Source organism: Actinacidiphila rubida (assembly GCF_900110255.1).
GTDB lineage: Bacteria > Actinomycetota > Actinomycetes > Streptomycetales > Streptomycetaceae > Actinacidiphila > Actinacidiphila rubida.
This window is the reverse complement of the sequence record NZ_FODD01000017.1, coordinates 113,818-171,194: the sequence shown is the minus strand read 5'-3', so window position 1 is coordinate 171,194 and position 57,377 is coordinate 113,818. Positions and strand designations below refer to the sequence as shown.

The 57,377-nt window shown below is 74.3% G+C and carries 49 protein-coding genes (2 of these 49 only partly in view); 34 read left to right on the top strand and 15 right to left on the bottom strand.

Going from position 1 to position 57,377, the window contains the following annotated elements; all coding sequences use genetic code 11:
* From recN to BMW99_RS18520, 3 genes are all read left to right on the top strand, one after another.
* On the top strand, positions 1 to 651 hold the end of the coding sequence (gene recN / locus BMW99_RS18530) for a DNA repair protein RecN (RefSeq protein WP_075017177.1). 1,101 nt of this gene lie to the left of the window's left edge; 651 of the gene's 1,752 nt are visible here — the last part of the coding sequence; its start codon lies beyond the left edge, outside the window; the stop codon is at positions 649 to 651.
* 366 nt (positions 652 to 1,017) lie between these two features.
* Complete coding sequence (locus BMW99_RS18525; protein WP_075017176.1) at positions 1,018 to 1,848, top strand: hypothetical protein; 831 nt, start codon at positions 1,018 to 1,020, stop codon at positions 1,846 to 1,848.
* Between the two features lie 135 nt (positions 1,849 to 1,983).
* Positions 1,984 to 3,117, top strand: a complete 1,134-nt coding sequence (locus BMW99_RS18520; protein WP_075017175.1) for a glycosyltransferase family 4 protein — start codon at positions 1,984 to 1,986, stop codon at positions 3,115 to 3,117.
* Positions 3,118 to 3,185: 68 nt separating this feature from the next.
* Here BMW99_RS18520 and BMW99_RS18515 read toward each other — a convergent pair whose 3' ends face one another.
* Complete coding sequence (locus tag BMW99_RS18515) at positions 3,186 to 5,012, bottom strand: glycoside hydrolase family 15 protein (protein WP_265737205.1); 1,827 nt, start codon at positions 5,010 to 5,012, stop codon at positions 3,186 to 3,188.
* A gap of 500 nt (positions 5,013 to 5,512) precedes the next feature.
* On the opposite strand from BMW99_RS18515, the gene BMW99_RS18510 reads away from it, so the two are divergent.
* Both BMW99_RS18510 and BMW99_RS18505 read left to right on the top strand, forming a co-directional pair.
* On the top strand, positions 5,513 to 7,195 hold the full coding sequence (locus BMW99_RS18510; RefSeq protein WP_245791526.1) for a CTP synthase: 1,683 nt from the start codon (positions 5,513 to 5,515) through the stop codon (positions 7,193 to 7,195).
* Positions 7,192 to 7,815 (top strand): NUDIX domain-containing protein, encoded by a 624-nt coding sequence (locus tag BMW99_RS18505; protein ID WP_075017173.1) that lies wholly within the window; start codon positions 7,192 to 7,194, stop codon positions 7,813 to 7,815. Before BMW99_RS18510 ends, BMW99_RS18505 begins: the two co-directional genes overlap by 4 nt.
* Positions 7,816 to 7,968: 153 nt before the next feature.
* Here the strand turns inward: BMW99_RS18505 and BMW99_RS41360 are convergent, their stop codons facing one another.
* Positions 7,969 to 8,370 (bottom strand): hypothetical protein, encoded by a 402-nt coding sequence (locus tag BMW99_RS41360; RefSeq protein ID WP_177226085.1) that lies wholly within the window; start codon positions 8,368 to 8,370, stop codon positions 7,969 to 7,971.
* 826 nt (positions 8,371 to 9,196) lie between these two features.
* Here BMW99_RS41360 and BMW99_RS42685 point away from each other — a divergent pair.
* From BMW99_RS42685 to BMW99_RS18465, 7 genes are all read left to right on the top strand, one after another.
* Positions 9,197 to 11,068, top strand: a complete 1,872-nt coding sequence (locus tag BMW99_RS42685) for a tetratricopeptide repeat protein (protein ID WP_265737204.1) — start codon at positions 9,197 to 9,199, stop codon at positions 11,066 to 11,068.
* A gap of 371 nt (positions 11,069 to 11,439) precedes the next feature.
* Positions 11,440 to 12,564 carry an alanine dehydrogenase gene (gene ald / locus BMW99_RS18490; protein WP_176735605.1) on the top strand — a complete coding sequence of 375 codons (1,125 nt, stop codon included), beginning with the start codon at positions 11,440 to 11,442 and terminating at the stop codon, positions 12,562 to 12,564.
* A gap of 355 nt (positions 12,565 to 12,919) precedes the next feature.
* Positions 12,920 to 13,885: a ParA family protein gene (locus tag BMW99_RS18485; RefSeq protein WP_322900208.1), complete on the top strand. Its 966-nt coding sequence runs from the start codon at positions 12,920 to 12,922 to the stop codon at positions 13,883 to 13,885.
* Positions 13,870 to 14,577 carry a hypothetical protein gene (locus BMW99_RS18480; protein WP_075017169.1) on the top strand — a complete coding sequence of 236 codons (708 nt, stop codon included), beginning with the start codon at positions 13,870 to 13,872 and terminating at the stop codon, positions 14,575 to 14,577. Before BMW99_RS18485 ends, BMW99_RS18480 begins: the two co-directional genes overlap by 16 nt.
* Before the next feature lie 292 nt (positions 14,578 to 14,869).
* The gene (locus tag BMW99_RS18475) at positions 14,870 to 16,174 is read left to right on the top strand and encodes a segregation and condensation protein A (protein ID WP_075017168.1); all 1,305 of its coding nucleotides are present in this window, start codon (positions 14,870 to 14,872) and stop codon (positions 16,172 to 16,174) included.
* A 338-nt stretch (positions 16,175 to 16,512) separates the two neighbouring features.
* Positions 16,513 to 17,151, top strand: coding sequence for an SMC-Scp complex subunit ScpB (gene scpB, locus BMW99_RS18470; protein ID WP_069463046.1), 639 nt, complete (start codon positions 16,513 to 16,515; stop codon positions 17,149 to 17,151).
* Positions 17,151 to 18,302, top strand: a complete 1,152-nt coding sequence (locus BMW99_RS18465) for a pseudouridine synthase (protein WP_069463045.1) — start codon at positions 17,151 to 17,153, stop codon at positions 18,300 to 18,302. The genes scpB and BMW99_RS18465 overlap by 1 nt, the downstream gene beginning before the upstream one ends.
* Before the next feature lie 158 nt (positions 18,303 to 18,460).
* Here the strand turns inward: BMW99_RS18465 and BMW99_RS18460 are convergent, their stop codons facing one another.
* Entirely contained in the window at positions 18,461 to 19,237 is a 777-nt protein-coding gene (locus BMW99_RS18460) for a nucleotidyltransferase domain-containing protein (protein ID WP_075017167.1), read from the bottom strand.
* 256 nt (positions 19,238 to 19,493) lie between these two features.
* Between BMW99_RS18460 and BMW99_RS18455 the strand changes: the two genes are divergently transcribed.
* From BMW99_RS18455 to der, 4 genes are all read left to right on the top strand, one after another.
* The gene (locus BMW99_RS18455; protein ID WP_069463479.1) at positions 19,494 to 20,579 is read left to right on the top strand and encodes a prephenate dehydrogenase; all 1,086 of its coding nucleotides are present in this window, start codon (positions 19,494 to 19,496) and stop codon (positions 20,577 to 20,579) included.
* Positions 20,580 to 20,802: 223 nt separating this feature from the next.
* The gene (cmk, locus tag BMW99_RS18450) at positions 20,803 to 21,489 is read left to right on the top strand and encodes a (d)CMP kinase (protein WP_069463480.1); all 687 of its coding nucleotides are present in this window, start codon (positions 20,803 to 20,805) and stop codon (positions 21,487 to 21,489) included.
* Positions 21,490 to 21,632: 143 nt separating this feature from the next.
* Entirely contained in the window at positions 21,633 to 22,292 is a 660-nt protein-coding gene (locus tag BMW99_RS18445) for a lysophospholipid acyltransferase family protein (RefSeq protein WP_069463482.1), read from the top strand.
* 61 nt (positions 22,293 to 22,353) lie between these two features.
* Positions 22,354 to 23,811 (top strand): ribosome biogenesis GTPase Der, encoded by a 1,458-nt coding sequence (der, locus tag BMW99_RS18440; protein WP_069463481.1) that lies wholly within the window; start codon positions 22,354 to 22,356, stop codon positions 23,809 to 23,811.
* A 12-nt stretch (positions 23,812 to 23,823) separates the two neighbouring features.
* Here the strand turns inward: der and BMW99_RS18435 are convergent, their stop codons facing one another.
* Positions 23,824 to 24,075: a hypothetical protein gene (locus BMW99_RS18435; RefSeq protein WP_069463483.1), complete on the bottom strand. Its 252-nt coding sequence runs from the start codon at positions 24,073 to 24,075 to the stop codon at positions 23,824 to 23,826.
* Between the two features lie 281 nt (positions 24,076 to 24,356).
* A complete protein-coding gene (locus BMW99_RS18430) occupies positions 24,357 to 25,184 on the bottom strand; it encodes a hypothetical protein (RefSeq protein WP_107451556.1) in 828 nt (275 codons plus the stop codon).
* Between the two features lie 226 nt (positions 25,185 to 25,410).
* On the opposite strand from BMW99_RS18430, the gene BMW99_RS42905 reads away from it, so the two are divergent.
* The 3 genes from BMW99_RS42905 to BMW99_RS18415 all read left to right on the top strand — a co-directional run bounded on the left by BMW99_RS42905 (position 25,411) and on the right by BMW99_RS18415 (position 28,392).
* The gene (locus tag BMW99_RS42905) at positions 25,411 to 26,532 is read left to right on the top strand and encodes a LysM peptidoglycan-binding domain-containing protein (protein ID WP_079176106.1); all 1,122 of its coding nucleotides are present in this window, start codon (positions 25,411 to 25,413) and stop codon (positions 26,530 to 26,532) included.
* A 252-nt stretch (positions 26,533 to 26,784) separates the two neighbouring features.
* Positions 26,785 to 28,068 (top strand): glycosyltransferase, encoded by a 1,284-nt coding sequence (locus BMW99_RS18420; RefSeq protein WP_075017164.1) that lies wholly within the window; start codon positions 26,785 to 26,787, stop codon positions 28,066 to 28,068.
* Between the two features lie 105 nt (positions 28,069 to 28,173).
* Positions 28,174 to 28,392 (top strand): proteinase inhibitor I78, encoded by a 219-nt coding sequence (locus tag BMW99_RS18415; protein ID WP_075017163.1) that lies wholly within the window; start codon positions 28,174 to 28,176, stop codon positions 28,390 to 28,392.
* A gap of 226 nt (positions 28,393 to 28,618) precedes the next feature.
* Here the strand turns inward: BMW99_RS18415 and BMW99_RS18410 are convergent, their stop codons facing one another.
* Positions 28,619 to 29,629, bottom strand: a complete 1,011-nt coding sequence (locus tag BMW99_RS18410) for a phosphatase PAP2 family protein (RefSeq protein ID WP_075017162.1) — start codon at positions 29,627 to 29,629, stop codon at positions 28,619 to 28,621.
* A 362-nt stretch (positions 29,630 to 29,991) separates the two neighbouring features.
* On the opposite strand from BMW99_RS18410, the gene BMW99_RS18405 reads away from it, so the two are divergent.
* Positions 29,992 to 31,653, top strand: coding sequence for an MFS transporter (locus BMW99_RS18405; RefSeq protein ID WP_069462357.1), 1,662 nt, complete (start codon positions 29,992 to 29,994; stop codon positions 31,651 to 31,653).
* A gap of 127 nt (positions 31,654 to 31,780) precedes the next feature.
* A complete protein-coding gene (locus BMW99_RS18400) occupies positions 31,781 to 32,977 on the top strand; it encodes an acyl-CoA dehydrogenase family protein (protein ID WP_069462356.1) in 1,197 nt (398 codons plus the stop codon).
* Here BMW99_RS18400 and BMW99_RS18395 read toward each other — a convergent pair.
* The gene (locus tag BMW99_RS18395) at positions 32,902 to 33,519 is read right to left on the bottom strand and encodes a PH domain-containing protein (protein WP_245791525.1); all 618 of its coding nucleotides are present in this window, start codon (positions 33,517 to 33,519) and stop codon (positions 32,902 to 32,904) included. The genes BMW99_RS18400 and BMW99_RS18395 overlap by 76 nt on opposite strands.
* A gap of 237 nt (positions 33,520 to 33,756) precedes the next feature.
* The gene (locus BMW99_RS18390) at positions 33,757 to 34,200 is read right to left on the bottom strand and encodes a cell division protein SepF (protein ID WP_069462354.1); all 444 of its coding nucleotides are present in this window, start codon (positions 34,198 to 34,200) and stop codon (positions 33,757 to 33,759) included.
* 677 nt (positions 34,201 to 34,877) lie between these two features.
* On the opposite strand from BMW99_RS18390, the gene BMW99_RS18385 reads away from it, so the two are divergent.
* The 5 genes from BMW99_RS18385 (at position 34,878) to BMW99_RS18365 (ending at position 40,987) form a co-directional block, all read left to right on the top strand.
* Positions 34,878 to 36,212, top strand: a complete 1,335-nt coding sequence (locus BMW99_RS18385) for a DUF5685 family protein (protein ID WP_069462353.1) — start codon at positions 34,878 to 34,880, stop codon at positions 36,210 to 36,212.
* Positions 36,213 to 36,753: 541 nt separating this feature from the next.
* A complete protein-coding gene (locus BMW99_RS18380; protein WP_079176104.1) occupies positions 36,754 to 37,839 on the top strand; it encodes an LLM class oxidoreductase in 1,086 nt (361 codons plus the stop codon).
* Positions 37,839 to 38,591 carry a DUF1684 domain-containing protein gene (locus tag BMW99_RS18375; protein ID WP_069467182.1) on the top strand — a complete coding sequence of 251 codons (753 nt, stop codon included), beginning with the start codon at positions 37,839 to 37,841 and terminating at the stop codon, positions 38,589 to 38,591. The genes BMW99_RS18380 and BMW99_RS18375 overlap by 1 nt, the downstream gene beginning before the upstream one ends.
* A 254-nt stretch (positions 38,592 to 38,845) precedes the next feature.
* Positions 38,846 to 39,868, top strand: a complete 1,023-nt coding sequence (locus tag BMW99_RS18370; protein ID WP_069467177.1) for a S1 family peptidase — start codon at positions 38,846 to 38,848, stop codon at positions 39,866 to 39,868.
* A 153-nt stretch (positions 39,869 to 40,021) separates the two neighbouring features.
* Positions 40,022 to 40,987 (top strand): helix-turn-helix transcriptional regulator, encoded by a 966-nt coding sequence (locus BMW99_RS18365; RefSeq protein ID WP_069467178.1) that lies wholly within the window; start codon positions 40,022 to 40,024, stop codon positions 40,985 to 40,987.
* Between the two features lie 96 nt (positions 40,988 to 41,083).
* Here the strand turns inward: BMW99_RS18365 and BMW99_RS18360 are convergent, their stop codons facing one another.
* Positions 41,084 to 41,551 carry a PPOX class F420-dependent oxidoreductase gene (locus tag BMW99_RS18360; RefSeq protein WP_069467179.1) on the bottom strand — a complete coding sequence of 156 codons (468 nt, stop codon included), beginning with the start codon at positions 41,549 to 41,551 and terminating at the stop codon, positions 41,084 to 41,086.
* A gap of 169 nt (positions 41,552 to 41,720) precedes the next feature.
* Complete coding sequence (locus tag BMW99_RS18355; protein WP_069467180.1) at positions 41,721 to 42,260, bottom strand: ArsR/SmtB family transcription factor; 540 nt, start codon at positions 42,258 to 42,260, stop codon at positions 41,721 to 41,723.
* A 104-nt stretch (positions 42,261 to 42,364) separates the two neighbouring features.
* On the opposite strand from BMW99_RS18355, the gene BMW99_RS42680 reads away from it, so the two are divergent.
* The 3 genes from BMW99_RS42680 to BMW99_RS18340 all read left to right on the top strand — a co-directional run bounded on the left by BMW99_RS42680 (position 42,365) and on the right by BMW99_RS18340 (position 48,714).
* On the top strand, positions 42,365 to 43,714 hold the full coding sequence (locus BMW99_RS42680; RefSeq protein WP_075017161.1) for an MFS transporter: 1,350 nt from the start codon (positions 42,365 to 42,367) through the stop codon (positions 43,712 to 43,714).
* 451 nt (positions 43,715 to 44,165) lie between these two features.
* On the top strand, positions 44,166 to 47,651 hold the full coding sequence (locus tag BMW99_RS18345; RefSeq protein WP_075017160.1) for a DNA polymerase III subunit alpha: 3,486 nt from the start codon (positions 44,166 to 44,168) through the stop codon (positions 47,649 to 47,651).
* A gap of 208 nt (positions 47,652 to 47,859) precedes the next feature.
* A complete protein-coding gene (locus tag BMW99_RS18340) occupies positions 47,860 to 48,714 on the top strand; it encodes an esterase/lipase family protein (RefSeq protein ID WP_069461667.1) in 855 nt (284 codons plus the stop codon).
* Here BMW99_RS18340 and BMW99_RS18335 read toward each other — a convergent pair.
* A complete protein-coding gene (locus tag BMW99_RS18335) occupies positions 48,707 to 49,081 on the bottom strand; it encodes a cupin domain-containing protein (RefSeq protein ID WP_069461666.1) in 375 nt (124 codons plus the stop codon). The two genes, BMW99_RS18340 and BMW99_RS18335, sit on opposite strands and share 8 nt — an antisense overlap.
* Positions 49,082 to 49,176: 95 nt before the next feature.
* Here BMW99_RS18335 and BMW99_RS18330 point away from each other — a divergent pair, with 95 nt between their 5' ends.
* The 3 genes from BMW99_RS18330 (at position 49,177) to BMW99_RS18320 (ending at position 51,305) form a co-directional block, all read left to right on the top strand.
* Positions 49,177 to 49,623, top strand: coding sequence for a MarR family winged helix-turn-helix transcriptional regulator (locus tag BMW99_RS18330; protein ID WP_069461665.1), 447 nt, complete (start codon positions 49,177 to 49,179; stop codon positions 49,621 to 49,623).
* A gap of 76 nt (positions 49,624 to 49,699) precedes the next feature.
* Positions 49,700 to 50,902 (top strand): methyltransferase domain-containing protein, encoded by a 1,203-nt coding sequence (locus BMW99_RS18325; protein ID WP_079138138.1) that lies wholly within the window; start codon positions 49,700 to 49,702, stop codon positions 50,900 to 50,902.
* Positions 50,903 to 50,927: 25 nt separating this feature from the next.
* Positions 50,928 to 51,305: a GntR family transcriptional regulator gene (locus BMW99_RS18320; RefSeq protein ID WP_069461664.1), complete on the top strand. Its 378-nt coding sequence runs from the start codon at positions 50,928 to 50,930 to the stop codon at positions 51,303 to 51,305.
* A gap of 58 nt (positions 51,306 to 51,363) precedes the next feature.
* On the opposite strand, the gene BMW99_RS18315 is transcribed toward BMW99_RS18320, so the two are convergent.
* Entirely contained in the window at positions 51,364 to 52,554 is a 1,191-nt protein-coding gene (locus BMW99_RS18315; RefSeq protein WP_079138137.1) for a DUF5925 domain-containing protein, read from the bottom strand.
* Positions 52,555 to 52,850: 296 nt separating this feature from the next.
* Between BMW99_RS18315 and BMW99_RS18310 the strand changes: the two genes are divergently transcribed.
* Together BMW99_RS18310 and BMW99_RS18305 are read left to right on the top strand one after the other, a co-directional pair.
* Positions 52,851 to 53,618, top strand: coding sequence for an SGNH/GDSL hydrolase family protein (locus BMW99_RS18310; RefSeq protein WP_069461670.1), 768 nt, complete (start codon positions 52,851 to 52,853; stop codon positions 53,616 to 53,618).
* A 202-nt stretch (positions 53,619 to 53,820) separates the two neighbouring features.
* On the top strand, positions 53,821 to 54,087 hold the full coding sequence (locus BMW99_RS18305; RefSeq protein WP_176735357.1) for a hypothetical protein: 267 nt from the start codon (positions 53,821 to 53,823) through the stop codon (positions 54,085 to 54,087).
* 216 nt (positions 54,088 to 54,303) lie between these two features.
* Here BMW99_RS18305 and BMW99_RS18300 read toward each other — a convergent pair whose 3' ends face one another.
* The 3 genes from BMW99_RS18300 to hmgA all read right to left on the bottom strand — a co-directional run.
* Positions 54,304 to 55,554 (bottom strand): type ISP restriction/modification enzyme, encoded by a 1,251-nt coding sequence (locus BMW99_RS18300; protein ID WP_069461662.1) that lies wholly within the window; start codon positions 55,552 to 55,554, stop codon positions 54,304 to 54,306.
* 93 nt (positions 55,555 to 55,647) lie between these two features.
* On the bottom strand, positions 55,648 to 56,394 hold the full coding sequence (locus BMW99_RS18295; protein WP_069461661.1) for a GntR family transcriptional regulator: 747 nt from the start codon (positions 56,392 to 56,394) through the stop codon (positions 55,648 to 55,650).
* A gap of 15 nt (positions 56,395 to 56,409) precedes the next feature.
* A protein-coding gene (gene hmgA / locus BMW99_RS18290; RefSeq protein WP_069461660.1) for a homogentisate 1,2-dioxygenase crosses the window boundary here: on the bottom strand, positions 56,410 to 57,377 show its 3' portion. Its footprint extends 337 nt past the window's final position; only the last 968 of its 1,305 coding nucleotides appear in the window; the start codon falls outside the window, past its right edge; it ends in the stop codon at positions 56,410 to 56,412.

Here is a 57,377-nt window from a genome sequence, read left to right as displayed (position 1 = left end):
CTGAGCGGGCTCGGCCAGGCGCTCAGCGACGCGCGCGCCGAGGCGGCGGACCGCTTCGCCGCCGCGGTCACCGCGGAGCTCGCCGAGCTAGCGATGCCGCACGCACGGGTCACCGTCGCGCTGCACCAGACGGAGGCGGCCGGACCCGAGGACGGCATCGAGGTCGGCGGCCGCGCCGTGGCGTACGGGCCGACGGGCGTGGACGAGGTCGAGCTGCAGCTCGCGCCGCACCCCGGGGCGCCGCCGCGGCCGATCGCCAAGGGCGCGTCCGGCGGTGAGCTGTCCCGCGTGATGCTCGCCGTCGAGGTGGTCTTCGCCGGGTCCGACCCGGTGCCGACGTATCTGTTCGACGAGGTCGACGCGGGTGTCGGCGGCAAGGCGGCGGTCGAGGTCGGCCGGCGGCTGGCGCGGCTGGCGCGGACCGCGCAGGTCGTGGTCGTCACCCACCTGCCGCAGGTGGCCGCGTTCGCCGACCGGCAGTTGCTGGTCGAGAAGACGAACGACGGGTCCGTGACGAGGAGCGGCGTCCGCGTGCTCGAGGGCGAGGACCGGGTGCGGGAGCTGTCGCGCATGCTGGCGGGCCTGGAGGACTCCGAGCTGGGGCGGGCGCACGCGGAGGAGTTGCTGGCCGCGGCCAAGGCGTCGCGCTGAGCGCGCGAACACCGGGGCGGGCGGGCCGGGGGCGGCCCGGGGCGGCCCGGTGAGCCTGTCGCGTGGCGCGGGTCCGTTGCCGGCTGGCCGCCGGCGAGGGTGCGCGGTCCGGCCGGCCGCCGGTGGGGCTTTCCCCCGCCTGGCGGCGCGGGGTGCTCCCACCCGCGCCACCCGTGACGGGTTCGTTGCCGGGTGAGGGTGGCCCCTGTGGGGGTGATGCGCCGTCGGCGGGTGGCTGGTGGGGCCAGATCGGGCGTGGCGAGGGCGGCGTCGACCGGGTCCTCGTGGGCTGGACGGGCGTAGGGGGTGGGGGAGGGGGAAGGAAGGGGGGATCGGTGTGGGGGTGGTGAGTGGAGAGGGGTCGGGATGACCGCGAGGGACGGACGGGTGTCGGTCGGGGCGGCTGCTGCGGCGGCGACCCGGGCGGCGTACCGGCAGTTGCGGCGGCGGCCGCCCGTGGAAGCGCACATGTGGCAGCGGACGAACTACGCCGGGCGCGGGGTCGAGTTGTACGGGGGGCTGGCCGTCGCGGCCGGTGCCGCGACGGCGCTGGTCACCGCACGCGGGCTGGGGCTGCGGGCACGCGCCGCGGCCGTCGGGGCGGCGCTGGTCGCGGGGGCCTGCGGCGCGTACGACGACCAGAAGGGCTCCCCGGACGAGCGCGGCCTCGCCGCGCACCTGGACGCGCTGCGTGACGGCCGGCTGACGTCCGGCGGCGTGAAGCTGCTCGGTATCGGCGCGGCCGGCCTGGCCGCCGGCGTGCTGCTGAAGGCCCGGCCGGTGGACCGGTTGCTGGCCGGCGTGGTGATAGCCGGCACCGCGCACGCGGTGAACCTGGTCGACGTCGCCCCGGGCCGCGCCGCGAAAGCGGTCATCGCCGTCGGCGCCCCCGGCCTGCTCCGTTCGGGAGCCGGCGGGGTGCTCGCCGCGGCGCCCGTCGGCGCCGCGGCCGCCGTCCTCGGCGACGATCTCAGCGAGCGGACGATGCTCGGCGACGCCGGCGCGCACGCGCTCGGTGCCGCGCTCGGCGCGGCCATCGTGGCGGCCAACGGGCGTGTCGGGCTGCTGCTGCACGCCGTCGCACTGGTCGCGGTGACCGGAGCGGGAGACAGGATCTCCACCGACCAGCGGTTGTGGAATGCACCCGGAGTACGGCACCTTGATGCCTGGGGCCGCGTCGCCCACCCGTATGGGTGATCCCCGCACGGGGTGAGCGGGTGTGACGGCCCCCGAACGCGCAAAGCCATGGCCTCGGCCTGGCATCCTGGGACAGGCCGCCTTGGCCGCGCCCGCCCCGCGCCGACCCCGCACCGAGTCAGGAGCCGTACCCGCGTGAGCAGCCCCGTCCACCCCGCCAAGGGTCAGCTGCACGCCGTGCACGTCCTGAGCACGGCGGCCGGCGCTCATGTCAGCTCGCTGGCCGGGGGATTGGTCGCGCGCGGCGTCGAGGTCACCGTGTGCGCGCCGGCCGCCGCCGAGTCGGACTACGCGTTCACCCGCCGCGGCGCGCGCTTCGTGCCCGTCGACCTCGGCCGCCGCACGGCGGCCGACGCGCCCGCGGTCGCCGCGCTGCGCGCGGTGTTCACCGAGGCCGGTGTGGTCCACGCGCACGGCATGCGGGCCGGGCTGCTGTCCGCCCTCGCCCTCGGCGGCCGCCGCACTCCGCTCGTCGTCACCTGGCACGGCGGCGACCCGCCCGCCGACGACGGCCCCGGCGCGATGGTGCTGCGCTGGCTCGAACGCCGCTGGGTCCGCGGCGCCTCCGTCGTCCTCGGCGTGTCCTCGGACCTGGTGGACCGGGCCCGCCGGTACGGCGCCCGCGACGTGCGCCTCGCGCCGCCCGCGGTGCCGCGCCCGCCGGCCCGCCCGCCGCGTCCACCCGTCGAGGGCGACCGGCACCGGCAGAAGACCCGCGCCGAATTCGGGGCCCTGGACCGGCCGTTGCTGCTCGCGGTCGGCCGCCTGGAACCGCAGAAGGGCTACGAGCTGCTGCTCGACGCGGCGACCCGCTGGGCCGGACTCGACCCGCGGCCGCTGATCGCGGTCGCCGGTGAGGGACCCCAACGGGCCCTGCTGGAACGGCGGATCGAGACGGAGCGGCTGCCGGTGCACCTGCTCGGCCGGCGCGACGACCTTCCCGAACTGCTGTCCGCCGCCGACCTGGTGCTGCTGCCGAGCCGCTGGGAGGGCCGTGCCCTCATCGCGCAGGAGGCGCTGCACGCCGGAGTGCCGCTGGTGGCCACCGCGGTCGGCGGCACCCCCGAACTCGTCGGCGAGGCGGCGGAACTGGTGCCGTACGGCGACGCCGTCGCGTTCGCCCGCGCCGTGACCGGGCTGCTCGCCGACCCCGAACGCCGCGCCGCGCTCGCGGTGGCCGGCCGCGCGCAGGCCGCGACGTGGCCGACCGAGGACGACACCGTGGCCCAGGTGCTCAGCGTCTACGACGAGTTGACACAGGGCCGGTAGCCGGAGGCCGGCGGGGGCTCAGACCCCCGCCGCCACCTGCGCGCCGCGCCGTCCGACAACGCTTACGGTCACGCCCGGAACGCGCCGGCCGCGGTCAGCCGCAGCGCGGTGTCGATCAGCGGCACGTGGCTGAACGCCTGCGGGAAGTTCCCGACCTGGCGCTGCCGCTTCGGGTCCCACTCCTCGGCGAGCAGGCCCAGGTCGTTGCGGAGCGCCAGCAGCTTCTCGAACAGCCGCCGCGCCTCCTCCACCCGGCCGATCATCGCCAGGTCGTCGGCGAGCCAGAACGAGCAGGCCAGGAACGCGCCCTCGTCACCGGGCAGCCCGTCGAGGTTCTGCTCGCCGCTGGCGTCGCTGCTGGAGGTGGGGTAGCGCAGCACGAAGCCGTCCTCGGTGGACAGCTCCCGCTGGATCGCCTCGATCGTGCCGATCACCCGCTTGTCGTCCGGCGGCAGGAAGCCCATCTGCGGGATCAGCAGCAGCGAGGCGTCCAGCTCCTTGGAGCCGTAGGACTGGGTGAACGTGTTGCGCTCCCGGTCGTAGCCCTTCTCGCACACGTCGTCGTGGATCTCGTCCCGCAGTTCCCTGAACCGCTCGAGCGGGCCGTCGACCTCGCCGGACTCGATGAGCTTCACCGTCCGGTCGACGGCCACCCACGCCATGACCTTGGAGTGCACGAAGTGGCGGCGTGGGCCGCGCACCTCCCAGATGCCCTCGTCCGGCTCGTTCCAGTGCTTCTCCAGGTACCGGATCAGCTTCAGCTGCAGGAGGCTCGCGTAGTCGTTGCGGGCCAGCCCCGTCATGTGGCCGAGGTGCAGGGCCTCGGTGACCTCGCCGTACACGTCCAGCTGCAGCTGATGGGCGGCGCCGTTGCCGATCCGCACCGGCGAGGAGTTCTCGTAGCCGGGCAGCCAGTGCAGCTCGTTCTCGCCGAGCTCGCGCTCACCGGCGATGCCGTACATGATCTGCAGGTTCTCCGGGTCGCCGGCGACCGCGCGCAGCAGCCACTCGCGCCAGGCGCGGGCCTCCTCGCGGTAGCCGGTGCGCAGCAGCGAGGACAGCGTGATCGCCGCGTCCCGCAGCCACGTGAAGCGGTAGTCCCAGTTGCGGACGCCCCCGATGTCCTCGGGCAGCGACGTCGTCGGAGCCGCCACGATGCCGCCGGTCGGCGCGTAGGTGAGGGCCTTGAGCGTGATCAGCGACCGGACCACCGCCTCACGGTACGGCCCGGTGTAGGTGCACTGGTCCACCCACTCGTTCCAGAACTCCAGGGTGTTCGCCAGCGCCACCTCGGGCTCGGGCAGCGAGGGCTGCGGCTTGTGCGACGCCTCCCAGCTGATGGTGAACGCCACCCGGTCGCCGGGACCCACGGTGAACTCGGAGTACGTCGTCAGGTCCTTGCCGTACGTGTCGGCGTCGGTGTCCAGCCACACGGAGTCCGGCCCGGCCACGGCCACCGTGCGGTCGCCGACCTTGTGCACCCACGGGGTGACCTGGCCGTAGGCGAACCGCATCCGCAGGCTGGAGGACATCGGCACCCGGCCGCTGACCCCCTCCACGATGCGCACCAGCTGGGGCGCGCCGTCGCGCGGCGGCATGAAGTCGGTCACACGGACCGTGCCGCGACCGGTGTCCCACTCGGACTCCAGCACCAGTGAGTCGCCGCGATAGCGGCGGCGGGTGGCGCGCGGCGGTTCCGTGCCCTCCCGGTGGGCCGGCCCGACCCGCCAGAAGCCATGTTCCTCGGTGCCCAGCAGACCGGCGAACACCGCCGGCGAGTCGAACCGGGGCAGGCACAGCCAGTCGACAGTGCCGTCGACGCAGACCAGGGCTGCGGTCTGCATGTCACCGATGAGTGCGTAGTCCTCGATACGCCCTGCCACGTGCAACTCCAGTCGAACACGGCGCCGCCCTCGCTGGGGACGGTCTTGCGGTCTGGGGAAATTCTCAGATCTGGATCTGTGAACGAGCTCTGCGATCCGGATGAGGGCGGGGTTGGTGCCGTGCCGGTCGGCTCGCGCAATGCGTCCGAGCAGAATACGTCGTCGGACCGAGCGTTGCGCGCCTCTCGGCGATCTTCGCTGGGCCTGTCGGGTGTACCCGCGGGCCCCTCCCGTGACAGGCCGCGGCCCGTTCGCCCTGCTCCGCCCGGTACCCCGCACACCTTCTCCGCGAGGTCCGCACTTCTCACACACGAGCCTCGCACACCGCTGCCGCGAACTCCATGATCAGCGAAAGTCGGGGGCGGGCACGAGGCGGCGCCTGCCGTGACCGGGCTCGGGCGCTGATACCCTGGTAGCCCGTGGACCGGTGGGCTGTACCACTGAACCGCCGCGGTCGGCGCCCCCAAGGGCCACCGACCCGACTCTCACCTCGCGACCACGGGAGCCCCCTCTTGGCAAGTGCGCCGAAATTCGCGCCGAAATCCTCGACGACCAAGCACATCTTCGTCACCGGCGGGGTGGCGTCCTCGCTCGGCAAGGGTTTGACCGCCTCCAGCCTCGGCGCCCTCCTGAAGGCGCGCGGCCTGCGGGTCACCATGCAGAAGCTGGACCCGTACCTCAACGTGGACCCGGGCACCATGAACCCGTTCCAGCACGGTGAGGTGTTCGTCACGGACGACGGCGCCGAGACCGACCTGGACATCGGCCACTACGAGCGCTTCCTGGACGTGAACCTCGCGGGCTCGGCCAACGTCACCACCGGCCAGATCTACTCCTCGGTGATCGCCAAGGAGCGGCGCGGCGAGTACCTGGGCGACACCGTGCAGGTCATCCCGCACATCACCAACGAGATCAAGTCCCGGATCCGGCGGATGGCCACCGACGACGTGGACGTGGTGATCACCGAGGTCGGCGGCACCGTCGGCGACATCGAGTCGCTGCCGTTCCTGGAGTCCGTCCGCCAGGTCCGGCACGAGGTCGGCCGCGACAACGTCTTCGTGGTGCACATCTCGCTGCTGCCGTACATCGGCCCGTCCGGCGAGCTGAAGACCAAGCCGACCCAGCACTCGGTCGCCGCGCTGCGCAACATCGGCATCCAGCCCGACGCGATCGTGCTGCGCGCCGACCGCGACGTGCCGACCGCGATCAAGCGCAAGATCTCCCTGATGTGCGACGTCGACGAGGACGCGGTCGTGGCCGCGATCGACGCGCCGTCGATCTACGACATCCCCAAGGTGCTGCACACCGAGGGCCTGGACGCGTACGTCGTCCGCCGCCTGGACCTGCCGTTCCGCGATGTGGACTGGACGCAGTGGGACGACCTGCTCAAGCGGGTCCACCAGCCCGCCCACGAGGTCACCGTGGCGCTCGTCGGCAAGTACATCGACCTGCCCGACGCCTACCTGTCGGTGACCGAGGCCCTGCGGGCCGGCGGCTTCGCCAACAACGCCAGGGTCACCATCAAGTGGGTCACCTCGGACGACTGCAAGACCCCTGCCGGCGCCGCGGCCCAGCTGTCCGGCGTCGACGCGGTCTGCGTGCCCGGCGGCTTCGGCGACCGCGGCGTCGAGGGCAAGGTCTCGGCCATCACCTTCGCCCGCGAGAACCGCATCCCGCTCCTCGGACTCTGCCTCGGCCTGCAGTGCATCGTCATCGAGGCGGCCCGCAACCTCGCCGGCATCGACGACGCGAACTCCACCGAGTTCGACCCGGCCACCGCCCACCCGGTCATCTCGACCATGGCCGAGCAGCTCGACATCGTCGGCGGCAAGGGCGACCTCGGCGGCACGATGCGGCTCGGCACCTACCCGGCGAAGCTCGCCGAGGGCTCCGTCGTCCGCGAGGCGTACAGCGACCAGCCGTACGTCGAGGAACGCCACCGGCACCGCTACGAGGTCAACAACGCGTACCGCGCGGAGCTGGAGAAGAAGGCCGGCATCGTGTTCTCCGGCACGTCGCCGGACAACAAGCTGGTCGAGTTCGTGGAGTACCCCCGCGAGGTGCACCCGTATCTGGTCGCCACCCAGGCGCACCCCGAGCTGAAGTCCCGGCCGACCCGCCCCCACCCGCTGTTCGCGGGCCTGGTCAAGGCGGCCGTGGCGATCAAGACCCAGGGCACGGAAGGCCGCGCATGATCCAGGACACTCCCCAGGAGTGGCAGGTCACGGCCACGTCCACGCCGTTCACCGGCAACAAGACCGGTGTGCGCACGGACGAGGTCGTGATGCCCGACGGCGGTACCGCCGTCCGCGACTACCAGGTGCACCCCGGCTCGGTGGCGGTGCTCGCCCTCGACGACGAGGGCCGCGTCCTGGTGCTCAAGCAGTACCGGCACCCGGTGCGGCACAAGCTGTGGGAGATCCCCGCCGGCCTGCTCGACATCCCCGGCGAGAACCCGCTGCACGCCGCGCAGCGCGAGCTGTACGAGGAGGCGCACGTCAAGGCCGAGGACTGGCGTGTGCTGATCGACCTCTACACCTCGCCCGGCGGCTCCGACGAGGCGGTCAGGGTGTTCCTGGCCCGCGGCGTCTCCGCGGCCGAGGGCGAGCGCTTCGAGGTCTCCGAGGAGGAGGCCGACATGGAGCACAGCCGGGTGCCGCTCGCCGAGCTGGTGCGCGGCGCGCTCGCCGGTGAGCTGCACAACACCTGCCTCGTGGCGGGGGCGCTCGCCCTGCAGAGCGCGCTGGCCGGCGACGGCCTCGACGCGCTGCGCCCGGCCGAGGCGCCCTGGCCGGCCCGGCCCTTCACGGCCTGAGCGGGCGCGGCCGCGGCGCGCCGGTCGACCCCGTCGACCGGCGCCGGACGCGGCCGCACCCGTGTGCGGGCCGCCCGCACGCGGATGATCCGATGGGGTGATCGTGGCCCCTGTCGGCCGCGTCAGTCCCCAGGGAGGCCCGGTCCCGGTGAACTAAGGTCGACGAGTGCCCTCGCGCGGGGCGCGCGCCGCGTCGACCTCAAGAGCCGGGAGCGTGCCCGTGACGGACCAGGCACTCGACCCGCCCCCGGCCCGCCCCGGCTCCTCCGCCCCGGCGGACCCCTCCGCGGAGCCCACCGCACCGAAGCCGCCCGAGCGCCGGCCGCGCAAACGGTCCGCGAAGCCGGGCGCGGCCGCGGAGCCCGCGGCGCCGAAGACGGTGGACTCCGCGCCCGGCACGTCGGCCGGGGCGGGCAGGTCGGCGAAGGCGAAGGCGAGCGCGTCCGCGGCCGCGGAGGGCGCTCGGCCCGAGGAGGGCGGCGAGAAGCCGGCCCGCGCCCGGGGAGCCGCGGGCCAGAAGCTCCGGAAGGCGGCGGCGGCCCCTCGGCGCGGCAAGCGCGCGAAGGCCGAGGCTGAGGCCGAGGTCGAGGTCGAGATCCAGGCCGCGGCCGAAACGGCACCCCCAGTTGACGTTCCGGTCCCCGTGGGCACCCCGGACGAGGCAAGATCGGCGAAGAGCGCCGACGGGGCAGCCGCGGCTCGCATGGCGGCGGGGAGGGAGACACACGTGACACCTGGGCCGGACCCCCGCAGCCAGGCCCCCGCGACGACGCCGGACCCGCTCTCTCCCGCGAACCGGCATGGCGACGAGGGCCGGAACGCGGCGGCGCCCGCAACCGCCCAGGCGGAGGGCCCGGCACAGGACGGGACGGCTTCCGCGGGCCCCCGGGCGTCAGCCCCCGGCGCCCACGCCGGCAGCGCGGACCGTACGCCGCCCCCGGCCGAGGACTCCTCCGCTCCCATCCGCGAGCCCGCCCCGGCCCCCGGCCGCACCGGCGCTCGCACACCGGGCACCGCCCCTCCCGGACCCGCGCCGAGCCCCCTCCCCGAGGCGACTGCTTCCAGCCGTCCTTCGCCCGCCGCGGCCTCCGGTGGCGCCGACGCTCGGGCGCAGGGCGCGGTCGGCTCCCGCCCGGGTTCGGCTTCCGCGGCCGGTGCTTCCGCCGCCAACACCGTGGCGGCCCCGAGTGCGTCCCAGGCGCAGGCCGCGGCGCCGTCCACCCGCACCGACGCGGGGGCGCAGGGCGCGGCCCCTGCCGCGCCCACGTCCGATACGGCGGCGCGCAGTGCTTCCCCTGCCGGTGATGCGGCGGACCGGGCCGCGGCGCCGGCCGCCGCCGCGGAGGTCCGTGCCGGAGGGCGGACGGTGCGGCGGGGGGACGTGCCCGCCGGGCCGGTGGGCGGGTTCGTCGGGCGCGAGCGGGAGCTGGAGGAGTTGCGCGGGGAGATCGGGCGGCCGGGGCTGCGCGTGGCCGGAGGGCGCGAGGCCGAGCGGGGGCGGGTGCTGCTCGTCGTGGGGCGTCCGGGGATCGGGCGGACCGCGGTGGCCGTGGAGCTGGCCCGGCAGGTGGCGGCCGGCTACCCCGGCGGGCGCCACTTCGTCCGGCTGACGGGCGACGGCGGCGAGCCGCTGCCCGCGGAGGAGGTCGCGGACGCCCTCGCACCGGCCGCGGGCAAGCCCGCGCTCGTCGTGCTGGACGACGTCGCCCGCGGCGACCAGCTCGCCGGGCTCCTGCCCCTCGCCCCGGGCAGCCTCGTCGTGGCGACGGCCGGCGGCCCGCTGACCGGAGTGCCCGACGTACGGCCCTGCACGCTCGGCGGGCTCGACACCCCGGCCGCCGTCGAGCTGGTGGCCCGCGCCGTCGGCGGCACGCGGGTGACCAACGACCCGCGCGGCGTCGAGACCCTGGTCCAGGAGCTCGGCGGCCACCCCACCGCGCTGCGCCTGGTCGCGGCCTGGCTCGCCGCGCAGCCGCGGCTGTCGCTGTCGGAGGCCGCGGCGCGGCTGAAAGCGGTGCCGGGACCCGGCGAGCTGACGCGCGCGTTCCGGCTCGTGTACGACGCGCTGCCCGCGAGCGCCGCGCTGCTGCTGCGGCTGCTGGTGCTCGCGCCGGCCGGCCGGATCGACGCGCAGGTGGCCTCCGCGCTGGCCGGGTGCTCCGTGCCGGCCGCCCAGAGCACGCTGGACGACTTCGTGGCGAGCGCGCTGCTGGAGGGCGGCGGCCCCCGCCCGTACCGGGTGCCGGGCTGCCTGGAGCCGCTGCTGCGCGCACTGCTCGAACAGCACGAGAAGCCCGACGACGTCCGCCTGGCGCGTGCCCGGATGCTGGAGCGGACCGTGCGCCTGCTGCGGTCGTGCGGTGCGACGCTCGCCGGCGAGGCCCCCGAGGACGGTCTGCCGCCCACGCTGCGCTTCGCCTCGCCCGCCGCTGCCGCCGACTGGCTGGCCGACCGCCGGCCCGCGCTGCTGGCCGCCGCGCGCGCCGCCGTCGCGGACGGCGAGCTGGACACGCTGGCCAGGCGGCTGATCGCCGCGCTGGTGCGGGCGCTGGTCAGCGTGCCGGAGGGCCCGCAGGCCATGGCCGCGGAACGTTACGCGCTGCACGGCCTGGTGCTGGGCGTGGCCGAGCGGCGCGGCCTGCACCGGGAGAAGGCCGCCGCGCTGATCAATCTCGCCGACCTGGACGCGGAGGCCGGCCGCGGAGACGGGGCGCTGGCGAAGTACCGGCAGGCGCTGGACGCGGCCCGCGCGGGCGACGACACTGACGCCGAGGGCCGGATCCTGGAGGCGCTGGGCGGCACGTACCTCGACCGGCAGGACCTGCCGCGCGCCTGCGACTGGTTCGGCCGCGCGCTGGCGCTGCGCCAGGCCCGCGGCGAGCTGGTCCACCAGGCCCGGCTGCACGCGAGGATCGGCTCGGTCCTCACGTACCAGGCCCAGTACGGGCTCGCCCTGCGCGAGTGGCGCGCGTCCGCCGGGACCTACCGGCGGCTGGGCGACCTTCCGTCCCAGGCCCGCGCGCTGACCGAGGCGGCCCGGGTCCAGGAGTACGCGGGACACCCGGAGGACGCCCTGCGGACCTGCCGGGACGCGCTGTACTGGGCCCGGCAGGCGGGGGAGCGGCGGCTCGAGGCGGCGGTGCTGCTGCGCCTCGCCGACGCCCTGGACCGGCTCGGCGACAGCAGTGGCGCCGGGCTGCAGCGCGCGGCCGCGCAGCGGCTTTTCAAGCCCGGCGAGTTCCCGGCCTTCTGAGCCGCCGCGCGGACCGGCGCACGGACCTTCGCGCGGACCAGCGCACAGGCCGCCGCGTGGACGACCGCACGGCCCGTTGGCGGACCACGGCACGGCCCGTCTGCGGACCGCTGCACGGCCCGCCGGTGGCGCCGGACCGGCCCGGTCGGCCTGCCGCACCGGCGGGGAACCGCCGCGAGCCTACGAAACTGCCAATGCTCTCCGGCAAACCAACCACTTTGTAAGGCTGGACAGCGGCTCTTCCTTCACTAGACTGGGCTCCGCCGCGTACAAGGCGGTCAGGTCCGACGTGTCGTGCCATCCCGCACCATGTCAGGACGCACTGGCGCGTTCCCGCGCAACCACACCCCGTTTCCCTGAGTGCAAGGACCGTGATCGACGTGAAGGTGGGCATCCCCCGCGAGGTCAAGAACAACGAGTTCCGCGTGGCCATCACCCCGGCCGGCGTGCACGAGCTCGTCCGCAACGGCCACCAGGTCGTCGTGGAGCAGGGCGCCGGGAACGGCTCGTCCATCCCGGACGAGGAGTACGTGGCCGCGGGCGCGCGCATCCTCCCCACCGCGGACGAGGTGTGGGGCGAGGCGGACCTGCTGCTGAAGGTCAAGGAGCCGATCGCCGAGGAGTACCACCGGCTGCGCAAGGACCAGACGCTCTTCACCTACCTGCACCTGGCCGCCTCGCGCGAGTGCACCGACGCGCTGCTGGAGTCCGGCACCACCGCGATCGCCTACGAGACGGTCGAGACCCCGAACCGCCAGCTGCCGCTGCTCGCCCCGATGTCCGAGGTGGCGGGCCGGCTCGCCCCGCAGGTCGGCGCGTACCACCTGATGCGTTCGGCCGGCGGCCGCGGCGTGCTGCCCGGCGGCGTCCCCGGCGTGCTGGCCGGCACCGCCGTCGTCATCGGCGCCGGCGTCTCCGGCTGGCACGCCGCCACCATCGCGCTCGGCCTCGGCTTCCACGTCACGCTGCTCGACAAGGACCTCAACAAGCTGCGCGAGGCCGACAAGGTGTTCGGCAACCGCGTCCAGACCATGGCGTCCAACACCTTCGCGCTGGAGCAGGCGGTGCTCGGCGCCGACCTGGTCATCGGCGCGGTGCTGATCCCCGGCGCCAAGGCCCCCAAGCTCGTCACCAACGAGATGGTCTCCCGGATGAAGCCCGGCGCGGTGCTGGTCGACATCGCCATCGACCAGGGCGGCTGCTTCGAGGACTCGCGGCCCACCACGCACGCCGAACCCACGTTCACCGTGCACGACTCGGTGTTCTACTGCGTCGCCAACATGCCCGGCGCGGTGCCCAACACCTCCACCTACGCGCTCACCAACGCCACGCTGCCGTACATCGTCGAGCTCGCCAACCGCGGCTGGCGGGACGCGCTGCGGCGCGACGCGGCTCTCGCGCTGGGCCTCAACACCCATGAGGGCCAGGTCGTTTACGGTCCGGTGGCCGAGGCGCACGGCCTCCCGGTGACCGATCTGCACACGCTGCTGGGCTGATCCCTCCGGGGCTTCCAACTCCAGCGACACGGCCGGGTCTTGGCGAACGAGACCCGGCCGTTCGTGTCGTTACGCCCTTGACAGAAGGGCGTTCGGTTACCGACACATCGTGCCGTGTCCGGCGGATTGTGTTGCTGCGGACCACCGACACGCCATAGAGTCGCGAAACGTCGGCTGTAGTCACGCTGACCTGTCTAGAAGTTTCCTGGTCACCAAGGAGGTAAGACGACTTGTGAATGAGTCGACATTTGCTCCCGGGGGTGGTCAGCCAGGAACGACCGTCGGTTCCGTCGCGGTCCGTACCTTCGAGTCCCGCCGGGCCGAAACGAGCACAGAAACGCAATCCCCGTACGCCATGGCGCCTTTCGACGACGACAACGACCTGCAAGACGGTCAGTTCTACGACCCCGACGCGGAGTACGAACCGGATCCGGAGTACGCCGCCACCCTCGCCCCCGACGCCGCACGCCAGCGACGCGAGCGGGTCGGCCCCACCGGCCGCCCGCTGCCGTACTTCCCGATCCCCAACCCCCTGACGGACCACGGACCGGCGAAGATCGTCGCGATGTGCAACCAGAAGGGCGGGGTCGGCAAGACCACCTCGACCATCAACCTGGGCGCGGCGCTGGCCGAGTACGGCCGCCGCGTGCTGCTCGTCGACTTCGACCCGCAGGGCGCGCTCTCGGTCGGCCTCGGCGTCAACCCGATGGAACTCGACATCACCGTCTACAACCTGCTGATGGAACGCGGGCTGGCGGCCGACGAGGTCCTGCTGAAGACGGCCGTGCCGGGCATGGACCTGCTGCCCAGCAACATCGACCTGTCGGCGGCCGAGGTCCAGCTAGTCAGCGAGGTGGCCCGCGAGTCGGCACTGCAGCGCGCCCTCAAGCCGCTGATGTCCGACTACGACTACATCGTGATCGACTGCCAGCCGTCCCTCGGCCTGCTCACGGTCAACGCGCTGACCGCCGCGCACTCGGTGATCGTGCCGCTGGAGTGCGAGTTCTTCGCGCTGCGCGGTGTCGCGCTGCTCACCGAGACCATCGAGAAGGTCCGCGAGCGGCTCAACCCCGAGCTCGAACTCGACGGCATCCTCGCCACGATGTACGACTCCCGCACCGTGCACAGCCGCGAGGTGCTGGCGCGCGTGGTCGAGGCGTTCGACGACCACGTGTTCCACACGGTCATCGGCCGCACCGTCCGGTTCCCCGAGACCACCGTCGCCGGGGAGCCGATCACCACCTACGCCTCCAACTCCGTCGGCGCCGCCGCCTATCGCCAGCTCGCCAGGGAGGTGCTCGCCCGGTGCCACGCCGAGTGAGTCTGCCGGGCGCCGACGAACTGTTCCGCACCACCGGGGGAGCCGCGCTCCAGGCACCGCAGCAGCGGCAGCACACCGGTGGCGAGGCGCAGTCCGGGGCGTCGCGCGACACCCGGCTGCGGCCCGTCCCGGACGAGTCCGAGGACCAGGGGCGGACGCCGGGCACGGCCGACGGCGGCGAGGCCGGCGACCATGAGCACCGCGGCCGCGACGCGGTACGGGAACCCGGACGCGAGACGGGGCGCGAACCCGTCCGCGACGCGGGCCAGGCGGGCGCGGTGCGCAGGTCGATGACGGGGGACCGCTCCGCGGTGCAGTCGGCCGCGGCCGGCACACCCACGGTGACCGCCACCGTCACCCCGCAGGTGCCGTCCGCGGCGCTCGCGCCCCCGAAGACGCCGGTGCCGCCCCCGGTCACCGCCACCCCTCAGCCGCAGCAGCCGGCCCGCCGTAAGGCGCCGCGCCAGAACCGGCGCCCCAGCGGCCGCGAACGGCACGACGAGAAGATCACGGTCTACGTCTCCGCCGAGGAGCTGATGGACCTCGAGCACGCCCGGCTCGTCCTGCGCGGCGAGCACGGCCTGGCCATCGACCGCGGCCGCATCGTCCGCGAGGCGGTCGCCGTCGTCCTCGCCGACCTGGAGTCGCGCGGCGACGCGAGCATCCTGGTGCGACGGCTGCGCGGCCGCTGAGCCTCGCGGACGCCGTGGGCGAGGTGCGCCGCGCGCGTGCCGTGCCGCCCGCGCCGTGGTGAGCGACCGCCGTCCCGGGCCGCCCGCCGGCCCCCACGGCAGCCTGTGCCGGGCTTCTGGCGGGGTTCACGCCGTGCGGGCAGGTTCCCCACCCCGGGGGTGCATAGAGACGGCCTGAGGCGCTTCAGGGGCGCGTACGGCAGCTCTCGCCGCGGTCTCCGTGCCCCAAGCCGCCCGGTGCCACCCGGCGACGCGATAGCCTGCCCTTTCCGTCTCCGCACCATGGACCCCGATGCCGACCACGCCCGACGACTCGCTCTCCTCCCGCCGCCGCCTCGGCCGCGGGGGCGCTGCCGCACCGTCGCAGCCGGCCGCCTCATGGGACGCCGCGGACGGTCCGCAGGACGGGGTACGGCCGGAGCCCGGCGCCGCGGTGGAGCCGGAGTTCGGCTCTGCGGACGGCGCGGTGGACGCGGAGTCCGAGCCCGAGGAGCTTGGCGCCGAGCCCGAGGAGCCGGACGCGGCGGGGGCGGAAGCCGAGCCGGAACCCGAGCCCGAGCGCGAACCCGAGCCCGAGCGCGAACCCGAGCCCGAGCGCGAACCCGACGCCGGGACTGGCACGGACACGGTCGTCGCGCCCCGGTCCGAGTCCGGGCCCGCCGCCGAGGCGGAGAGCGGGCGCGGCACGGGCGACGCCGAGGACGGCGGGAACCGCTTCACCGTCCGACTGGCCAACTTCGAGGGGCCGTTCGACCTCCTGCTGCAGCTGATCTCGAAGCACAAGCTGGACGTCACCGAGGTCGCCCTGTCCAAGGTCACCAACGAGTTCATGGCGCACATCCACGCGATGGGCCCCGACTGGGACCTCGACCAGACCACCGAGTTCCTGGTCGTGGCGGCGACCCTGCTCGACCTCAAGGCGGCCCGGCTGCTGCCCACCGCCGAGGTCGAGGACGAGGGGGACCTCGCGCTGCTGGAGGCGCGCGACCTGCTGTTCGCGCGGCTGCTGCAGTACCGGGCGTACAAGCAGATCGCCGGGATCTTCGCCGAGCGGCTGGAGATCGAGGCGCTGCGCTTCCCGCGGACCGTCGGCCTGGAGCCGCAGCACGCCGAGCTGCTGCCCGAGGTGGTGCTGAGCATCGGGCCCGAGCGGTTCGCGCAGCTCGCCGTGAAGGCGATGCAGCCGCGGCCGAAGCCGCAGGTCTACGTGGACCACATCCACGCGCCGCTGGTCAGCGTCCGCGAACAGGCCGAGCACGTCATCGCGATACTCCGCGAGCGGGGCGCGGCCAGTTTCGGCGACCTGACGGCGGACGCGGCCGACACGCTCACCGTCGTCGCCCGCTTCCTCGCGCTGCTGGAGCTGTACCGGGAGAAGGCCGTCGCCCTCGACCAGGAGGAGGCTCTCGGCGCGCTGCAGGTCCGCTGGACCGGTGGTGCGGAGGACGGCGAACAGCCGCTGGTGACCGACGAGTTCGACCAGGAGACCCCGGCAGCCCCCGACCGGCGGCGGTCCGCCGCCACGGCAGCGGCGCCCGGTGACCGCGCCGAGTCCACCGAGCCCGGCCCGGCGGCCGGAGAGGGAGAGTCCCCATGAACGAGCCGCCTGAGGCGCCGGAGGACGCGCGACCGGCCGCCCTGACCGTGCCCGCGCAGCCGACGGAGCCCGCGCAGCCCACCGTGCCCGCGCAGCCCACCGGGCAGCCCGAGCCCGCGCCGCCCGTCCAGGAGACGGTGATCCTGAGCGCCACCCCGCAGGCCGCCGAGCAGGAGGCGACCGTGCTCGCGGAAGTGACGGCGCTCGTGACGCTCGAAGCGACGGCCGACACGACGGAGCCGTCGGAGCCGTCCCGGGGGTCTGAGGGCTCCGAGCCGTCCGAGCCGTCCGAGCTGGAGCCCGGGCCGGCCGAGGGCGGCGCCGCCGCTCCCGCGGGCCTGCTGTCCGCGGCGACCTCCGAGCTGGACCTCAAGCCCGCGCTCGAAGCCGTCCTCATGGTCGTCGACGAGCCCGCGACCGAGGACCACCTCGCCAAGGTGCTGGACCGGCCGCGCCGGGCCGTCGCCAAGGCGCTGCGCGAGCTGTCCGACGACTACACCCGCGAGGGCCGCGGCTTCGACCTGCGGCTGGTGGCCGGCGGGTGGCGCTTCTACACCCGGCCCGAGTACGCGCCCGCCGTCGAGAAGTTCGTGCTGGACGGCCAGCAGGCCCGTCTCACCCAGGCCGCCCTGGAGACCCTCGCGGTCGTCGCGTACCGCCAGCCGGTGAGCAGGTCACGGGTCTCCGCGGTGCGCGGAGTGAACTGCGACGGCGTGATGCGCACCCTCCTCCAGCGCGGGCTCGTGGAGGAAGGTGGGACGGAACCCGAGACAGGTGCGATCCTGTACAGGACGACGAACTACTTCCTGGAACGTATGGGCCTGCGCAGCCTCGACGAGCTGCCCGAGCTCGCCCCGTTCCTCCCGGAGGCAGACGCGGTCGAAGCGGAGTCCCAGGAGGGCCTCCCGTCCTTCGATCCGGACGCGCCGGACGACACGCCGTCCGGTCCGATGACCACCTCGATGATGGAAACTTGATGCGAAGCAGCGACAGGAACAGCGGCGGCAACCGGAACCCCCGGAGCGGCGGCGGCAGCGGCGGAAGCGGCGGCGGTGCGAACCGGCGCGGCGGCGGTGCCGGGCGCGGGGGTGCCGGGTCCGGCCGCGGGGGCGCCGCGGGCGCCGGTGCGGACCGCCGGGGCGACGGCCGCGGCGACGACCCGCAGCGGCCGCGCAGGCCGCGCCCCGAGGAGCGTCGCTACGACGTCGGCTCCACGGGTCAGTCCGGGGCGAACAAGCCCGGCGGCATGCCGCGCACCAAGGAGTCCGGCAACCTGCCCGGCAACCGCGGGCGCAAGAGCGTGCCCGCCAGGCCGCGGGAGCTGGACGCGCAGATCGAGGAGCGCAACCGCGAGCGCCACAGCAAGCCGAAGCTCAACCTGCCCAAGACGTTCCCCGGCGCCGAGCAGGAGGGTGAGCGGCTGCAGAAGGTGCTGGCGCGCGCCGGCATGGGCTCGCGGCGGGCCTGCGAGGAGCTGATCGAGCAGCGCAGGGTCGAGGTGAACGGCACGATCGTCACCGAGCAGGGCCTGCGGGTCGACCCCGAGCACGACGAGGTCAAGGTCGACGGCCTGACCGTGGCCACCCAGTCGTACCTGTTCTTCGCGCTGAACAAGCCGGCCGGTGTCGTCTCCACCATGGAGGACCCGGACGGCCGCCAGTGCCTGGGCGACTACGTGACGAACCGCGAGACCCGGCTGTTCCACGTCGGGCGGCTCGACACGGAGACCGAGGGCCTGATCCTGCTCACCAACCACGGCGAGCTGGCACACCGCCTCACCCACCCCCGGTACGGCGTGAAGAAGACCTACCTGGCCGCGATCCAGGGCCCGCTGCCCCGCGACCTCGGCAAGCAGCTCAAGGACGGCATCCAGCTGGAGGACGGCTGGGCGCGCGCGGACCACTTCCGCATCGTCCAGAACACCGGCAAGAACTACCTCGTCGAGGTGACGCTGCACGAGGGCCGCAAGCACATCGTGCGCCGCATGCTCGCCGAGGCCGGCTTCCCCGTCGACCGCCTGGTCCGCACGAGCTTCGGCCCCATCCCGCTGGGCGACCAGAAGTCCGGCTGGCTCCGCCGCCTGACCAACACCGAGGTCGGCATGCTCATGCAGGAAGTCGACCTCTAGACCGCCCCCGGCGCCGGGCCCCCGCCCGGCGCCGAACCGGCGGCGGTCGCCCCGGCCCGAGCCCTCCGGGAAACCGTTCGCACGGGCCGCGTCCCGGCTGCCGATGCGGGCCACCGCCCAGGACGCGCTGCACGACCTTGCCGTACGGGCCCGGGTCGCTACTGGGGGGCGGGCGGGGGGAAGCGCAGCGGGGTCGGACGGGGGCGGCGCGGTGCGGCGGTCAGGCCGCGGACGCGGATGAGGAAGTCCTCGACGCGGGCGCGGTCGGGGGAGGCCGGCAGGGGCGTGGACGCGACGGCCGCGTCGGTCTCCTCGTGGAGCCTGCGCATCCAGCCGCGCACCTCGTCCCAAGTGCGCTCGCCGCGCTTCACCGCGAGGAGCGCGTCGCGGTGCTCGCCGACGTCGATCGACAGCCGGCCCGTGCGCAGCAGGTCGCGGCAGCTGATCAGCAGGCGCAGCAGGTGCATGGCGTGCTTCCAGCGCGGCCGCCCCTGGGCGCGGATGTCCGCCTCCAGCTTGTGCAGCTGCTGGTCCGCGTAGCCGCGGAACGTGGACTCGGCCTGCCGGGACAGGAACGCGTCCCGCAGGTCGAGGAGTTCGTCGCCGACCGGGTCGACGTGCTCCACCAGCGGCGAGTGCAGGCACTCCAGCAGGTTGGGGTTGGCGCGCAGCGCCAGCGCGCAGAACCGCTCGATCTCCCACGAGAACTGCTCGTCACGCGGCCCCGTCACGTGCGTCGGCGGCTTGTCGAAGCGCCAGTACAGCGGCGTCGGCGCCACGTACACCCCGCGGACGTCGGTGTCGCTGTCCTCCGTGGCCAGGCCGAAGGCGCGCGAGCCCATGACGCAGGAGTAGACCGTGTGGTCCCTGACCAGGGCCAGCCCCGGGTCCTGGGCGGACTCCGCGGTCTCCTCGGCCGAGTCGGATGCGCGCATGAGGGCGATTATGGTCATCCCTCCCTTCCGCCGCCGGGGTTTTCCCGTTTCACACGGTGATCAGAAGCACTCCGGGAGTGACCGTCGTCACGTGGGCACCGGTACGGCCGGTGCCGCGCGCGGCCGCGTCTCGACCCGCGGTCCGCGGGCCGCCGACGGCCCGCGGATGGCTAGCCTGGTATCCAGCACAGGCAGGCCCGCCAGCCCCGAGGAGCAGTGACGTGGACGTGGAGCGACCCGGCAAGGACAGCCTCCGGTGAGGACCGCACTCGTCATCGGAACGGGCCTGATGGGCACCTCCGCCGCGCTCGCGCTCAGCGCCCGCGGCGTCGACGTCCGCCTCGCGGACCACGACGAGAGCGCCGCGAGGACCGCGGCCGCCCTGGGCGCGGGCACCGCGGGCGTGCCGGACGAACCCGTCGACCTGGTGATCGTCGCCGTGCCGCCGGCCCACGTCGCCGCCAGCCTCGCCGACGCGATGCGGCGCGGCCTGGGCCGCGGGTACCTGGACGTCGCCAGCGTCAAGGGCGGCCCGCGCCGTGATCTGGAGGCCCTGGGCGTCGACCTCGGCCACTACATCGGCACGCACCCGATGGCCGGCCGGGAGCGCTCGGGCCCGCTCGCCGCCACGCCCGACCTGTTCGAGGGCCGCCCCTGGGTGCTCACCCCGACCCCGGCCACCGACACCGAGGTGCTCAACCTCGCGCTGGAACTCGTCGCGCTGTGCCGCGCGGTGCCCGTGGTGATGGACGCCGACGCGCACGACCGGGCCGTGGCCCTGGTCTCGCACACCCCGCAGCTGGTGTCCAGCATGGTCGCGGCCCGGCTGGAGCACGCCGAGGACAGCGCCGTGCGGCTGTGCGGGCAGGGCATCCTCGACGTGACGCGGATCGCGGGATCGGAACCCGCGATGTGGATGGACATCCTCGCCGCGAACCCCGGGCCGGTCGCCGACGTCCTCGCCGACCTGGCGACCGACCTCGCCGAGACAGTCTCGGCACTGCGCGGCCTGCAGTCCGCGGACGACGACAAGCGGCGCGGGGGCGCCGCCGGGATCGAGGACATCCTGCGCCGCGGCAACGCCGGCCGGGCCAAGGTCCCCGGCAAGCACGGTGCCGCCCCCAAGCCGTACGCGGTCGTGGCGGTGCTCATCGGCGACCAGCCCGGCGAGCTGGCCCGGCTCTTCGCCGACGCGGGCGCGGCCGGTGTCAACATCGAGGACGTGCGCATCGAGCACTCGACCGGGCAGCAGGCGGGCCTCGTCAACCTCATGGTCGAGCCGCGCAGCGACGCCACCCTGACCGCCGCGCTGCGCGAGCGCGGCTGGGCGCTGCGGCAGTAGCGGTCGGCGGCGCCCCGCCCGCCCGGGGGGCCCGGGCGGGCGGTCAGGACGGGCCGGAGGCGCGCCCCGGGGGCTCACGCGCGGGCCCCGGGCGCGCGCGGGGCGGCCGCGGACGGCTCCGGCGGCGTGGGGACCGCGCGGGGGCCGGTAACCTTGGGGGACGGCCATCGGTGTACCCGGGCCGCCCACCGATCCCCCCGTGTACGAGGAAGGTCCCTCCGCTGTGGTCAATACGGTCAACCCGGTGATCGTCGCCATCGACGGCCCCTCCGGCACGGGCAAGTCCAGCACGTCCCGTGCGGTCGCCGACAAGCTGGGCCTGCGCTACCTCGACACGGGCGCGATGTACCGGGCGATCACCTGGTGGATGCTCAGCAACGGCGTCGACGTGAACGACCCCGTCGCCGTCGCCGACCAGGCGGGCAAGCCGACCCTCGTGTCCGGCACCGACCCGACCGCCCCCACGATCACCGTGGACGGACTCGACGCAGCCGGGCCGATCCGCACCCAGGAGGTCACCGCCGCGGTCAGCGCCGTCAGCGCGGTGCCCGAGGTGCGCGCACGGCTGGTCGAGCTGCAGCGTGCCGCGGTGGCCACCGCCACCGACGGGATAGTCGTCGAGGGCCGCGACATCGGCACCACCGTGCTGCCCGCCGCCGGCGTCAAGATCTTCCTCACCGCCTCCGCCGAGGCGCGCGCCGCGCGCCGCAGCGGCGAGCTGAACGGCTCGGTGTCCGTCGCCGCCACCCAGGCCGCGCTGATCCAGCGCGACGCCGCCGACTCCAGCCGGGTCGCCTCCCCGCTGGCGAAGGCCGCCGACGCGATCGAGGTGGACACCACCGAACTCACCCTCACGCAGGTCATCGAGAACATCGTGGCGCTGGTCGAGGAGAAGCGGACCGGCTCGTGACGTCCCGCTCACCGCAGCCCCGGCCGGCCGGCCGGCAGCCCGGCCCGCAGGACGCCGCCGCCGGCCGGGCCGAGGGCGGCACGGCGCAGGACGGCCAGGCCCGGGACGGCCGTCCCGGAGACGGCCGGGCCGCGCTGCGGGTCCTGCGGGCCCAGCACGCCGACGCCGCCCCGGGGCCGCGCGGCGCGGCCGCCGGGCGCGCCCTGGCGATCGGCCTGATCAACGGGCTGTGGCGGACGCGGGTGCTGGGCGCCTGGCGGATGCCGGCCCACGGGCCGGTGATCCTGGCCGGCAACCACAGCCACAACGTGGACGGCCCGCTGCTGATGGGCACCGCCCCGCGGCCGGTGCACTTCCTGGTCAAGCAGCAGGCGTTCGTCGGGCCACTCGACCCGTTCCTGCGGTCGATCGGCCAGATCGCCGTGGACCGCGAGAACGCCGACCGGACGGCCATAACGGCCGCGCTGGGCGTCCTCGAACGCGGCGGCGTGCTCGGCATCTTCCCGGAGGGCACCCGCGCCGGCGGCGACTTCGCGGAGCTGCGGGCCGGCCTGGCGTACTTCGCGGTGCGTTCCGGCGCCCCGGTCGTGCCGGTCGCGGTGCTGGGCAGCGCCCGGCACGGGCGCGTCGTCAAGGCCCTGCCGCCGGTGCGGGCCAAGGTGGACATCGTCTTCGGCGACCCGTTCACCGCCGGCGACGGCAGCGGCCGCCGCACCCGCAGCGCACTGGACGCCGCCACCCGGCAGATCCAGGAGCGGCTGACCGCCCACCTGGCCGAGGCCCGGCGGGCCACCGGCCGCTGAACCACTCGCTGCCGCCGCACGGCGGCGGCAGCACCCACCTGTCGATCGACGGAGAGACCTCATGGACCAGCAGGACGAGCACGGCGACATCGGCGCGCTCGGCGACGCCGAATACGCCGAGTTCATGGAGCTCGCCGCCGAGGAGGGCTTCGACCTCGAGGAGGTGGCCGACGACCTCGCGGCCGCGGGCCACGGCCCGCTGCCGGTGCTCGCCGTCGTCGGGCGCCCGAACGTCGGCAAGTCGACTCTGGTGAACCGGATCATCGGCCGCCGCGAGGCGGTCGTCGAGGACCGCCCCGGCGTGACCCGCGACCGTGTGTCGTACGAGGCGAACTGGAACGGCCGGCGGTTCAAGATCGTCGACACCGGCGGCTGGGAGCAGGACGTGCTGGGCATCGACGCCTCCGTCGCCGCCCAGGCCGAGTTCGCGATCGAGGCCGCCGACGCCGTGGTGTTCGTCGTGGACGCCACGGTCGGCGCCACCGACACCGACGAGGCCGTGGTGAAGCTGCTGCGCCGCGCCGGCAAGCCCGTGGTGCTCGCCGCCAACAAGGTCGACGGCCCGTCCGGCGAGGCCGACGCCGCCACCCTGTGGAACCTCGGCCTCGGCGAGCCGTTCCCGGTGTCGTCGCTGCACGGCCGCGGCACCGGCGACCTGCTCGACGCGATCATGGAGGCGCTGCCCGAGGCCCCCGAGATGACGTTCGGCGGGACGGTCGGCGGCCCGCGCCGCATCGCCCTCATCGGACGGCCCAACGTCGGCAAGTCGTCGCTGCTGAACAAGGTGGCGAACGAGGACCGGGTGGTCGTCAACGAGCTGGCCGGCACCACCCGCGACCCGGTCGACGAGCTGATCGAACTCGGCGGCGTCACCTGGAAGTTCATCGACACCGCGGGTATCCGCCGCCGTGTCCACCTCGCCGAGGGCGCGGACTACTACGCGTCGCTGCGCACCGCCGCCGCCCTGGAGAAGGCGGAGGTCGCGGTGATCCTCATCGACGCCAGCGAGACGCTCGCCGAGCAGGACACCCGGATCATCTCGATGGCCGTCGAGGCCGGCCGGGCCGTCGTCGTCGCCTACAACAAGTGGGACATGCTCGACGAGGAGCGCCGCTACTACCTGGAGCGCGAGATCGAGCGCGAGCTCGTCCAGGTGCAGTGGGCGCCGCGGGTCAACGTCTCGGCGCGCACCGGCCGCCACATGGAGAAGCTGGTGCCGGCGATCGAGACGGCGCTGGCCGGCTGGGAGACCCGGGTGCCGACCGGGCGCCTGAACGCGTTCCTCGGCGAGCTGGTGGCGGCCCACCCGCACCCGATCCGCGGCGGCAAGCAGCCCCGCATCCTGTTCGGCACCCAGGCGGGCACCAGGCCGCCGCGGTTCGTGCTGTTCGCCTCGGGATTCCTGGAGGCGGGCTACCGCCGCTTCATCGAGCGGCGGCTGCGCGAGGAGTTCGGTTTCGAGGGCACCCCGATCCAGGTGTCGGTCCGGGTGCGCGAGAAGCGCGGCCGCAAGAAGTAGCCGCCGCGGCGGCTACGCCGGCCGGTCCCCGGTGTCGCCGCGGCCCGGTGGCAGGGCGGCCGGCGAGTGGTGCGTACCGCGGTGCCGGCCGCCCGGGCTCAGCGGCGGGTACTGCGCGTGCCACGCCGCGAAGCCGCGGAACTGCAGCTGCTCCTCGCCGCTGCGGTCGCCGGGCAGGGTGCGGAACAGCCGCCGGTACTCGGAGTACAGGGCGTCGTAGATCGGTGTGCCACTGCCTCCCGCCACATCCTGCGCCGTACGCATGGGCGGGATGTAGCGCTGGAACGGGGACCGGGGGGAGGCGTCAAAGGTGTGCACGCTATCGCCAACGACGGGACCAGCCCCGGGATGCGGGCCGCACGGCTGAATTGCCGATCTTTGACCTGGGCACTTTCGCGCCGGCACGCCGAGGGGCGCGCACGGAATCCCGTGCGCGCCCCTGGGTGCCGGAGGCGCCGGCCGCGGCCGCCCGGCGCCGGTGACGCTCCGGCACCGCCCCGGCCGACGGCCTGTCAGGTCCGCCGGGTTCAGGCCCGTCGGGTCCCTCAGGTCCCCGACAGCGGCATCGTCGCGGCCACCAGCTGGCCCCGCGCGCACGCCTTGGCGAGCGCGTCCCGCATCAGGTCCTCGCGCGGCTGCCGGCCGACCGACCCGGCCGGACCCGCGTAGACGTACACCTCGTTGCTCCGGTTGACCGCGGCCCGCCAGCCGTCGCTGACCTGGAGCGGCTGGTGCGCCTGCCACCAGGACGCCGCCGGGCCGCCGTTGGCGCCCGGCTGCAGCACCGCGTGCAGCTTGCCCATCGCCAGCAGCACCGACCAGCCGGGCAGCGCCGAGGGCGCCACCTCCAGGTCGAGCTGCGGCATGAAGCCCTGCTCGATCAGCAGCGGCAGGAAGTCGTCGCCGCCGCCGACCGCGCCCACCCGGGCGACCGGTCCCGTCGGCTCCACCACCAGGGCGGGCCGCAGCTGCTCCTCCACGATGATCAGCCCGCAGGTGATCCCCAGCACCGCCTGCCGGGGCGCCGGCGTGGGCCCCGGGCCCGCGGACACCGGGTCGGCGGCCGCCGGCGCGCTGCCCGCGGCCGCCACGTCGCCCGCTCCGGAGATGCTGCGGACCGCGCCCTGCAGCTGCTCCTCGGACACCGGCACGACCTGGGACGGGATGCACGCGGCGTGGGCGAACGCCAGGACCGCCGTCTCGTCGCCGACGAAGAGCACGGTGCTGGTCCGCTCCTGGCCGGTGTCTCCCGGCGTGCGGCACGAGGTGCAGTCGTACGTGCCGGGCGCGTTCTCACCCGTGAGGAGGCGCTGTGTCTCCTCGTCGCCGATCTCGGCTCGTACCTCGTCACTCACGTCGAGCATGGGCGCCACGGGAGTCTCCTTGGAAGTGCGGTGCTGCGGTCGCGATCGCGGTCCGGCGGGGCCGGGGGCCGGGCATGTCCCGGCGCACTGTGACAACGGACGGTCTGCACCCGGAGTCACGGTTTGCGGAGTTCCGGATTGCCGGACCGAGCGTGTCGCCCACCCGGGTGGGCCGCGCGGCGCGCGGGGACGTGTCGGCGGCGATTCGCGAGGGGGGTGTGCTTAGCGTGGCCCGATGATCGAACTGTCCAAATATCGTGAGATTCGTTCGTCACGGCGCAACGGCGCCACCGTGTCCGGCGTCCGCGCCGCCACCGCCCTGGCCGCGCTCGGCGCGACCGCGCTCTGGCCCCTCGTCACGCAGTCGGCGAGCGCCGCGCCTCCCCTACGCGGCCAAGCAGCGGCACCGCCCGCACGATCCGCCCAGGCCGGGCCGCTCCATGCGGGCCCGGCCGTCTCCGGAATCCAGCCGTCGGGCACCCTGGCCGGCGGCACGCCGCCCGGCCCGGCCCAGGCGGGCAGCCGGCCGTCCGGCAGGGGGGCCGGGACCCTCGGTGCGGGACCCCGGCTGACCGGCCCCGGACAGGGGAGCCTGGCGCCGTCCGGCACTCTGCCCGCGGCCGGCCCGGGCCCGCAGGGCGCCGAGACGGCGACGTCGGGCGCGCAGCAGGAGGGCAGGAAGTCCGGGAAGCCCCGAAGGTCCGGGAGGCCCGGGAGGAACGCCGGCCGGAAGCACGCGGGCAGGCAGTCCGGCCCCGGGGCCGGGAAGGCCACGGCGGCCGCCGCGGCCGCCCGGCACAAGGGCACCGCCCAGGCGGGCTCCCCGCAGGCTGCGGCCACCCCGGCCGCCCTGGCCCCCGGCTCCGTCTGGGACCACATCGCGCAGTGCGAGAGCAGCGGCGACTGGCACATCAACAGCGGCAACGGCTTCTACGGCGGGCTGCAGTTCTGGCAGCCCACGTGGCGGCGGTTCGGCGGCGGCAGGTACGCCCACAGGGCCGACCTCGCCAGCCGCGTCGAGCAGATCGCCATCGCCCAGTCCGTGCTGCGCGACCAGGGCTGGGGCGCCTGGCCGGTGTGCTCGCGCCGGCTGGGCCTGCACGGCCACCTCCCTCCCCGGCCCCGGCCGCCCGCGCCTGCCCAGCCCCCCGCCCAGACCCCGGCGCAGACTCCCGCCCCGGCCCCGGCCCCGACGCAGGGCCCCCGCCACACCGTGGCGCCCGGCGAGACCCTGTCCGGCATCGCGCGGGCCAACCATGTCGCGGGCGGCTGGTCGGGGCTGTACCAGGCCAACAAGGCGGCCGTCGGCGCCGACCCCGACCGGCTCGCCGTGGGCACCGTCCTCGCCCTGCCCTGACCACGCGCGGCACGGTCGTCGCCGGGCCGGAGGCGCCGGACCGCCTCCGTCCCGGCGCCTCCCCGGGCCTGCGCCTCCCCGTCCTGGCGAAGCCCGCTTTCCGCCCCGCGCCGGCGCCGGCTCCGGAGGGCGTTCCCGGGGCGGGCGCCCGCGCGGGGCCCGGTGTTGCTAGGGTCGGCCGGACATCCCGCCGGCCCTCAGTACGCCAGTCCACGGCCCGCGGGCCCACGGCCGGGGGGTTCGGGACATCGCATGCGTATCGCCTTCCTCATCAACAACGCCTACGGCCTCGGCGGCACGATCCGCACCACCTGCAACCTGGCCGCCCAGCTGGCCGAGGAGCACGAGGTCGAGGTCGTCTCGGTGATCCGGGACCGCGACGAGCCGTACTTCCGGTACGACCCGCGGGTGCGGCTGCGCGGCCTGGCCGACCTGCGGCCCGGCAGCGAGGGCAGCGTCCTGCGCGATCCGCGGCGCGAGCAGCCGTCCGCGATCTTCCCGCCGTCCGACCGGCGGCACGCGATGTACAGCGCGCTCACCGACGAGTTGATCGGCGCGTGCCTGGCCGACCTCGACGCCGACGTGGTGGTCGGCACGCGGCCCGGCCTCAACGTCCACCTGGCCCGCCAGGCGCCCCGGCGCCTCGTCCGCGTCGCCCAGGAACACCTCACCCTCGACACGCACTCCACCCGCCTGGTGCTGGCCCTGCGGCGCGCGTACCCGGCCCTGGACGCCGTCACCACGACCACGGAGGCCGACGCCGCGGTCTACCGCCGCAGGATGCCCGGGGTACGCGTCACCGCCGTGCCCAACAGCGTCCCGGCGTACGCGGGGCCGCCGTCGGACTGCTCGGCGCCGGTCGTGGTCGCGGCCGGCCGGCTCGCCGAGGCCAAGCGGTACGACGACCTGATCCGCGCCTTCGCGATCGTCCGCGCCGCCCGGCCCGACTGGAGCCTGCGGCTGTACGGCAGCGGCGAGAAGCGGGACAGCCTCGCCGCGCTCGTGACCGAGCTGGGCATAGGCGCGAACGTGACCCTGATGGGAGCCGCGACGCCCCTGGAACCGGAGTTCGCCAAGGCCTCGGTGCTCGCCGTCACCTCCACCACCGAGTCCTTCGGCATGACGATCGTGGAGGCCATGCGCGTGGGGCTGCCGGTGGTGGCCACCGACTGCCCGCTCGGCCCCCGCGAGATCGTCGAGGACGGCGTCAACGGGCTGCTGGTGCCGCCCCGCGACGTCGACGCCATCGCCGCCGCGCTGCTGTCCCTCGCCGCGGACGACGGGCGCCGCCAGGCGATGGGGCAGGCCGCGTACGCCTCCTCGGCCGCCTACGACCCGGCGCGGATCGCCGAGCGCCACCTCCGGCTCTTCCAGGAGCTGCTGGACGGCCGCTCCAGGCCCGCCCACCGGGCCCGCGCCGGCCTGCGGTCCGGGGCCGCCAGGACCCTCGGCGCGGCGCTGTCCGCGGCGGACACCGCGGGCGCGGCGGCCCGCAAGGCGCAGCGGGTCGCGGGCCGCGGCGCAAGCCCCCGGTGAGGCGGATATCACGGAGAACCTGTGCGGAAGTTGTGTACACGCCGGAATTGAGTACCCGCCGGTATTACCCGCGCACGACACGCCGAACGCCCTTACGGTGGGCCTATGGTGCCGCAAGCGAGCTTTCCCGGTGACAATCCGTCGGACGACCTGGACGCCTATCGGGGCATGCAACGGCAAGAAGCGGAACGTCGCGCAAGGGAGCGTGGCTGGACCACGGTCCGCAGTCTTCCGCCCGACGCCGTGGTGACGATGGAGTACGTCGTGGGCCGGATCAACTTCACCGTCGCCGACGATCACGTCCAACGCTGCTGGCTGGGCTGAGGGCTCCCCCCTCCGCCGCGCCCTCGCCTCCGAGGCGCTCGGACCCGCCGTCCACGGTCGGCTGTGCCCGGCCCGCCCGTCCCTCACGGGCCTCCGCGCGCGCTCTTCTTCGACGGCGGCGCGCCGTTCGGCTCAAGGGCTGCCGGGGTCCCCGGCAGCACAAGCGCGGCCCCGGACCGGGAGGGTCCGGAGCCGCGTGGAGCTCGGGAGCGGGGGCGTGCCGGGGTCAGCCGGCGATGCCCCGGCCGCGCACCTGCTGGTGCACCAGCGGTGGCGCCGGGCGGGCCGTGCGGTCGACCGGAGGGCGTCGGCTGCCGGCCGGGCTGAGCGGTGTGCGCTCGTTACGCCCCGTGGGCGGACGCCCGGGAGCGTGCGGCGCGGGCGTGGAAGCGGAAGGCGCGACCGGCCCGCGGGTGCCCGCGCCGACGGTCTCCCGGCTGGGTTCGCCGTCCTCCACGCGCGGAGTGGCGAGGGCGGGACCCACCACGGGCAGGCCCGCCGGAACGCGCCGGCGGTCCAGCAGCCGTCCGTAGGCGGCGCTGATCCAGTCCTCCATGCGGGCCATCGCCGGCTCGAACCAGGGCAGCGCGAGCAGGATCAGCAGTCCCGCGGCCCAGCCGAGCAGCACGTCGCTGACCCAGTGCGTGCCGAGGTAGACGGTGGTGGCGCCCACGCCGAGCGCCAGCAGCGCGCTTATCACCGAGCCGATCCGCTGGGCGCGCTGCGTACGCGCCAGGTAGGCCAGAACACCCCAGGTCACCACGGCGTTGGCGGTGTGACCCGAGGGAAATATATCGCCGCCGGCGAACATCTCCGAGGAGCCGACGGTCGTCGCGTAGTGCGGGCCGAGCCGGCCGAGGCCGTACTTCACGGCCCCCACGGTGATGTTGAGCAACAGCAGGGAGCTGCCGAGGACGAGCAGCGGGTGCAGCGTCCGGTGGCGCCACGAGCGCCAGCCGAGCCAGGCGAGGACCATCACGGCGGTCGGGCCGCGCTGTCCCAGAACCACGAAATAGTCCAGGAACGCGTGGATTTGCGGCCACTGCTTGTAGGGCCGCCAGAGCATGACCTGCCAGTCGAGCGTCACCAGTTTGGAGGTCGTCAGAACGCCGACGACGATCGCCACGTACACGGCCAGGGTGAGGCCGAACAGCCATACGCGCGTTCGGCTCATCCGCTGCGGGTCCCCGGCAGTCGGGTGCTCCTCCACGCGGTGGAGCCTCTCATCGGTACGCACTCAATCGACGTTACAGCGTGTGACGGCATGCATCGGCAGAATCGGCGGCTTTGTAATGACGATGTGATGTGGAGTGCGTCTCACCACCCCTTTGGAGTCGGCCGTTTGGCGGGAATACGAGCCACCCCTGGACTTTATGTTCGGGTGTCCATACTCACACCGCCGTCTTCTTATTTATCGCTTATTTCCCTGTGCTTTCTTCGCGGTTTCCCGCCCGGTTTCCCGGCGGACGGGGGCCCGAGGACCCCCCACGCGGCCCCGCCGCAGGTGAGCGGGGCCACGGTCGGGGGAAGGCGCCTCACGTACGCTGTCGGCTCACGCTGTCCGAGGGGGCCCGTGCGGGGTCCGTGGAGGGAGAGCCGATGAGGCGGCAGGTCAACCGGTGGACCATCCTGGTGGTCCTCTGCGTCAGCCTGCTGATCGTCGCGCTCGACGCGACCGTGCTGCACGTGGCGGTGCCCGCGCTCACCGAGGACCTGCGGCCCGGCGCCCAGGACCTGTTGTGGATCGTGGACGCGTACCCGCTGGTGGCCGCGTCGCTGCTGATCCTCTTCGGGACCCTCGGCGACCGGATCGGCCACCGCCGGGTCCTGCTCATGGGCTACGGCCTGTTCGGCGCGGCCTCCGCCCTGGCCGCGTTCGCCCCCGACCCGCAGATCCTGATCGGCGCGCGGGCGCTGCTCGGCTGCGGCGGCGCCATGATCATGCCCGCCACGCTGTCCATCCTCCGGGAGGTCTTCCCCGACCGGCGGGAGCGGGCGACGGCGATCGGGATCTGGAGCGCGGTGGCCGCCGTCGGCGCGGCGGTCGGGCCGGTGCTCGGCGGCTTCCTGGTGGAGCACTTCTGGTGGGGCTCGGTCTTCTTGGTCAACATCCCGCTGATGGCGGTGATGCTGCCGGTCGGCCGGATCCTGCTGCCCGAGTCCCGCGGCGGCGACGACGGCCCGTGGGACGTGCCCGGCGCGCTGGCCGCGGCGGTCGGCCTGTTCGGCTGCGTCCTCGGCGTCAAACGGCTCGGTGGCGGGGCGGGGCCGCTGGACGTCACCGTGTGCGTGCCGCTGCTGGCCGGCGCCGCGCTGCTGGTGTGGTTCGTCCGGCGCCAGCGCCGGCGCACCCATCCGCTGCTGGACATGCGGATGTTCGCCAACCCGGCCTTCTCCACCGCCGTCGCCTGCATCGTGGTGGCCATGCTGGCGCTGGTCGGGCTGGAGCTGATCGCCGTCCAGTACCTGCAGCTGGTGCTCGGCCTGAGTCCGTTCCAGACCGGGCTGCGCCTGCTGCCGCTGACCTTCGCGGCCATGGGCGCCGGGCTCGCCGGGTCCCGTCTGCTGCGCAGGTTCGGGCCGCGCCGCACGGTCGCCGCGGGCTTCGTGCTGACCGCGCTCGCGGTGCTGTCGCTGACGGCGATGGGGCAGCGCGACCGCCCCGGACTGCTCACCACCGCGTTCGTGCTGCTCGGGTTCGGTCTGGAGACCACCCTGTTCGGCGCCTACGAGTCGATGCTCAACGAGGCCCCGGCGCGCCGGGCCGGCAGCGCCGCCGCCATCGGCGAGACCTCGTACCAGCTCGGCGCGGGCTTCGGCATCGCCCTGCTCGGCAGCGTGATGAACGCCGCCTACGCGCCCAGCGCGGCCGGGCTCGGCAGCGCCGACCGGGCCGCGGCGGACCGCTCGCTCGGCGAGGCGTACACCGTCGCCGACCGCCTCGGCGGCGGACCGGGCGCCGCGCTCAAGCACGCCGCCCGCCACTCGTTCGTGTCCGGACTGCACCTCACGCTCGTGGTCAGCGCCGTGCTGCTGGCCGGCGGCGCGTGCGCGGCCCTGCGGCTGCCGCGGGTCATGGACTGCGGTCCGTGCGACGACGCGTCGGGGAAGCAAGGGTCCGGGTCCGCCACGAAGTCGTCGGGTGCAGGCCCGTCCGGCGCGGGCGTGTCCGACGCGCGTGCCTCCGGATCCGACGAGCTGCCGCGCCCGGCACGCCGGGAGGCCGCGGCCACGGCCCGCTCTGGACGCACGGGAGACTGAGCCGTAACGTCGGCGCCGACACCGTCGACTACCACCGCTAGTTTTCGCCCGGCTGCTCCTCGGCGGCCCGTCCGGCCGGCACCGCGCCGCCGGTCCCGCCGCGGGGCCGCCCGGGCCGGAGGCCGCCATGTCCGTACCCCGCACCGCCCGCGCGCCGTTCGACCCGCACGACCCGCTGGGGATCGACGACCTGCTCAGCCCCGAGGACCGCGCGGTCCGCGACACCGTGCGCGGCTGGGCGGCGGACCGGGTACTGCCGCACGTCGCCGACTGGTACGAGCGCGGCGAGTTGCCGTCCCTCAGGGAACTCGCCCGCGAGCTGGGCGCGATCGGCGCGCTGGGCATGCCGCTGACCGGCTACGGCTGCGCGGGCGCCAGCGCCGTCCAGTACGGCCTGGCCTGTCTGGAACTCGAGGCGGCCGACTCCGGGATCCGCTCGATGGTGTCCGTCCAGGGCTCGCTGGCGATGTACGCGATCCACCGCTACGGCTCGGAGGAGCAGCGGCAGGAGTGGCTGCCGCGGATGGCGGCCGGCGAGGTCATCGGCTGCTTCGGCCTCACCGAGCCCGACCACGGCTCCGACCCCGCGAGCATGCGCACCCGCGCCAAGCGCGACGGGTCCGACTGGGTGCTCGACGGCCGGAAGATGTGGATCACCAACGGCAGCGTCGCGGGCGTGGCCGTGGTGTGGGCGCAGACCGAGGACGGCGTCCGCGGCTTCGCCGTCCCCACCGACACCCCCGGCTTCTCCGCGCCGGAGATCCACCACAAGTGGAGCCTGCGCGCGTCCGTCACCAGCGAGCTGGTGCTCGACGGCGTCCGGTTGCCCGCCGACGCGGTGCTGCCCGGGGCCACCGGCCTCGGCGGACCGCTCAGCTGCCTCAACCACGCGCGCTACGGCATCGTGTGGGGCGCGATGGGCGCGGCCCGGTCCTGCTTCGAGGCGGCGTTGGACTACGCCACGGGCCGGGAGCAGTTCGGCCGCCCGATCGCCGGGTTCCAGCTCACCCAGGCCAAGTTCGCCGACATGGCGGTCGAACTCCACAAGGGCATCCTGCTCGCGCACCACCTGGGACTGCGGATGGACGCGGGCACGCTGCGGCCCGAACAGGTCAGCTTCGGGAAGCTCAACAACGTCCGCGAGGCGATCGAGATCTGCCGCACCGCCCGCACCATCCTGGGCGCCAACGGGATCTCGCTGGAGTACCCCGTGATGCGCCACGCGACCAACCTGGAGTCCGTGCTCACCTACGAGGGCACCGTCGAGATGCACCAGCTCGTCCTCGGCAAGGCCCTCACCGGCCTCGACGCGTTCCGCGGCTGAGCCACCCCGGGGGCGAAGACGACGAAGCCCAGCGCCTTTCCGCCCGGGGCCAGGGTGGTGGTCGCCGGGAAGCCCGGCCCTGCCGACGTGGTGTCGGCGATCGCCGAGTGGAAGCCCCGGCCCGGAAGGGGACTCTCAACGGAGGTTGCCGGTGAGCCTTCGGCCGGGCCGGAAGATGACCACCCGAGCTCTGCGCGCAGTTGCTCGAGCCGCTCGAGCCCCACGCCGGCATAGGAGTCGATCAGCGCGACGGCGTTGGTCTTGAAGCCGTCTCTGCGATGGAACTCCGCGCCATGCAGCCCGTGCGTCACCCCGGTGATGTCCTCACGAGGCAGTCGATAGGTGGCCAGCGGGTTCACGATGACCACCGTGTCTGGACGGAGTTCCAGGCGGGGCCGGAGAAGTCCCACGCCCACCAGCGTGGACAGTGCTGCGAGGGCTCCCGTCGCAATGGCGGCGTGCACGGCCAGGCCTTCGGTCGGCGCTAGGCACCAGGCCAGCCACGCCCAAGCGACTGCGAGCGCGACCAGCGTCCAGAACACGCCTACTGACATCAGCACCCGGGGGGTGCACTCGCCACACGCTGATCGGGTCCCCACCCTCGTCACTCACCGGCTCATTGTGACCGATGCCGTGGCAACCCAGACGCGGGGAGTCCCAGGCCGTCCGAGGGCCGTGCGGGGTGGGCCGAAGACGCCCAACGGCCACCGACAACAACCGCCCCCGCGCTGGTCAGCGCAGGGGCGGTGAGGAGGGGGGCAGGTGAACCGACGTCGGCATCAGTTCTGGTTGAAGAAGCCGTCGCCGCCGCGGCGGGCGTCGGCGTTCATGACGGAGTAGTCGGCCGGGGTCAGCAGGAACACCCGGGTCGCCACGCGCTCGATCGAGCCGCGCAGGCCGAAGGTGAGGCCCGCCGCGAAGTCGACGACCCGCTTGGCGTCGGCCGGCTCCATGCCCGTGAGGTTGACGATCACCGGAACGCCGTCGCGGAACAGCTCGCCGATGCCGCGCGCGTCCCGGAACCCGTCCGGGGTCACCGTGGCGATCCGGCGGCCCTGCTCCTCGGCCGACTCCGAGGCCACGCGCACCCGCGGGTCCGTGACCCACGTGTCCGCGCGCTCGGAGCCCTGGTCGTAGTCGGCGTACTCCTCGTCGTAGTAGCCCTCGCCGCCGTTGTCGTCGACGAGGCCCAGCCAGGCACTCGCCCGTCGAACCGAACCCATGGACGCCTCCTCTCTCACGCGGTCGTACCGTCCGCAGTCCTATCGTCATCCATAATGTGGGGGATGCGCCAAGCGGATAGCCGCCGTGCGAGCGACTTGTGACGGTACTGGCACACACGATAGTGGCGCACCGTCAGGCTGCCACAGGGGAAAGCGAGCTGACGGCCCGATGGGAACGCTCTCCACTTCCGGGTGATTTGCACAGCCGTACGGCCGTACGCGCCTACGACGCCCGAACGGCACGACGGCCACCCGCACTGCGCGGCGTCGCCGCCGTCCAGCACCCCGTGGGGGAACGAACACCAGGTCAGAAGGGTTCCCGCTGGGGGCTGTCGGCCCGGGGGCGTCGCTCACCGCGCGCAGCACGTCCTGCGTACCGCGTCGCGGCCGTCCACCGCAGGTGCCGTAGTCCGCGTCAGCCACCGCCTGGACGGATACGCCCGCCGGTGGGACCCGGGAGGGACGGGTCTACGTCCCGCGCGCCGTCACGGGGGCACTGATGGTGCGTCAGGATCCCGGCTCGCTCTGCGCCGGACGGGCGACGGCGCTGGGCCGCTAGCATGACCGGCGGTCATGTGGCCAGGAATGACTGTCGTATCAGTCGTACTGCCGTGGACGGGGAGGGGCGGTCCGGCGGCGGGCCCGGGCGGACCACGGCAGTGAAACGGGGGAGCGGAATGTTCGGGATCATCAGGCCCTGCCGGCACCGTATGTCGGAGGGCATGGCCGCCACGTGGCTGGCCCACCTGTGCGGGCTGTGCCTGGCGCTGCGCGACGGCCACGGCCAGTTCGCGCGTGTCGCGACCAACTACGACGGCCTGGTCATCTCGGTCCTGACGGAGGCTCAGTCCGCACCCGCCGCCGGCGCGCGCCGCAAGGCCGGGCCGTGCCCGCTGCGCGGCATGCGCACCGCGCCCGTCGCCATGGGCGAGGGCGCGCGGCTGGCGGCCACGGTGTCGCTGGTGCTGGCCTCCGCGAAGGTCCGCGACCATGTCGAGGACGCGGACGGTGCGTTCGGCCGCCGCCCGGTCGCCGCCGCTGCCCGGGGAGTCGCCCGCCGCTGGGACCGGGCCGGTGCGCAGGGCGGCGCCGGCCTCGGATTCGACACCGCCGTGCTGCTCGACGCGGTCGGTCGGCAGGGCGTGCTGGAGGCCGCGGCCGGTCCCGGCAGCTCGCTGCTCGCCGTCACCGAACCGACGGAGACCGCCACCGCGGCCGCGTTCGCCCACACCGCCGTGCTCGCCGGACGCCGCGGCAACCGCGCTCCGCTCGAAGAGGCGGGCCGGCTGTTCGGGCGGCTGGCCCATCTGCTCGACGCGGTCGAGGACTTCACCGAGGACACCCGCACCGGCGCCTGGAACCCGCTGGCCGCGACCGGCACCGGGGCGGCGGAGGCGCGGCGTCTGTGCGACGACGCCCTGCACGGCATACGCCTGGCGCTCAGGGACGTCGAGTTCGCGGACTCGGCGTCCGGCCGGCTCGCGCACATGTTGTTGGTGCACGAGCTGGAGCGCTCGGTGGACCGGGCGTTCGGCACCGGCGCGTGCGCGCACGGCCCCGCGGGCGGGCGCGGTGGCGACGGCGCGCACCAGGGGCACGCCGGACACGCCGGACATGGCGCACATGGCGGACACGGCGGGTATGGGGGACCCGTGGGGGACCGGGCGCAGGGCGCGTCCGGCCCGGAGGCGTCGAACCCGTACCAGGGCGACCCGTACACCGGGAGCCCTTATGCGCCGGGCGGCCCCGGCCGGAACCCCTACGCCCCCGGCGGGCCGGGCGCCTTCCCGCCGCCGCCCGAGCCGCCACGCCGGCGCGGGCTGCTGGCCGGGTGCCTGGTGTACACGGGGCTGTGCTGCACGTGCCAGCTGTGCTGCAGCGAGCACGACGACGCGTGGAGCGGGCAGCGGCGCGAGTCGTGGTGCAGCAAGTGCGGGGACTGCTGCGACTGCTGTGACGCCTGCGAGATCTGCGAGTGCTGCGAGTGTTGTGAGTGCTGCAACTGCACCTGAGCCGTTGCCAGGGTGGTGCCGGGCGTGCCGCGGGTGACCGGCGGCCGAATCGGTGACCGGATCGGTGACCGGATCGGTGGTCGCGGGTGACGGGCGCCGGTTCGGTGAGTGGTTCGGGGCCGCTCGGCGGCCGGGTGGAGTGCCAGGGGTTGGGAACGGGGCGCTGAGGGAGTGCGCCGCAGGGCGGTGGCGGGGTGAAGGCGGGGCGGGCGGCTCGCGCGGCGCGACGGCGCCGGGCGGCGAGCGGAGGTGGTCGGCCGCTCAGTGACTCAGCGGCGACAACACGAGGACGACCACACCCGACCGAAGTCGATGTGGCCGCGGGTCACCAGCCGGCAGCTGCGCATGCGGACAGTGCAGCAGCCGTGCCGTGCATCCGTCAACGGGCCGAGACGCGCTGTCCACTCCTCGGACGGTCTTTGACAGGCCGTGACGGCGGCGGCTTAGCCTCGGACCAAGGCCCGCTGGGCCCGGCCGCGTTGAGGGACGCGGCGGCTGTGTGAAGGCATCCCGCTCTTTCCGTCGGACACGGAGCCTTCGCATGCCCGCAGAACCGCAGCCCTCCGCTTCTCCGTCCTCGGCCGCTGCTCCGCCCGCAGCCGCCGTTCCGCCCGCGGCGGGCACGTCGTCGGTCCAGGTGACCGTGCAGCCCCGGCAGGTCCCGGCGCCTTCGCGCCGGCCCACCCGCACGCTGCACCTCGGGGCGGCCGTCGACCGGGCGGGGCCCCGCAGCGGGGACGCCTGCGTCGAGCTGGCGCTGCTCGCCGAGCGCGGCGCCCTGGACTTCGTGACCCTGGCCGGCGGACCGGCGAACGCGTCCGGCGCGCCGGCTCGCGTCGCGTCGGCCACCGACCGGATCGGCCTGCTGGCCACCGCGCCGGCGTGGCCGGCGCCCGCGGCCACCGCCTCGGAGGTCGCCGCGCTGGACCGGGCCAGTCGCGGGCGGGCCGGCTGGGCGGTGACCGCGCCCGGCGACGCCGCCACCGCGGCCGAGGCAGCCCTGCTGGCGTGGCAGGCCCTGCGGGACACCGGCTCTGGCGCGGCGGACTGCCGGCCGGTGCTGGCGCTCGACGCCACCGAGCCCGCCGATCGGGCCGCCGTCGCCCGGCTCGCGGACATCGCCTTCGTGCGGGCCGCCCGGCCGGAGCACGCCGCGACGGCGCGCGGCGAACTGCGGGCGCTGGCCGCTCGTGCCGGCCGGGATCCGGACCGGCTGGTCGTGCTCGCCGATCTCGCCGCCGACCTCGGCGGCGGGGAGCTGGGCCCCGAACCCGGCGTCGAGGCCGCACCGGTGGCCGACGGCACGCGGGGCCCGCTGTTCCGCGGCGGCCCGGTCGACCTGGCGGACCTCGTCGCGCACTGGCTGGGGGCGGGCGCGGTGGACGGCTTCCGCGTGCGGCCCGTGGAACCCGCCCGGGACCTGGAACGGTTCGTCAACGGGACCGTGGCGCTGCTCCAGCACCGCGGCCTGTTCCGCACCTTCCACCCCGGCGCGACCCTGCGCGAGCACCTCGGCCTGCACCGGCCGGCCCGCGCCACCTCCTGGCGGGGCTCCCCGAGTTCCCCGGACGCGTCCCCGGGCCGGGGCGACGACGCCCTCCGGGACACATATGGAAGGCTTGGATGATGAGCACATATGCACGTGATCAGGCGGTTTCCGCGTGGGAGCAGTGGCGGGAGCGCCGCGGGGCGGCGGTCTCGGCTCCCCACGGACCCCTGGCGCTGACGGGCACGCACTGGCTGGACGACGTGGCGGACGGCGCGATCCCCGGGCTCCCCGGCGTCTGGCGTCAGGAGGACGGCGCCGTCGTCCGCGACCTGGACGGCACCGCGACCGTCCTGCGGCCCGAGGGCGGCCCGCTGCTGCTGCCGGACGGGCGCAAGGTGCTGGCGATCAACCGCGAGGGGCTGCTCGCGGTGCGCGTCTGGGACCCCGAGTCCGCGGCCAGGACGGCGTTCGCCGGGATCGACGTGTTTCCCCGGGACGCGCGCTGGGCCGTGCCCGGCCGCTTCACGCCGTTCGAGGCGGCCCGCTCGGTGCGGGTGGCCAACGCCGACGGGCAGGAGCGCGGCCTCGGCCTGTCCGGTGAACTCGCCTTCACCGTGGACGGCGTGGCGCACACGCTCGCCGTCACCGTGGAGGACGACGGCCGGCTGTGGGCGGTCCTCGCCGACGCGACCAGTGGGAAGACCACCTTCCGGTTCCGCTTCCTGTACACCGAGGCGCCGGCCGCCGACGGGACGCTGACCGTGGACCTGAACCGGACCCAACTGCCGCCCTGCGCCTTCTCGGACGCCTTCATCTGCCCGTTCCCGCCGCCCGGCAACACCCTGCCGTACGCGCTCGAGGCAGGCGAGCGCGCGCTTCTCACCAGCTGAGACGCCGTCAACCCGGTGCGCCCTCGCGGCCTGAGAGCCGCGGGGGCGCAGCCGTGCGCCGGGGACCGGCCGGAAAAGCCCTCTTGTGTGTTGCCTGTGAGATCTGAATACTCCCAGGAGTACTTGTCAGGCTCATGGTGCGTTCGTTAATCGGTGTGGTTCTGACGGTACATCGACAAGTGCTGCCCTGTTCCGGGCGCACCACCCCGACGCGTACACCGACCGTCAACCCTCCACCCCCACAGGAGGAACGAGTGAAGTCACGTCGCATACCCCTGATCGCGGTGACCTCCGGCCTGCTCGCCGCGACCGCGTTCGCCCTGCCTTCCGCAACCGCCGCCCCCTCCGCCGCGGCGACCCCCGACGCCGCCGCATCCGTCGCCGCCCACCTGGGCACCGCCAGCACGGCGGGCAGCTACTACGACACCGCCGGCCGCACCACCGTCGTCAACGTCACCACCCGGTCGGCGGCCGACGCCGTCCGTGCCGCCGGGGCGACCCCGCGCCTGGTCGCGCACAGCACCGCGCAGCTCCTCAAGGCCGGCGACGCCGCCAGGGCCGCGGACATCACGGGCTCCGCCTGGGCGCTCGACCCGCGCTCCGACACCCTCCAGGTGAGTGTCGACAGCCAGGTCACCGCCTCGCAGCTCGACCAGCTGAAGAAGTCCACCGCGAGCTTCGGCACCGCGGTGCACATCACCCGCGTCCCCGGGACCTTCAGCAAGCTGCTCTCCGGCGGCGACCCCGTCCTCACCAGCAGCTGGCGCTGCTCCGTGGGCTTCAACGTCCGCAGCGGCAGCACCTACTACTTCCTGACGGCCGGCCACTGCACGCAGGGCTACCCGGACTACTACACCAGCGGCGGCAGCTACATCGGCCCGACGGTCGGCACCAGCTTCCCGGGCAACGACTACGGCATCGTCCGGTACGACACCTCCGTCGCCCACAGCGGGACCGTCGGCAGCCAGGACATCACGAGCGCCGCCAACGCGTTCGTCGGCGAGTCCGTCACGCGCCGCGGCTCCACCACCGGCGTCCACGGTGGCACCGTCACCGGCCTCAACGCCACCGTCAACTACGGCAACGGCGAGGTCGTCTCGGGCCTCATCCAGACCAACGTCTGCGCCGAGCCCGGCGACAGCGGCGGCTCGCTGTACGACGGCACCAAGGCCATCGGCCTGACCTCCGGCGGCAGCGGCAACTGCACCTCCGGCGGGACGACCTTCTTCCAACCGGTGACCGAGGCGCTCAGCGCCTACGGCGTCAGCGTGTACTGACGGCACCACCCACCCGCGGGCCCGGTGCCCCCACCGTCACAGGGTGCGGTGGGGGCACCGGCGGTGCGCCGCCCGGCCGTCCGCGCCCACGGCCGGAGTCCGTGGGGCTGCTTGCGGCCCGTTCCCGTCCGCGACGGCTGCCAGACTGACCGCATGCTGGAAACGTCGGCGCGGCTCCTGCGTCTGCTCTCCCTCCTCCAGTCGCGCCGCGACTGGTCCGGTCCCGAACTGGCCGAGCGGCTCGACGTCACCCCGCGCACCATCCGCCGGGACGTCGAACGGCTGCGCGCGCTCGGCTATCCCGTGCATGCCGCACCCGGTACTGCGGGTGGCTACCGCCTGGGTGCGGGCGCCGCCCTGCCGCCACTGCTCCTCGACGACGAGGAGGCGGTGGCCGTCGCGCTGTGCCTGAGGACGGGTGCCGGCGGCATCGTCGAGGGCATCCAGGAGACCTCGGTCCGGGCGCTGGCCAAGCTCGAACAGGTCCTGCCGTCCCGGCTGCGGCACCGCGTCCAGGCCATGCAGGCGGTCACCGTGGAACAGCGCACACCCGGCCCCGCCGTCGGCCAGGAGACGCTCACCGCCATCGGTGCCGCCTGCCGCGACCACGAGCGGCTGCGCTTCGACTACCTCGACCACTCCCGTGCCGTCAGCCGCCGCGAGGTCGAGCCGTATCGCCTGGTGCACCACAACCGCCGTTGGTACCTGCTCGCCTACGACGTCGCCCGCGCCGACTGGCGGACCTTCCGCGTGGACCGCATGGAGCCCAAGACCCCCACGGGCCCGCGCTTCACCCCGCGCCAACTCCCGGACGACGCCGCCTCCTACGTCGCCAAGGGCGTCACCTCCCGGGCCTACCGGTACGAGGCCCGCGTGGTGCTGCACGCCCCCGCGGACGCCGTCCGCCGGCTCGCCTGGTCCGGCTTCGGGACGATCACCGAACTCGGCGAGGACAGCTGCGAACTCGTCACCGGGTTCGAGTCGCTGGACGCGCTGGCCATGTTCCTCGGCATGCTCGGCGTGGACTTCGAGGTCAAGGAGCCCCCCGAACTCGCCGACCACGTGCGGGTGGTGGCCGCTCGTCTCACCCGCTCGGCCGACCGCGGCCACGGAAGCTGACCACAACGCGTCCCCGCGGCGGCCCGTACGGGGGAGAGCTCTGGCCCGGACCTGCTTCGCCCTCGCCCTGTGCCGCCGCCCGCACCTCGTCCCGGCTCAGCGCTCCACCGCGCCGCTGGTGCCGCCCTGGCTGCGGCCCCATCCGTAGGCGTGGTCGATCGGAAGCCGGATCACCAGCCTGCGGTCGGCGACCATCGCGGCGCGGTACTCGTCCCAGTCCGGGTGCTCTCCCCCGATCGCCCGGTAGACCTCGATCAGTTCCTCCACGGTGGCGTCGTGGGGATCGGCGGCCGTCGGAGTCAGTTCGGCCTCGGCCTCGGTGACCAGGTACGCCCCCATGTCCGGGGTGGTGACGTAGAAGGTCGCGCGCGGGTCCCGCCGGAGGTTGCGGGTCTTGGCGCGGTCCGCAGTCGCCGATATGCGGATCGTGCGGCTCGGTTCGTCATAGGTGAACGACACGTTGGACAGCTGCGGCCTGCCGTCCTTCTTCAGCGTGACGAGTACGCCGGTGTCGTTCTCGCGCAGAAGGTCGAACAGGGGGCTGGTGGCGGGCGGCTGGCTCATGACGGCTCCGGTGGGGTGGGTCCTGCGGTGGTCGGTTCGCTGCGGCCGGTGGAGTGTGCGGTCGGTCGCCTGCGGTCGTTCCTGCTCTCATCCTCGTGTGTCCTCGCTCACACACGCCAACGAGGGGCTTCGCACGGTTGTTCCACCCCGGCGGCCGTGCGCGGCAAGATCACCCGTTCGGCGGATCGGCGGCCTGCGGGCCGTCCTCGCGCAGCGGGAAGACCATCGCCGTCACGCCGATCGCCGTCGTGCCGGGGGTATGCGGAGGCCGGGCGGCCCCGTGCAGATCGTCGAGCAGCACGGCAAGCCGGCCGCGGAAGTCCTCCCACGCGTCGGGGGACACCCACAACTCCGCGTCCGCGGTGACCCCTTCGGCATCGTGGGCGCGGCGTCCGGCCCGTTCCCTCAGGGTGTGCGCCAGCGCCTCGGCGAGCAGCGGCGCGGCCGCCTCCCCGCGCTGGTCGGACAGCGGAGTGCCGTGCACCGCGCGGTAGCGGCGCTCGCGGCCGCCCCGGTTGGCCCGCACCTCCGCGAGTTCGACGACGCCGGCCTCGTCCAGGCGGCGCAGGTGCTGGCTGGCCAGTGCGTGCGAGATCCCCAGTTCCCGGGCGAGTTCGGCGGCCGACAGCGGCGCGGTCCACACCAGGGACACCATGCGCAGCCGCACCGGGTGGGCCAGCGCGCGCAGCAGGGGATCGGTCGCCGTCATGTCCCCATTACACCGCGCCTCCCGCCGGTGGGGCGGGCGGATGGGGGAGGCGCAGGCGTGCGGGGGATTGCCCGTCACAACTCCCCAGCAATACATTGGGAGTTGTGACGGTGCGGAGGGTCCTGGCGGACCGGGTGGCGGCGACGTACTTGGGCGGAGTGCTGGTCTCCGGGTTCGGGGACTCGGCGATGATGCTGGTCGCGGGCGTGTGGGTGAAGACCCTGACCGGGTCCAGCAGCCTGGCCGCGGTCGTGACGATCTGCCTCTGGGTGCCGGTGCTGGCCGGCCCCGTCCTCGGCGCCCTCGCCGACCGGGTCCGGCGCAGACCACTGCTGATCTGGGTGAACGTGGTGCTCGCCGCCCTGCTCCCGGTGCTGCTCGCGGTGCGCGCGGGGCGGGACGTCTGGCTGCTGTTCGCGGTCCTCGCCGTGATCGGCACGGCGACGGTGCTGTCCGACGCGGCCGAGGCGGGACTCGTGGTCGCGGCGGTGCCGCCGGCCCTGCGCGGTGACTTCAACGGCTTGCGGATGACGGTCAACGAGGCGATGAAGCTGGTCGCCCCGCTCGCCGGCGCAGGCCTGTTCGTCCGGTTCGGCGGCGGAGCGGTCGCCGTCCTGGACGCGGTCACGTTCGTCCTGGCGGCCCTGGCCTTCGCCTCGCTCCGGGTCCGCGAACGGCCGCCAGCCCTACCGGAGTCCGGCTGGCGGGAGCAGAGCGCCCAAGGGATCAGGTATCTGAGGTGCGATCCACTGCTCGGGCGGCTGGTCGCCGCGGGTGCCACGGCGATGCTGTTGTCGGGGATCAGCAGCGCGGCGATCTATCAGATGAACGACGTCGGGCTCCATCGGCCGCCCGCCTTCGTCGGGGTGCTGTACGCGGTGCAGGGCTGCGGTTCGATCGTGGCCGGAGTCGTCGCCGGTGCGTGCATGCGGCGGCTGGGGGAGCGGGCGTTCGCCGCGATCGGGCTGGTGCTGTTCACCTCCGGTGCGGCGGCGCGGGCGGTCGCGGAGCTGCCCGTGGTCCTGGCCGGGACCCTGGCGATCGGCGTCGGGCTGCCCTGGGTGATCGTGGCGGTCTTCACCGCGGTGCAGCAGCGGACGCCGCAGGAGATGGTCGGCCGGGTGTCGGCCGCGGCGGGCACGGTCGTCTTCGCGCCGAACGCGGCGGCCGCGGGGCTGGGCGCCGGGCTGGTGGCGGTCGCCGACTACCGGCTGCAGTTGGTGGGTGTCGGCGTGGCCGGGCCGCTCGCGGCGTGGTTGTTGCTTCGGCGCCGCGGCGCGGACGCGTCTGCCGGCGCGGACGCCTGCCTTGGCGGTGGCGGTGGCGGGGGCGGTGCGGGGGACGGCCGTGACCGCGGCCACGCGGGTGGGGGTTCGGACGGGGACGGCCATGCGAGTGGGGGTTCGGGTGCGGCTTCCGCCGCGGGGGACGGGAGCGCCGAGGCGGTCACCTGAGGGGTGGCTTGCGGGTGCGGTGGTTCGGGGTGCCGCCGTGGGGCGGTGGCGGGGTGCGGGTGCCGTGTGGGTCGGGCGCGGGGAATCCCGTGTCCCCGAAGGTGCGGGTTGTCCGTCGGGCGGTCCGGGGTGCCCGCCCGCGTGGCGCGCGGGTCCGGCGGGCTGCTGGTCCGCGGGCTGCTGGGGGCGCGGGTTGTCCGTCGGGGGGCGTGCGGTTCCGCGCGCCCTGGAAGCGCGGGTTGCCCGTCGGGAGGTGTGGGGCTTCGGGGTGCTGAGGGTGGGGCTTGTGCGTCGGGAGGAAGAGGGGGCGCCTGTTGCCTGCGTGCTGGGGGAGCGTGAGGTTCGTGCAGGTGGGAGGCGGCGTGGGATCGCACGGGTGTTCGAAATCTGGTTTATGGTGGGGGTGAGGGAGGGGCATGGTTGTACCGGGTGAGCGCGGCTGGAGGCACGGATGGGCGGTGGCGGCTTCACCCATCTGAACGTCGTGTCCGGGTTCTCCCTGCGATACGGGGCCGGGCATGCGGCGCACCTGGCGGAGCGGGCGGCGGAGCGCGGGCTGGACGCGCTGGCGCTCACCGACCGGGACACGGTCGCCGGTGTGGTGCGCTTCGCCAAGGCGTGCGAGACGGCGGGTGTGCGGCCGCTCTTCGGGGCCGGACTCGCCGTCCCCGGCTACGAGGACAGCCCTCAGCAGGCGACTGCCCGGCGGCGGACGCCGGCGCGCGGCGGCGCCTTCGTGGACGAGAGTGCGCCGCGTGCCGTCTTCCTCGCCAGGAACGGGCAGGGGTGGGCCGCCCTGTGCCGGATGGTGTCGGCGGCGCACCGTGCGACGCCGGGCTACGGCCCCGCGCGGCCGGCGGGCGGGCCGATTCCCCGGCTGGACTGGGACGACCTGACCGACCGCGGTCTGTACGTGCTGCTCGGGCCGGACTCCGAGGTCGGCCGCGCCCTGGCCGCGGGGCGGCCGGACCGGGCGGCCCGGCTGATCGGGCCCTGGCGGGAGATCTACGGCGGAGCGCTGCGGCTGGAGGTCGTCTGCCACAACCGGCAGGGGACCGGATCCGGGTCGCTGCGGCTGGCCGCCAGGACCCTCGGCTTCGCCGCGGAGCAGGGTGTGACCGCGGTGCTCAGCAACGCGGTGCGCTACCCCGACCCCGATCAGAGCGAGGTCGCCGACATCCTCGACGCCGCCCGGCGGCTGGTGCCCATCGACACCCGCAGGCCCGACCGGCTGGACAGCGGCGAGCGCTGGCTCAAGGGCTCCGCCGACATGGCCAGGCTCGCCGACCGGATCGCCGAAGCCGCGGGCCAGGGACGGGCCGGCGCGCTGCAGTTGCTGCGCGCGACCGAGGAGACCGCCGCGGACTGCAGGGTGGACCCCCGGGAGGACCTGGGCATCGGGCGCCCGCACTTCCCCGAGTCCGCACTCCTGGACGACAGCGCCCGTACCGCCGACCGCATCCTGCACTCGCGCTGCACGGCCGGCATGATCCGCAAGGGCTACGACCGGAGGCCGTACTACTGGAGACGGCTGGAGGGGGAGCTCGACGTCATCCGGCAACTGCGCTTCGCGCCGTACTTCCTCACCGTCGGCCAGGTCGTCGACGACGTGAAGAACACCATGCGCGTCCGGGTCGCCGCGCGTGGCTCCGGCGCCGGTTCGCTGGTCAACCACCTGCTGGGGATCGCGTCCGCGGACCCCGTCGAGCACGGCCTGCTCATGGAGCGCTTCCTGTCCGTCCGCCGCAAGGAACTGCCCGACATCGACATCGACGTGGAGTCCGCCCGCCGGATCGACGTCTACCAGGCGATCTTCAACCGGTTCGGGGCGGAGCGGGTCGCCACCGTGGCGATGCCGGAGACCTACCGGGTGCGCCACGCGGTACGGGACGTGGGTGCCGCGCTCGGCATGGAGCCGGCGGTCGTCGACCGGCTCGCCAAGTCGTTCCCGCACATCCGCGCCAAGGACGCGCGTGCCGCGCTGGCCGAACTGCCCGAGCTGCGGGCCGTGTCGGGCGAGGACCACGGGCGGCTGTGGGAACTGGTCGAGGCGCTGGACGGCCTGCCGCGGGGCATCGCCATGCACCCGTGCGGGGTCCTGCTGTCCGACGCGACGCTGCTGGACCGCACCCCGGTGATGCCCACCAGCGGCGAGGGCTTCCCCATGTCGCAGTTCGACAAGGAGGACGTGGAGGACCTCAAGCTGCTCAAACTCGACGTCCTGGGCGTGCGGATGCAGTCCGCGATGGCCTACGCGGTCAAGGAGGTCGAGCGCGCCACCGGCGAGCACATCGACCTGGACGACCCGGAGCAGGTGCCGCAGGGCGACTCCGCCACGTACGAACTGATCCAGTCGGCCGAGACGCTCGGCTGCTTCCAGATCGAGTCCCCCGGGCAGCGCGACCTCGTGGGCCGGTTGCAGCCCGCCACCTTCCACGACCTGGTGGTCGACATCTCGCTCTTCCGGCCGGGGCCGGTCGCCGCCGACATGGTGCGGCCGTTCATCGAGGCCCGGCACGGCCGCGCCCCGGTGCGGTACCCGCACAAGAACCTGGAGAAGGCACTGCGCGAGACCTACGGGGTGGTGGTCTTCCACGAACAGGTGATCAGGATCTTCCACGAGATGACCGGATGCGATCTGGCCGCGGCGGACGAGCAGCGCCGCGCGTTGTCGGACCCCGAGCGGCAGGGCCAGGTGATGGCCCGGTTCGGTGTCGCCGCGCGGGCCCGCGGATACTCCGCCGAGGAGATCCGCCGCACGTCGGAGATCCTGAGCGCCTTCGGCAGCTACGGCTTCTGCAAGGCGCACGCCGTCGCCTTCGCGGTGCCCACCTACCAGTCGGCCTGGCTCAAGGCCCACCGCCCGGCCGCCTTTTACGCCGGGGTGCTCACCCACGACCCCGGCATGTACCCCAAGCGGCTGCTGCTCGCCGACGCGCGGCGGCGCGGGGTGCCGGTGCTGCCGCTGGACGTGAACCGGTCCGAGAAGGACTACCGGATCGAACTGGCTTCGGGTAAATGGGGGTTGCGGCTGGGCCTCGCGGACGTGCACGGCATCAGCGAGGCCGAGACGGAGCGGCTGGTGGCGGGCCGGCCCTACTCCTCGCTGCCGGACCTGTGGCAGCGGGCCCGCCCGGGCCGTCCGGTCGCCGAACGGCTTGCCCAGGTCGGCGCGTTGGACTGCTTCGGCGACAACCGGCGCGACCTGCTGCTGCAGATCGCCGAGCTGCACCGGCAGGGGCGGACCAAGGGCGCCGGCGCCGGCCAGCTTCCGATCGGCGGAAGCGAGGGGCCGGCCGCGCCCGCCGGGCTGCCCGACATGGACGACGGCGAACGCCTGGGCGCCGAGCTGGGCGTCCTCGGCATGGACGCCTCCCGCCATCTGATGCACGATCACCACTCCTTCCTGGCCGAGCTGGGGGTCGTTCCCGCGAAGTCGCTGCGGGGGATACGGCATGGGCAGACGGTGCTGGTCGCCGGGGCCAAGGGCGCCACCCAGACCCCGCCGATCCGCTCCGGCCGGCGCGTCATCTTCACCACTCTCGACGACGGCACCGGCCTGGTGGACTGCGCCTTCTTCGAGGACAGCCACGAGGCGTGCGCCCACACCGTCTTCCACTCCTTCCTGCTGCTGGTACGGGGCGTGGTCCAGCGGCGCGGGCCGCAGAGCCTGAGCGTGGTGGGCGCCGCCGCCTGGAACCTCGCCGAGCTCGTCGAACTCCGCCGCACCGGAGGCCTGGAGGCCGTCGCCGAGCGGCTCGCCGAGACTCCCGGGGGCGAGGACGGGGACGGCGGGCCGCTCCACCCCGCGGACAACCGCCGGATCCACCTGTCCACCGGGTACGAGATGCACCCCTGGGCCGACCTGCGGCCCGCGGGCAACGGCGCGGCCACCGGTCGCAAGCTGTGGCACTCCAGCCCCGGAAGCGCGGGATGACGGGACGGGTGCGGCGCCGCCGCTTGTCATCCAACTGACAAGCGGCCCACGATTTTTTACTCGCGCGTAACTAGTCAGCCGCTTTCTACTCGTGCGTAACTTGTCGGGAGCCCAGTACGCGTGATCCGGATCACAGGGCGCGAGTGCGCCGTGGCCGCGGCCCAGTGCGGCCGCGTGCCGTCGACTTCCCGACCTGCGAGGAGATCACATGAGGCTGCCCTGGAGACGGCTCCTTGCCGCCTTCTCCCTGGCGACCGCGATGGCGGTCGTCCCCACTGCCGCCGCGTCGGCCGACTCCGCACCGTCCAGCGGCTGGAACGACTTCTCCTGCCGCCCCTCGGCCCAACACCCCCGTCCTGTCGTGCTCGTGCACGGCACCTTCGCGAGCGGCACCGACAACTGGCTCGTCTTCGCCCCCTACCTGGAGGCACGCGGATACTGCGTCTTCTCCTTCGACTACGGCATGCTGCCGGGGGAGTCCCTCGTCGGCGGGCTCGGCCCGATCGCCGATTCCGCCCGGCAGTTGTCGGACTTCACCGATCGGGTGCTCGCCGCCACCCACGCCGCCAAGGTCGACATCGTCGGCCACTCGCAGGGCGGCATGATGCCCCGCTACTACCTGAAGTTCCTGGGCGGCGCGGCCAAGGTGAACGCCCTGGTCGGCCTGGCCCCGGACAACCACGGGACGACGCTGGACGGACTGACCGCACTGCTCCCGTACTTCCCCGGAGCCAGTGACTTCTTCCGGTCCACGCTGCCGGGCCTGGCCGACCAGATCGCCGGGTCGCCGTTCCAGCAGCAGCTGAACGCGGGCGGGGACACGGTGCCCGGGGTGCACTACACGGTGATCTCGACGGTCTACGACGAGGTCGTCACCCCGTACACCAGCCAGGCGCTGTCCGGGCCCGACGTGCACAACGTGCTGCTGCAGAACCTGTGTCCCGTCGACGTGTCCGAGCACGTGACCATCGGGCTGACCGACCGCATCGCCTTCCACGAGGCGGCGAACGCCCTGGATCCCGCGCACGCCACGCCGACCACCTGCCTGTCGGCGTTCAGCTAGCCCACGGCGGGGCTATCCGCGAACCGTCGGCGAGCGTGGCGTGCAGGCCGATGCTCGTGGTGACCCACATCGCGGCCGGCTCCTCCGTGGGATTGGCCACCGCCACGGAGGAGCCCGCCGGTGCGATCGCCGCGTCCCCGGCGTGCAGCAGGCGCGTCTCGTCGTCGAGGGACAACTCCACCGCCCCGGACAGGACGAGGAAGACCTCCTCGCGCGAGATCCGGTGGACCGGCCCCGACGAGCCGGCCCGCACGTCCGTCCGCCAGGCGCACAACTCCGTGCTGCCGAGCGGGGAAGCGGCGTACGACGTGAAGCGCGCGCCGTGCATCTCGTGGACGACCGCCTCGTCCGCGGTGGTGAAAGGCATGACAGACCCCCAGTGAACGAAATATGCGCAAGTAACTTGCTCAAGCTTCTTGCCTATATATTCAAGCAGCTTGCGCACTGTGTCAAGCTGTCCCTGTGAAGCGATCCGACGCCATGTCCCTCACGGCGAGCCTGCTCACCGCGGCCACCGTCCTCGTCGACGACATCCACAGCGGCGTGGCGGCCCGGGGGTACACCGACATCCGGCCCACGCACGGCTTCGTCTTCTCCCGGCTGTCGGAGGCCGGCGCGACGGTCACCGAGGTCGCCGAGCACCTCGGCGTCACCCGCCAGGCGGCCAGCCAGATCGTCGACGAGCTGGTCGCCAAGGGCTACGTCGAGCGGCGGCCGCACCCGTCGGACGCCCGTGCCCGGCTCGTCGTCCTCACCGAACGCGGCGTCCGCTGCACGTGGGCCGCGGAGGACGCGGCCGTCGACGCGCTGGAGAGCTGGGAGGACATCCTCGGCGAACAGCGCCTGCTGGCCATGCGCGACGAGCTCGTGCGCCTGGCCCCCAACGGCCCTCTGCGACCGGCGTGGTGACGGACCCGTAACCGGCCGTTCGGCGGCCGCACCCCGCCCGCGCCCCGTTGTCAGTGGCGGCTGGCAGGCTTCGATCATGAGCACCGACAGCGGTAAGGCCATCGGCACGGGCAGCGGCACGGGCAGCGGCACGGACGCCTCCACAGCCGCCGAAGCGGCCACCGTCGACCCGGCCGGCCGGAAGGCCGAGGACAGCCGCCGCTTCTGGGACGAGGCGGCGGAGCGCTTCGACGACGAGCCGGACCACGGCCTGCGCGACCCGGGCGTCCGTGACGCGTGGGCGGCGCGACTCCGGTCGTGGCTGCCCGCCGCGCCCTCCGACGTGCTGGACCTCGGCTGCGGGACCGGCAGCCTGGCCCTGCTGGCCGCCGGGCAGGGGCACCGCGTGACCGCCGTCGACCGCTCGGAACGGATGGCCGAGCGGGCGCGGGCGAAACTCGCCGGCACCGGCACGCGGGTGTTCGTCGCGGACGCCGCGCTGCCTCCCGTCGCCCCGGGCACCTACGACGTGGTGCTGGTCCGGCACCTGCTGTGGGCACTGCCGGAACCGGAGAAGGTGCTGCGGCGCTGGGCCGCCCTGCTCAGGCCCGGCGGCCGCTTGGTCCTGGTCGAAGGGCGCTGGGGCGCGGTCAGCCCGGTGGGCATCCCGGCCGACACCCTCGCCGCTCTGGCCGCTCCGCTCGGCGGCGTGACGCGCATCGAACAGCTCGGCCACGCGGCCGCGTTGTGGGGGCGCGCGGTGGACGACGAGCGGTACGCGGCCGTCGTCAGCCCCGCCGCGCCGCCGCGCCACACCGAGATCGTCGACGTCCACCTCGTCCTGCGGCGCGGCGGCGAGGTGCTGCTCGCCCGCCGGGCCGGCACCGGCTACGCCGACGGTCTGCTGCACGCGCCGTCGGGGCACCTGGAGGAGGGTGAGGACGTCAGGGCCGGGATGATCCGCGAGGCGGCCGAGGAGATCGGCGTGCACCTGGCTCCCGAGGACCTGCGCGCGGTCCTGGTGATGCAGCACCGGGCGCCCAGCGGACACGCCAGGATCGGCTGGTTCTTCGAGGCCGAGCTGCCCGCCGGTGCGGCCGAGCCGGTCAACCGCGAACCCCACAAGTGCTCGGGTATCGGGTGGTATCCGCTGGACGACCTGCCGCGGGACATGGTCGCGTACTGCCGGGCGGGCCTCGAGGCGTACCGGACGGGTCGGCGCTTCGTGCTGCATCTGCACGAGCCGGACGACCCGATCGCCCATGACCCGGCGGGGCCCGACCGGGTCATGCCGCTGTAGCCCGCCGCTGTGCCAGGATCCGGACATGAGCCTGAAGATCACCATCGACCCTGACGCGGCCACCGCGCCGTACGAGCAACTGCGCGGGCAGATCGCGGAGGAGGCGCGTGCCGGCCGCCTCCCGGTGCACTACAAGCTGCCCACCGTGCGGGGCCTGGCCGAGCAACTCGGGCTCGCCGCCAACACGGTGGCCAAGGCGTACCGGGCGCTGGAGGAGGACGGGGTGATCGAGACGCGCGGGCGGCACGGGACCTACATCGCCGCCGGGGACGCCCGCGCGCGCGAGGTGGCCGCGGCCGCCGGCGCCTACGTGGAGCGGGCCCACCGCCTGGGCCTGGACCGCGACGGTGCCAGGGAGGCGATCGAGGAGGCGCTGCGCGCCGCCTACGGCGACGGGGGCTGACCGGCCGGGCGCCCGGCCACCCGGGACGCCCCCGGGGCAGCCGGGGCGACCGGCACCGTCACAGGTACAGCCCGTCCGAGGGCTGCGCGGGGACCTGCGCGGCGGTCGGCGTGCCGCGCCGCAGCGCGTACAGCTCCGCCAGCGTGGCGCCGTCACGGCCGACGCCGTCGTTCGAGCCGAGCCAGGAGACGGCCTCGGTGCGGGTCAGTGGCCCGACCTCGATCCGGGCCAGGCAGCGGCCCGGCCGGACCACCGCCGGGTGCAGGCGCTCGAGGTCCTCGTTGGTGGTGATGCCGACGAGCACGTTGCGCCCCTGGCCGAGCAGGCCGTCCGTGAGGTTGAGCAGACGGGACAGGGCCTGGCCGGTCTCGTGCTTGGCCTGCCCGCGGATCAGCTCGTCGCAGTCCTCCAGGAGCAGCAGCCGCCAGCGGCCGCCGGCCGCGTCGTCCTCTCCTATGGCGATGTCCATCAGATAGCCGACGTCGTTGAACAGGCGCTCCGGGTCGAGGACGCAGTCGACCTGGCACCAGTCGCGCCACGAGCGGGCCAGGGTGCGCAGCGCCGAGGTCTTGCCGGTGCCCGGCGGGCCGTGGAGCAGCAGCAGCCGGCCGGCGATGTCGTCGGGCGTCACCTTCATGAGGCCGTCCATCGCGTCGGCGACGGGCGCGGTGTAGTTCCCCCGCAGCTCCTCCCAGGTGGCGGCGGAGATCTGACGGGTCGTGCGGTACGGGCCACGGCGCGGCGAGACGTACCAGAAGCCCATGGTGACGGTCTCCGGCTGCGGTTCCGGATCGTCCTCGGCATCGGCGACCGCGGAGTGCAGCACGCTCTCGGCGAGCTCGTCGGAGACCGCGGCGACCGTGACGTCCGCGCCGCGGCTCCAGCGCGAGACCAGGACGGTCCAGCCGTCGCCCTCGGCGAGGGTGGCGCTGCGGTCCTTGTCGCGTGCCTGGCGCAGCACCACGGCGTCCGGCGGCAGCAGTGTCAGACCGGACTTGACCCGGTCCAGGGACGCGCCGCGCGCGAACGGCTGCTCGCCGGTGGTGAACCGGCCCAGGAACAGGGCGTCGACGACGTCCGCCGGGGAGTCGCTGTCGTCGAGACGCAGGTGTATCGGCAGCGTGCGCCAGGGATCCACCGGCTCACCGGCCGGTGCGGTGGGTGGCGCGTCGTGCTTGGCCGGCCTGCTCTGCCGGCTGCCGGAGGTGGGCGGCACCTGCCTCCTCGGGTTCTGGGGTGTGGCGGGCATGGGCCCCATGATCCGGCACGGGGTGACGATTCGCCCAGCCCTTTTCCGCATCGGCCGCGTCACCGGCGCGTCGGGCGAATCCACCGTATGGGCGGATTTGGTGCATATGCGTGCGGACAGGCACACGGCATCACCCATCGGGCACCCGGAGGACCGCCATGCCAGCCCCCCGCTTCTCGCCGAACCCGCCGTCCGCGACGCGGCGTTCACCACGCCCGCCCGTGCGGTCCGTACGGCCGGCGCCATGGGCCCCGACCGTCCCGCCGGCGCCGCGTCCGCGGTTCGCGCCGTCCGTCCTGTTCGCGCTGGTCCTGTCGTCCGTGCTCGCCCTGGCGGGAACCGGCACCGCGCACGCGGCCGGAGCGCGGTACGTGGCGCTCGGCGACTCCTACTCCAGCGGCCTCGGCGCCGGTGGCTACGACGCCGCGTCCGGGGACTGCAAGCGCAGCGGCAAGGCGTACCCGGCACTCTGGGCCGCCGCGCACGCACCCGCGTCGTTCGCGTTCACCGCCTGCGCGGGGGCCGTCACGCGCGACGTCACGGCCAGGCAGCTCGGCCCGCTGACCGCCGCCACGAGCCTGGTCAGCATCAGCGTCGGCGGCGACGACGCCGGATTCGCCGACGTCATGACGACATGTGTCTTCTTCTCCGAAGCGACATGCCTGAACCGGGTCGCCAAAGCCAGGAGCTTTGTCGACTCCAGCCTGCCCGGCCTGCTCGACACGACGTACGCGGCCATCCACGCCAAGGGCCCGCACGCCCGGGTGGTGGTGCTGGGCTATCCGCACCTCTACCAGGTGCCGGGCGGCTGCCTGCTGGGCTTGACCGACGCCTCGCGCAAGGCCATCGACGCGGTGACGGACGACATGGACGGGGTGATCGCCAAGCGGGCGGCCGACCACGGCTTCGCGTTCGCGGACGTTCGCGCGAAGTTCCGAGGGCACGAACTGTGTTCGGGCGCACCGTGGCTGCACAGCGTGACCCTGCCGGCCGAGGAGTCGTACCACCCGACCGCGGCCGGCCAGTCGGGCGGCTACCTGCCCGCGTTCGGCGCCGCTGCCTGACCTGCGCGCGAGCCGCGACCGAGCGGCCGAACCGCCGCCGCCCGGCGGGCAGGATGCGTGAAGATCGGGCGAACCTTTGTCAACACCCTTGAAAAAAAGGTGAATCCGGCACGGGTGACGGCTGGGGATGCACGCGTGACGTGACGGGGCGATAGGGTTACCCTGCCCGTGCCGGGGTGCCCTCGACAGGGTGGGGAGAGTCATGGAACAGATAGCGATGCCGAGCAGGCCGCGAGTGCCTGCCATCAACAACTTCGGTACCAGCGCGTCAAGTGCGCGGCTGGACCGGCACCTCGCGGTGCTCTCGGGACCCGCCATCCCGCAGCGCGACAGCGAGGAGGCGACCGTGCTCATGCGGGAGCTGACCTCGCGGAACACCTCGCACACCAGGACCAACCGTGGTGCGCGCGTGTCCCTGTTCGCACCGCTGCGCAGGCTGCGGCGCTCGCTGTTCGGCAGTCGCGGCTGACCGCCGCGACCTGCTGACCCGCGGCGCCCCGCCGCACCGCGCCCCGCCGCGCCCTGTCGACGGGCCCTGTCTCGGACCCGGCCACCGGTCTCCTCCCCACCGGTGCCGCCGAACACGACGGGTGCCCCGGCGGCACGGGCCGCGGCTCACCTCGAGCCCCACCTCACGTCCCGTTCCCGGCACACCCGGCCCGCCCGGGGGACGCGGCGCCAGAGGTCACAGCAGGGCGAACTGCCCCTCGGGACCCTCCTCATGGTGCTCCAGCACCGAGGCCGGCCGGCGCCTGGCCGCCGGCACCGGCAGGACGCCCGCGCTCCGCAACCCCGTGGAACCGCGCGCCCCGGCCCGGCCCACGGAGGCCAACCGGTCGGCGAAGTCGGCCAGTTCCTCCCGCAGGGTGGCCAGTAGCGTCAACTCGCTGATCAGCTCCAGCAGTTCCGAGGTCACGGCGCGGGTCCACACGGCCGGACGCAGCGCCTCCAGCGTGCCGGGGGCACCTGGCGCGGTACGGCGCTCGTACCAGAGCTCCAGCACCCGCACGCCGCCCGACGTCAGCTCCCAGGCTCCGGCCGAGACCGGCGCCACCAGCCCGTCACCGATCCGCAGCGCGCCCTCGCCGGCGTCGAACTCCAGCTCCTCGGGTGCCGGTACGGCGGGCAGCGGTGAGCGGACGTAGGGGCGGCTGCCGCCCGGCAGGCGCAGGCGGCCGCGATCGCGGCCGGCCGCCGGATCGACCGCCCGCTCGCCCCTGGTGTGCAGCCACAGGGACCGCGCGCCCAGGGCCACGCCGTCCCGCCACACGGCCGGTCCGTCGGGGAGCGGCACGGTGCAGCCGGCCGGGCCGGACCGTGCCGTCGCGGCGATCCAGGCGAGGACGTCGGCGGGCGCCACGGGCGTGCCCAGCCGTGCGGCCAGCCAGTCGGTCAGCCCCGGCGCGAGGTTGGGGTCGCGGCCGCCGGGGCGCCGGTACAGCGGGCGTATCCAGGACGGCTTTCCCGCCGGGGAACGGCCGTCGGGCAGCAACGCGGAGAAGGCGAGCGCCGGTTCGGGCACGTCGGGCAGGTGCGGCTGCTCGAGGACGAACACCTGGTGCTCGTCGGCGACCCGCCACAACTCCGGCCGCGCCACGTCGATCAGCCGGTGGTCGGGGATCAGCCACTGCTGGTCGAACGGTCCGTGCTGCACCCGGACCGGATCCGGGCACGGGCCGTCCTCGCGCGCCAGGGCGGTGGTCGGCGTGCGGTGGCCGGGCAGCTGGGCGACGGGCGTGCGCAGGCCGCGGGCGCGGGTGGCGTGCAGCAGCGTGCCACGGGCCGTGTCGTCGTGCGCCGCCGTCAGCAGGGCCCAGCGTTCCCGCAGGCAGGACGGCTCCGGGGCCATGGGCCAGCCGCGGCCGATCCGCAGCGGGCGCACGGACCAGGGCATCAGGTCGTGCAGCAAGGGCGCGTCGTCGCTCACCGCATGCATGCTACTGACGGCCCCCGGCGCCCCTCCAGGGCGCGATGGGCGTGCGGGCGCCCCTCTGGGACGACGGAGGCCTCCCGGGGCGCGTGAGGGGCCTCAGGGCGCTTCCATCGTGACGGTGAAGGAGAAGCGGTCGCCCCGGTAGTGGATGCGCACCACGTCCACGGCCCGGCCGGTCTCGTCGTACGTCACCCCGGTGTAGTGCAGTATCGGGCTGAGCAGCGGCACCTGGAGGAGGCGTGCGGTCTCCGGGTCGGCGAGCCGGGCCTCCACGGTGTCGGTGATGCGGCTGATCCGCACGCCCAGGGCGTCCCGCAGCACCTTCGTCATCGGCCAGCGCTCCAGGTCGGCGAGGTCGATGCGGGTGGCGAGTTCGGGACGCACGAAGTTCTCCGCCCAGTTGGTGGGCTCGTCCCGCTCGTCGCAGCGCAGCCGCCGGTAGGCCACGGCCTCGGTGAGGTCGGGGAAGTGCTCGGCGATCTCCCGCGGCAGGGGCTCGGTGCCGTGCCCGAGGACCGTGGTGCGCCCGCCCGACTGCTGCGCCACGATGGCGTCGACCGAGCCGAGCAGCTTCACCGGCGCCCCGCGCAGCGCCGCCGGCTCGATGAAGGTGCCGCGCCGGCGGTGGCGGGATATCAGCCCCTCGTCCTCCAGTTCCTTGAGGGCCTGGCGCATGGTGAGGACGCTCACCCCGTAGTGCTCCGCGAGGTCGTCCTCGGTGGGCAGCCGCAGCGGGGCGTCCGGGCGGCGGCCCAGTATCGAGGCGCGCAGCGACTGCGAGACCTGGTACCACAAGGGCAGCCTGCGGTTCAGGACCAGCGAGTCGGGAGCGAAGGCGTTCACAGCCGGAAGTGTCCCTCAGGCCCGGAAGTGCCGCTGAAGCCCCTCCCAGACCTTGTCGTACCCCTCCTGCCGGTGGCCAGCGGTCAGCGCGAACTCGGTGGGAACCACCGGCCAGCGCGTCTCGAACATGAACGCCAGCCCGTCGTCGACCTTCTGCGGGTCGAGGTCGGCGGCACCGGCCCGGTCGAAGGTGGTCCGGTCGGGGCCGTGCGCGGACATCATGTTGTGCAGTGAGGCGCCGCCGGGCACGAAGCCCTCGGCCTTCGCGTCGTAGGCGCCCTCGATCAGGCCCATGAACTCCGACATCACGTTGCGGTGGAAGTACGGCGGCCGGAAGGTGTCCTCGCCGACCAGCCAGCGGGGGGCGAAGACCACGAAGTCGGCGCCCGCCAGGCCCGGCGTGTCCGACGGCGAGGTGAGGACCGTGAAGATCGACGGGTCGGGGTGGTCGTAGCTGATGGACCCCAGCACGTTGAACCTGCGCAGGTCGTACAGGTAGGGGACGTGGCTGCCGTGCCAGGCCACCACGTCCAGCGGGGAGTGGTCGTAGACCGCCGCCCACAGGTTGCCGCCGAACTTGTTGACCACCTCGGTCTCCTCGTCGGCGTCCTCGTACGCGGCGACGGGGGCGAGGAAGTCGCGGGCGTTGGCGAGGCCGTTGGCGCCGATCGGGCCGAGGTCGGGGAGCTGGAACGGCTGCCCGTAGTTCTCGCAGACGTAGCCGGCGGCCGTGCCGTCGGGCAGTTCGACGCGGAAGCGCAGGCCGCGCGGGATCAGCGCCACGTGCCCCGGTCCGGCGCGCAGCACGCCGAGTTCGGTCCTGATGAGCAGCGTGCCGCTCTGCGGCACGATCAGGAACTCCCCGTCGGACGAGGAGAACACCCGGTGCTCCATGGAGCGGTTGGCCGCGTACCAGTGGATGCCGATGCCCTCGCGGCGCAGCACGTCCCCGTTGCCACCGACGGTCACCAGGCCCTGGACGA

Coding starts and splice junctions, on each gene's coding strand:
- BMW99_RS18465 (WP_069463045.1), top strand. CDS start 17,151: ATGCGAAGCAGCGACAGGAACAGCGGCGGCAACCGGAACCCCCGGAGC.
- BMW99_RS18415 (WP_075017163.1), top strand. CDS start 28,174: ATGGTGCCGCAAGCGAGCTTTCCCGGTGACAATCCGTCGGACGACCTG.
- BMW99_RS18385 (WP_069462353.1), top strand. CDS start 34,878: ATGTTCGGGATCATCAGGCCCTGCCGGCACCGTATGTCGGAGGGCATG.
- BMW99_RS18320 (WP_069461664.1), top strand. CDS start 50,928: ATGAGCCTGAAGATCACCATCGACCCTGACGCGGCCACCGCGCCGTAC.
- BMW99_RS18420 (WP_075017164.1), top strand. CDS start 26,785: ATGCGTATCGCCTTCCTCATCAACAACGCCTACGGCCTCGGCGGCACG.
- BMW99_RS18505 (WP_075017173.1), top strand. CDS start 7,192: ATGATCCAGGACACTCCCCAGGAGTGGCAGGTCACGGCCACGTCCACG.
- BMW99_RS18340 (WP_069461667.1), top strand. CDS start 47,860: ATGAGGCTGCCCTGGAGACGGCTCCTTGCCGCCTTCTCCCTGGCGACC.
- BMW99_RS18325 (WP_079138138.1), top strand. CDS start 49,700: ATGAGCACCGACAGCGGTAAGGCCATCGGCACGGGCAGCGGCACGGGC.
- BMW99_RS18305 (WP_176735357.1), top strand. CDS start 53,821: ATGGAACAGATAGCGATGCCGAGCAGGCCGCGAGTGCCTGCCATCAAC.
- der (WP_069463481.1), top strand. CDS start 22,354: ATGGACCAGCAGGACGAGCACGGCGACATCGGCGCGCTCGGCGACGCC.
- BMW99_RS18345 (WP_075017160.1), top strand. CDS start 44,166: ATGGGCGGTGGCGGCTTCACCCATCTGAACGTCGTGTCCGGGTTCTCC.
- BMW99_RS18335 (WP_069461666.1), bottom strand. CDS start 49,081: ATGCCTTTCACCACCGCGGACGAGGCGGTCGTCCACGAGATGCACGGC.
- BMW99_RS18405 (WP_069462357.1), top strand. CDS start 29,992: ATGAGGCGGCAGGTCAACCGGTGGACCATCCTGGTGGTCCTCTGCGTC.
- BMW99_RS18485 (WP_322900208.1), top strand. CDS start 12,920: ATGGCGCCTTTCGACGACGACAACGACCTGCAAGACGGTCAGTTCTAC.
- BMW99_RS18400 (WP_069462356.1), top strand. CDS start 31,781: ATGTCCGTACCCCGCACCGCCCGCGCGCCGTTCGACCCGCACGACCCG.
- BMW99_RS18460 (WP_075017167.1), bottom strand. CDS start 19,237: ATGCGCGCATCCGACTCGGCCGAGGAGACCGCGGAGTCCGCCCAGGAC.
- BMW99_RS18355 (WP_069467180.1), bottom strand. CDS start 42,260: ATGACGGCGACCGATCCCCTGCTGCGCGCGCTGGCCCACCCGGTGCGG.
- BMW99_RS18380 (WP_079176104.1), top strand. CDS start 36,754: ATGCCCGCAGAACCGCAGCCCTCCGCTTCTCCGTCCTCGGCCGCTGCT.
- BMW99_RS18390 (WP_069462354.1), bottom strand. CDS start 34,200: ATGGGTTCGGTTCGACGGGCGAGTGCCTGGCTGGGCCTCGTCGACGAC.
- BMW99_RS18375 (WP_069467182.1), top strand. CDS start 37,839: ATGAGCACATATGCACGTGATCAGGCGGTTTCCGCGTGGGAGCAGTGG.
- BMW99_RS42905 (WP_079176106.1), top strand. CDS start 25,411: ATGATCGAACTGTCCAAATATCGTGAGATTCGTTCGTCACGGCGCAAC.
- BMW99_RS18525 (WP_075017176.1), top strand. CDS start 1,018: ATGACCGCGAGGGACGGACGGGTGTCGGTCGGGGCGGCTGCTGCGGCG.
- BMW99_RS18435 (WP_069463483.1), bottom strand. CDS start 24,075: ATGCGTACGGCGCAGGATGTGGCGGGAGGCAGTGGCACACCGATCTAC.
- BMW99_RS18365 (WP_069467178.1), top strand. CDS start 40,022: ATGCTGGAAACGTCGGCGCGGCTCCTGCGTCTGCTCTCCCTCCTCCAG.
- BMW99_RS18315 (WP_079138137.1), bottom strand. CDS start 52,554: ATGCCCGCCACACCCCAGAACCCGAGGAGGCAGGTGCCGCCCACCTCC.
- BMW99_RS18300 (WP_069461662.1), bottom strand. CDS start 55,554: ATGCATGCGGTGAGCGACGACGCGCCCTTGCTGCACGACCTGATGCCC.
- BMW99_RS18360 (WP_069467179.1), bottom strand. CDS start 41,551: ATGAGCCAGCCGCCCGCCACCAGCCCCCTGTTCGACCTTCTGCGCGAG.
- BMW99_RS18475 (WP_075017168.1), top strand. CDS start 14,870: ATGCCGACCACGCCCGACGACTCGCTCTCCTCCCGCCGCCGCCTCGGC.